The sequence below is a fragment of the Microcoleus sp. N9_A2 genome, from assembly GCF_036701775.1.
Classification (GTDB): domain Bacteria; phylum Cyanobacteriota; class Cyanobacteriia; order Cyanobacteriales; family Microcoleaceae; genus Microcoleus.
Genome location: NZ_JAUBRH010000008.1, coordinates 115344 through 171843 on the forward strand (window position 1 = coordinate 115344; position 56500 = coordinate 171843).

Sequence of the window (56500 nt, forward strand, 5' to 3'; positions counted from 1 at the left end):
CTGAGGCGGTTTATTCTGAGGCTGGCAAGGCACAAATTCAGGCGTTAGTCAATTTTTACATGGAAAATGCTGCGATTATTCGCGAGAAATTGACAGCGGCGGGAATCGAGGTTTTTGGTGGCGAAAATGCACCTTATGTGTGGGTGAAAACGCCTCACGGTTTGTCGAGTTGGGATTTCTTTCAGAAGTTGCTGGAAACTTGCAATGTGGTGGGAACTCCGGGTTCTGGTTTTGGTGCCGCGGGTGAGGGTTATTTCCGCATTTCGGCCTTTAATAGTCGGGAGAATGTGGAAGAGGCGATGAGACGGATTGTGGAGAAGTTTAAGGTTTAAAAGCGCGAGAGATAAGTCTTTTTGGGGCGGGCAAGATGCCCACCCCACAAGAAATTGATATGTTGTGGAACAGGCATCTTGCCTGTTTCTGTGGGCGGGCAAGATGCCCACCCCACAAGAAATTGATGTGTTGTGGAACAGGCATCTTGCCTGTTCATGAAAATAGTAAAAGATGTGAGTTATAATCTAAAATGATTGTGGCTCAGCGTTTCAATAAAAAATACCAGTCAACACCAGGAGTTTATTATGCACTTGTTACGAGTTCAAGTTCCTGATTTTCGCGGTTTAAAAGATATTGACATCACTTTTGAAAAAGATTTTGTTCCTAATATTTTTCCGCTGGGCAGTCACAATGGCGGCGGTAAAAGTACGCTGTTGCAGTTAATTTTCGTGTTGCTGCATTGTTCTCTTGATGAAGATAAAAAACCGTTTTTACAAAATCTGCTTCAGGGATTTAAAGTGGCTGATGGGGAAGACAAAAGAGTCTTAGCCATTATTGACATTTGGGATAGAGAAAACATCGTCAATCTTGAATTTTATTGTAAAAATTTTTCTTTTCTAGAAGGTACAATCGAGGATGATGTAGATATAAGTTCCGAAAATAATATCGAAAATAATATATATATATGTTCTGTTGGAAATTTGACAAAAGAAATATATGACGGCCATACAATACTAACACTCCCAGTGTTAAACTGTCGTTTTAACAATCAAAAAAAGGAGGCAGCAAAATTATTCTTAGATAAGGTATCGTGTAAAATATTTCTAGCAGCTCCTTCAACACAGGTTTTTTTATTTCTCCCGCAAAAATCTAGGGAACTATTATTTAAAAAATCCAGTAGCGGAGACAATAATTATTATGGTATACTCGAATCAGCACGATCTGAATTACAAGGCTTGTTTACCTATGACTTCCTTGCTGTAGAGCTACTTATTGAATCTTTTAAAGCTGCTCGCGATCGCGACTTCAGAGAAGCGATTAAAACAGGTAGCTACGGGAACAGCTATCAAACTCTAATTAACGACTTAAATCTGCTATTGGGAAACAAAAAGATAAATTTAAATGAAGATTTTTCTGGAGTCAACTTTCAATTGTATAATAATGGTGAAACTATAGAACTATATCCCGAAGATTTAAGTCACGGCGAACTAAAAAGACTTAGCATTTATATATGGCTCAAGTCCCGGAACATAGAAGATGCTATTGTTTTGATGGATGAAGTTGAAATTGCTTTTCATCCAGATTGGCAATATCAAATTATATCAGACCTCAAAGAGTGGGCGCCCAGCAATCAATATATTCTGGCAACTCACTCCTACGCATTGTGTGAAGCTCTGACACCAGCTCACGTTAAAGAAATCGAGCCAAAACTGATCCAAGAAGAATCCTAGTATTATAAATGAGTCTTAATCCAGAACAGCTAACAAAACATTGCGAGGCAATTCTTCAATCTCGCAGAATTAAAAACAAAATTGTGGTATTGTGCGAAGGTGATATTCGGAAGATGCAGGGTAGAGAGTCACCTCAAACTTATGGAGCAATGGAGCAAATGCCTGATGCAAACTTTTATAAGGCTTGCGTTCCGACATGGTGGAGACAGAAGCGACCGGAATTTTTCATCTGTGGCGATCGCCAAGATGTAATAAACACCTACTTTACTCTTCCAATATTACACGAACAGAAGACAAAGGATAGGAATAATTCATATTTAGATCCCGATCGACTTTTTGCAATGATAGATTTAGACTTGCAACTGCAAAAGATAGAAAATTCCAAGTTTACAACAGATACAGAGGCAATTTTTCTCGATATTTACGAAAAATCGCAGGTGAAAGAGCAAAACGCACGAGAGCACCGGATCTGGATTACAGGTTTAATCCACAAAGAAGCATATTTTTTGACACCTGAACTTCAATCAGTATTTGATAATTATCCTAATTCTCCGTATTATAAATATCAAGGAAATTTAGTGTCACTAACAAATATTTATAGTGATATGGCTGATGCAATTAGTAGCGACAGCGATTTACAGGCTAACGTAAAGAGAGCATTCGAGCGCATTAGTTACTGTTCGGAATTGGATTGTACAGAATTAGACTTAGACAAATTCCAGGATTCATGGAAACATCAGTTTCAAAATACGACTGATGCCACCCAGAAGCATGAGTTAATAGTAGCTTTGCTGACAATTAAAAAAGCTAAGGATTATTGGCATCAAATTAAGTCATCCGGTGACTTTAGCGAGAAATCTAGGGAGGAATATTGGGTATTATTTAGAGAGCAACTCTCGTTAGAAATTGGGAGATTTTATTCAAAGCAAAATAGCGATGTTAAGTCTCATATTCCTTTTTTTTTCAAAACATTGTATGAGTTCGTTTAAATAAAACGCCTCAATTATAATATTCCATTTTCTATCCATCAGAATCGCTAGGAAAACCAAATTGGTCTGGTAATTCAGCAGAGGTAATTTGCAGAATCTCTAGCAACTTCTTGTATTGAACAGGCGTTAGCTTCGGTACAGATCGCCCAGCTTCCCAGTTGCTTACCGTCGCTTCCGTAACGCCAAGTGCTTCTGCTAGCTGCTTTTGAGTCATAAACCGCTGAACTCTCAGTCGCATTAGGGGCGATCGATCGGCTCTTTCTGAGGTTTCCATAGGCTATTTGTTAAGTTATATTAATTTATTTGAGTTTTGCCTAAAATGATTGACATCTACCCTAAATTAATTTAGGCTTAACCAATAGAGATTAGACAGCACCAGCTAAGACACTTGTGCTGTAGGGGAATTGCTGTCTTTTCTTCAACTTGTTATTGTACGCGGTTTTACCGTTACAAAGCATCAAACCTATCCAAAATTATTAGTCAAAGCTATGTTGCAAGATTCATCATCGAACCAAACATCGCCGAATGTTTTAACCAACCAAACCTTTGAGGACGATCGCGAAGCAGTCCGTCACGTCATCATCGGTTCGCCGCTGGGGGTACGCCGAACTATCCACCAACTGCACGCATTGCGCTACGAGGAAGCTGTTCGTTGGACTCATCCGATCGCCATTCCCGACAATCGCATCATTATTACACCGGAACAAGGAGAAATCATGAGTTTGTTAGTTAAGTTAATTCGGTTGGATTGAAGTGTCAAATGTGCGATCGCCCTTTCGAGCATTGTAGTCGAAAGTGCGATCGCAAATCTCCCCTCCTTCCCCGTGCTACACTCAACGGATATCTCCACAAACTCTTATTTCGCACAAACTTAACAACTAGCTCTCAATTCAGCTTATGATTGTTATCGCTCCCATCCTCAAACCTGTCAGTCAAATCGAGCTTGCTCCCGGCAGTGTCGTAACTATTCCCAATATAAGTTGGCTGGAATTCGAGTCGATTTTGGAGGAGTTGGGAGAAAAGCGATCGGCACGAGTTGCTTACAGCAAAGAGACTTTAGAAATTATGGTTCCTTTACCAGAACACGAAATTCCCAGAGATTTAATCTCTGATATTGTCAAAATTTTACTCAAGTCGGCGGGCAGAAGATACCAACCATTCGGTTCTACTACTTTCAAACGGGAAGGTGCAGCAGGAGTTGAACCTGATGCTTGTTTTTACATTCTAAATTATCAGCGGATGATTAGTCGCCGCCGACTTTTGCCGGACGATCCGCCGCCGGATTTGGCAATTGAGACGGATGTTACTTCTAAAACTACGATCGATGCCTATAAAATTATTGGAGTTCCAGAAGTCTGGGTTTATGATAGTGGCAGGCTTCGCATCTATTTGCTGCAACCAGATGGAGAGTATTTGGAATCTGATATTAGTCCGAATTTTCCGGGAATTGCGATCGCCCAACTTATCCCTGCTACAGTGGAACGTGCTTGGCAGGTAGGAAGTTGTCAAGCATTAGAAGAATTTGAAAGTGCGATCCTCTCCGAGGGCTTCGCTAACGGCTAAACTGGCAGGATGCGTTACGCGCTTGGCGTTTCGCATCCAAAAAACTACACAATTACTGCCAATTTGTCAACCCCCAAATGTCGATAAATTGTATCTCTTTGCTGATAATCCCGCCCCAAAGAACGAATCGCATTTTGCAAATCTTCCACAGACTGACAACTGCCGCCAACTGCACCGGCCATTGTAGTAATGTGCTCTTCCATCAAAGTGCCGCCGATATCGTTGCAGCCCCATTTCAGGGCTTCTGTAGCTCCATCTAAACCTAATTTTACCCAGCTTGGCTGGTGATTGGAAATCAAATTTCCCAAAAAGATTCTAGATACAGCAGTGAGCAACAATGTATCTGCTAAAATCGGTTGGTCGCGGCCGACTCGACTGCGTAAAGGAGCCGGTGCATCCTGTCCGACAAAGGGCAGTAAAATGAATTCTGTGATGCGCGCTGGATAGTTATTGTTAATTGCAGTTTGTTGGAGCGATCGCACTTTTTCTAAATGCAAAACCTGCTGAGAGGCAGTCTCAATATGCCCGCAAAGCATCGTGCTAGTTGTCGGCAAACCCAGACGGTGAGCCGTTCCCACAATTTCTAACCAAGTTGCAGAATCTAGTTTTTCCGGGCAAATTATCCTCCGCACCGCATCGTCGAGAACTTCCGCCGCAGTTCCCGGCATCGAACCAACTCCCGCATCTTGCAAAGCTGAAATTACATAGCTGAAACTCAGATTATCTTGTCGGGCAATAAATTCTATTTCTTGTGGCGAAAAAGCGTGCAAGTGCAACTGCGGAAACTTATCTTTAATAGTTTTTACCAATTGCAGATAATAAGGCAAAGATGCGCCGCCCTGTTTAGCTTGAAGATTTAAGCCACCCTGCATACAAATTTCTGTCGCATCCCGTCGCACTGCATCAGTTGCCTTCTCCTGAATTTGGGCTGCATCTAACCAAAAAGCACCTTCATCTCCGTCGTCGCGGCGGAACGCACAAAAACTGCAATGCTGCTCGCAAATGTTGGTAAAATTAATATTGCGATTTATAACATAGGTAACAGTATCCCCTGATTGTCGGCGGCGGAGCAAGTCAGCGGTTGCTTGAATTTGGGCGATCGCCTCTGGATCTCTTTGCTGCAAAAGTACCAATGCCTCGGCGGTAGAGATGTTATAACCTTGTAAAGCGCGATCGAGAATTGCATCCACAGTTTTACTTTGTACTCATTTATACCATGACTGCCTAGAATTAAGGCGTTTTTAGATCTTAACAAATCAATCATAGAGGAACGATCTGCTAAAATCTCAAGTCTTACAAAAACATCTTTTAGTTTGTGACACTTAAATTATGGGCATCAACCAAACAAATCATCTGTTGCCAGTGCCTTCTGGGCCTTTGCAAATTCCTGCTGTACCGACTTTCGCTTCAACTTTTACAGACGCAGATACAGCGCCCATTTATTTTTCCCTCGTCATTCCCACCTATAACGAGTGCAAGAATGTCAAGAGTATTGTGGAACAATTGAGCCAATTGCTTGATGGCATGATTCCTGGCAACTACGAGTTAATTGTAGTCGATGACGACAGCCCCGATCGCACCTGGGAAGTTGCCCTGTCCCTGACACCAGAATATCCGCAATTGCGCGTGATGCGCCGCTCAGACGAGCGGGGACTTTCTACCGCCGTAATTCGCGGGTGGCAAGCCTCTAGGGGCGAGGTTTTGGGGGTGATCGATGCCGACTTGCAGCATCCGCCGGAGACACTATTGCAGCTTTTAGCAGAAATTCAGCGGGGAGCCGATTTGGCCGCTGCGAGCCGCCACGTTGACGAGGGCGGGGTGAGCGACTGGAGCGTTGTCAGGCGATTTTTGTCGCGGGGAGCTCAAACAGTCGGATTGATTGTACTGCCGGGAGTGGTGGGCCGAGTTTCCGATCCGATGAGCGGCTATTTTATGGTGCGCCGCAGTTGCATTGCCGGCAAAACGCTAAATCCTGCGGGTTACAAAATTTTGATTGAAGTCCTCGGGAGGGGAAACATCCGCTGGATTGGAGAAGTTGGTTACGTGTTTCAGGAGCGGAAGGAAGGCGAGAGCAAAGTTACTGGAAAACAGTATATTGAGTATTTGCGGCATTTGCTCATATTGCGGTTTGCCCGCTGGCCGATGGGTAAGTTTCTGCGGTTTGGCCTTGTGGGTTTCAGCGGCGTATTTGTGAATATGGCGGTTTTGTACGTGCTGCGCGAAATATTCAATTTGGAGCTGACTCGCAGTCTGATTCTTGCTGCTGAATTGGCAATTATCAGTAACTTTTTTTGGAATGATTTGTGGACTTTTGGGGATATTTCTAAGCGGCAGCCGGGAATGAAGCAACGCTTGAAACGGCTGTTGAAGTTTAATACAATTTGCTTGATGGGTTTGATTTTGAATGTGCTTCTGGTTAATGTGATGTTTAATATTTTGGGGATGAATGAATATTTAGCGACTTTAATTGCGATCGCAGTCGTGACTCTGTGGAATTTCTGGATCAATATGAAGCTGAGCTGGCGGGTGACGGAAGTTGACAGTTGACAGTTGACAGTTGACAGTTGACAGTTGACAGTTGACAGTTGACACTTGACAGTTGGCAGTTGGCAGTTGGCAGTTGGCAGTTGGCAGTTGGCAGTTGGCAGTTGGCAGGGAGGGTTTTAAACAGTTGATAGTTAACAACTAGCAACTAGCAACTATCAACTGTAAACTGTCAATTATCAACTATAATAACTGTTCTTGCCAAGACCTTTGAATGACTGAATTGATGATTAAGAACAAACAACTGTTGTTGCTCTTGCTGTGGATGGCGATCGCCCTAATGCTGCGTTTTGCCAATTTGGACTCGAAACCGCTGTGGACAGACGAGTTTTCGACTCTGGTGTTTAGTTTGGGCAACAGTTTTCGCGGGATGCCGATCGATCGCGCGATCGATCTTTCTACATTATTACAACCGCTACAATTGCGCCCCGATGCTGACACCGCCGACGTGCTCCGCAATTTGCTGCTAGAAAGCAACCATCCACCTGTATATTTTATACTCGCTCATTGGTGGATGCGGTTGTTTGGGGTTTCTGAGGATAGTTTAGTTTGGATTGGGCGATCGCTCCCGGCGTTATTAGGCGTAATTTCAGTTCCAGCTATCTACCTTTTAGGCAAATTTGCATTCAATTCTCGTTTAGTTGGTCAATGTGCGGCCGCAATGATGGCAGTTTCTCCCTACGGCATTTATCTCGCTCAAGAAGCCCGCCATTATACGTTAGGAATCTTATTAGTTATTGCCTCTCTTTTTTGCTTAACCTTAGCTGCCAAAAAACTGCAACAGCGCGCTCCGCTGCCTATTTGGGCGCTGCTGCTTTGGATATTTTTTAACTGTTTGGGAATTGCTTCTCACTACTTTTTTGTGCTGACTTTGTGTGCTGAAACCATCGCCTTAATTGCTGTAATTTGGCTACAATTTAATCAGAAATTGGCAACTTCAAATAATCAGCATCCGAATATTTGGCAATTTCAAATTATCTGGCGGCTTGTCGCAGTAGCCCTGGGGACTTTAGCTGGCGGTTTAGTTTGGTTGCCGATATTTTTGTCAAATAAATACGGCAGCGAACTAACTAATTGGATTGTCAGTGGCGATCGCACTTTTGTAGATTGGATCGCGCCGATTTTCCAAGCCTTAGCGGGATGGATTACTGTCGTGTCGCTGCTGCCGGTGGAATCGCCAAATTTGGCCGTAGTGGCTGTATCGGCGATCGGCATGGCAATATTTTTGATCTGGGCGCTTCCCATCCTGTTTGACGCTATAAAAAACACCTGGAAAGCCACCGAGACTCGTTTAGGTACTGTTATTTTTGGCGGATTTGCGATCGGAGCAATTTTCCTATTTTTCAGCTTTGCATACATTCTAGGAATTGACCTAACTCGCGGCCCTCGATACAATTTTGTCTACTTTCCGGGAGTCATATTACTATTAGGAGTAACCTTAGCATTTATTTATGACACACCTACAACAAAAACTCGATGGTTTAATTTACCTGCTGTGGAAATTGCTGGCAAAAAAGCAGTTATGCTAATTTTAGCAATGGGTTTTGTGAGCAGTGTAACAGTAAATTCCAATCTCGGCTATCGCAAATATTACAAACCAGATCTGTTAATTCCGATTATCCGCGAAGTCTCGAAAGTTCCCGTCTTAATTGCTACTACTCAAAAGACTCATGTAGAAATAGGAGAGTTGATGGGAATAGGATTGGAATGGGAAAGAAGTAAGAAGGAAGAAGTAAGAAGGAAGAAGGAAGAAGGAAGAGGCAAGAAGGAAGAAGTTAAAGCGTTTGATTCTCCACAGTTTCTTTTCATTAAGCAGAGAAGGGATGCGCCGGAAATTGTGGCGGGGATACTTGACAAGACACTAAATCAATTGGAACGTCCGCTAGATTTGTGGTTGGTAAATTTTCGCGCACCTGTCAATTTAGCAGCACAAAATTGTCAGTTTGAATCTCGCGATTTACCTGGTGTGGATGGGTATGAATATCAAGTTTATCATTGTTCTCGGTTATAGGTAAGGGGCAACCACGGGGGAATTGCCCCTACAAAGGCGGGAACTAGACCGTGATTAAGAGTCGGCAGCAAAATATTTAATTAAGACGCTCATCACTTCACCAGAATTTTGAGTGGGGACAAGGGGACTCCAGTCAGAAACGCAGGCGAAATTATTGCAGTGCAAAGAATGAATGATGCGGGAAACAGCAGGACGAGAACTGATAAGGAAGATTTTTAGGAGTTCTCGGTTAACTGAAGTTGGCAAGTTTGGTTCCTTAGCAGGGGGCCCAATGAGTTCGGTGGTTGGACTTTCGGCGCCAATCTCGAAAGCAAGTATTAATTCGGTATTGGGTAGCAGTTGCCGGATGACTTTCAAGGAAGATTCTGCTTCGCTGCGGCTGCGAAATTGTCCGACGGGTAAGCGCTGAAAGTTCGGCAGCAATCGGTAAATAATCCAGGAATTCGTAGTTTCTGGGGTGTTCATGGCTGTATTCTGAATTGGGTATGTTTGCCCATAGGAATCTGACAGAATTGCACCTTTGATTTTTAGTGCAGTCTGTTTTGGCTATGGCTGTGCCATTAAAACGCTTAAATTAAGCGCTTAAATTAGATACTTAATATAATATGGTAAAAAAAAGGCAACGTCAACGGCAACCAGAAAATGAGTTGCCTTTTCGGAGACTGCGGGAGGATGCTAATTTCAGCCAAGAAGAGTTGGCTGTGCTGATGGGGGTGTCGGCTTCATCGGTGCGACGATGGGAAAAGGGAGATGAACCTACGATGACTGTTCGCCAAATGAGGGATTTTTGCCGTTTGGTGGGGGTATCTTTTGATGAGTTGCCGGATTATCTCAGTCGGTGGGTAGATGAGGAGGAGTCATAGGAGGTCGATCGGGCGATCGCGCTTTCGCTTAAAATAAGTGTATTAGCCAAGCTTTCGGCAGGAATCGAGCTTTAATTTCAGTACAAATTTCTAGGCAGAAGTAGCCGCTCAAAGTTTGAGTAACTCTCAGTATGCTCAACTTTCTGATTGAATTAAATCGCCAGCAGGAGGATGTCGTTTTATAGCTTTGTCAGCGGCCCGAATATTAAGCACTCTCTCTCGATTCAAGACTAATGCTGTAACTGTACCTCGTCCAATTCGAGTCAAACCAACTATTGATAATCCATCCGCAGACCAAATAAAATGTTCGTTCCAACGATCTTGTCTGGGATTAAACAAGGGTACTTCTACATCTGACTGAGCATCTACCGCTGTAGTTTTATCAGATTTCTTGCGGTTGCAGTGAAAGCAAGCTAGTGCCAAATTGTCAATATCATTAGTCCCATTTTTAGTCAAGGGAATGATGTGTTCGATAGTAAACTCTACGTACTGCCATTTTTCGGAGGCATGACAATATTCGCACAGACAGTTTGCTCTCTGGCGAACTTGATTTTGGATATTTTCAGGGATTTGACGGCGAGGGGACATTTCTATGCAGTAGGTTGAATCTGGTTGAAGAAAAGATTGCGGACAGTCCGATTGACAAAACTGAGGTAATCGTCGATTTCTTCGTAAAGATTTAGTTCTTGTTCTTCGTCAGGATTGAGGGGTAAAGTTTGTTGTTTGTCTAACAGTTCTTCTATGCGATTTTTGACGGTTGTGGAGGCTCTAAACATGGGTATGCCTTCCACTAATTCAATGCGAATAGCTCCTTCTATGGGTAGAGTATCGCGCAGGTTTTCCAGTTGTGGTAGGATTAGCATAGTTGTGGATTTTATGGGTTTCCCTCTTGATTATATCAATAATTCTCAAGGGTAACTCAACCGATCGCACTTTCGATTAAAATAAGTACGTTACCGAAGCTGATTAAGACGATGAAAGTGCAAGTTTTGTCTGTTTAACCTGCGACCTAAGCAATTAATCGAGAAACTCGTCAAAGGGCGATCGCGATCGTTGAGAAATTACCAGAAGCTATGCTGGATGAGGCAGTTAAGTTTCTGGAATCTTTGTCTATCAAGGCTAATTTGGTAGAGTAGCGATGTTTTTATTTCAATCTTTTCTAACACTATCGGGCACACCCACGGCCGAAATACCCGATATCGCCCTTAAATTCTGACACCGAATCAACCCGTTAAAATCCAAACTGTGCCCTTCAATTTGCGCCACAGCTTCGATCGCACCCAGCAGATGTCCGGCCGCCTCAGCTTCACTGTAACCACGCCTTCCCGCGACTCTAATCGCCGTTTCATCAGCATCTAACTCTACTTGGGAACTGCGGTTGTCGCGCCAAATTCGAGTCATCGCCAGTCCCGTCAAACCGCCCGCGATCGCAATTCCGATCGCATCTCCCTGCAACAATTCTACAACAGTCCCGACAATTCCCGCTAGAGCCGCACCTTGATAAATATCCGGTTTAAACCACTTAAAATTGCACAGAAAACTTACATTCCTTAATATCAGTAAATCCCGCTGTGGCTTAGATAGCAGCCGCCACAAATCAAAATTAATATAAATCGGGCGAGATTGATTCCAAGGTAAAGGAAAATCGCAATCAATTACCGTAGATTGTTGAGGCTTATTAATAATTTTACACGTCATGCGCCCGGAGGCTGGCATCACATCTAACAGACGGCGAATTTCTGGTTCTGGGTTCATATTTTTTGGGGATAATTGATAATTGCATCTGCCTAAAAAACAATCCTATCTGTCAGGGACTCGTAGGGGCGGGTTAACCAACAATATTTAACTCTCATCAATAATCTACAGAAACCCGCCCCCACACAACCAATAAACTACATCAACCTTGATTTCGATCGAATACGAAAATATAACTGTTAGTATGCGGGGATTTACTGTTGGGTGAGGGCGGGTTTTAGAGATTGTCAATTATTGACAAATACTGTTGGTTAACCCGCCCCTACGAGTGCTTAGAAGATATTAAGGGCTTTTCTTGGATTCAGATTTGGGAGATTCTTGATCTCTGGGAGCAGCTTTTTCGGTATTAGCCGAAGGCTTCGGACTGGCAATTTCTGGAGCAACTGACGGTTTTGAATTCGCGCTTGCGGGGGATTGTTTCGGAGAATCAGGGGCTGTTAGCGGGGCAGCAGGGGCTGTTTTAGCGCCTAAAATGCTGGCGTCTCCGGTGTCGAATGTGCCGGCGATGCAAGCGATCATCATTGTCGCTAAGGTGCCGACAAATAATGCTTTCCAACCGAGTTCGGAAATGTCTTTACGGCGGGATGGAATTAGGGCGATTGTGCCGCCGACAAATATGCCGACGGAGGCTAAGTGGGCGAAGCCGGAAAGGGCGTAACTGACAATCAAAACTGTACGATCGCTCACCAGTCCTTTTGCCGATGCTTCTGCTAAACTTTGATAGGGCGGAATGGCTGTTTCTAATAGCCTGCGACCGATGATTACTGATGCTTGCCAAGAGTCGTCAATGGAGACTCCTGTTAATAGCGTCAGGGGATAAAATAAAAATCCCATAATGTTGGCTAAGGTGACTATTTTGAAAAAGCCACCAATTGGGCCTGGCAAAATTGCCAGCCAACCAAAGAATTGATTGATTAAGGAAACTAAGCCTAAGATTAAAATCAAAACAGCGGCAATTGCCACTGCCATTTTTACGCCGTCCAATGCACCAATTATCGCTGCATCCAAAGGGCTGACTCGTTCGATGGGTTCTCCCCCAACAGTCTCTTGTTTGAATTCTTCGCGCTCCATGTCTGAAATTTCTTCTCCCACAAACTCGCGGCCTTTGGGCTTTGGTTCTTCCTTGGGAATACCGCCCATTGTCAAAGGCACGCCTGTTTCCGGTACTAAGATTTTGGATAAAACAAAACAAGCGGGAATGGCGATAATTGAAGCTGAAACTAAGTGTCCTAAAATATTGGGAAAAACTGGCTTGAGAAAACTTACGTAAATTGCTAAAGTTGAAGAAGCGGCCGTCCCAAAACAGCAAGAGAGGATTGCACAAAGTTCGGAACGAGTCATTTGTGGCAAATAAGGCTTGACGACAATTGCCGCTTCAATTCCTACGAAGATATTAGCAGCGCCACTGAGGGCTTCTGCGCCGCTCAACCGCATTGTCATATAAAAGATTTTGGCAAAAACTTCGGTGACAATTTGAATTACGCCGATGTTGTATAGCAAGGCCATGAGGCCAGAAAAAAAGATGACTGTCGGTAAAGCTCGAAAGGCGAAAATATATCCTAAATTAACTGCCGGCTCTTTACCAGGTATTGGTACAATATTGCTGCCGAATACAAACCTCGCTCCAGCGTCAGCAGCGGTGAATACTCCATCCAGTAAGCTAGTAAACCACTCTAGGGCGATGCGAGTTGGGGGGAACAGGAATACTAAAAATCCTAGGATTAATTGCAGGCCAATGCCCCAGATGATGACGCGCCAAGGTATATACCGAACTTGGCGGTTTTCTGAGAAAATCCAGGCGATCGCACATAAGCCAAAAATGCCCAGAAACGAGATAAGATTGTAGATAGACATGAGCCTAGTCCTTGAAATAGTTGAGAATGCCGATCGACGGCTTGCACCACATCAGTTATACTATTCATCTGACGGCAAATGCTAAAAAAAATAAGGGGCAGATGAATTACGCACTCAACAGCGTATTTATGTCATTGCTTAGGTGATTCCGAACTCTGCGGATCTTGAGCAACCCTTGATTTGCCGTAATTACCAGCAGTTTAGATAGAAACTCTAACACATGGAAGCTTTTGCTCCACATCCTCCTGAATGGACTGCAACGGCGGTTCACGCTAATGAGTTTTGCTGTCCCAAGTGCGGCGCTAACTGCACGGATGCGGCTGAGGTCTGGATTAATCGCCGATCGCCAGTATACACCGAGTTCAACCGTCGCAAGTGGCAAGAATTTTACCGCTGCCAGTGCGATTGCGTGTGGTGGGCCTGGAGTAACGATAGGCCTCTTTCTGAACTTGTACGTCGTGATCAGAGTTCGGATGACGGCCCGGATGACAGCCCGGATGATGATTTTTAGAACCGTGACAGAATTTTCGCTTTTCGCTTTGCGATTTTTTTATTTAAAATTAGGGTAAGGTGCGCGGCCTGGCGCACCTTACGTTTAGATAAGTTATCGCCCCTTCTCAACTAATTGAGTACGTCAAGTATTCCCTTGACTACGCCTTCCATGACTCTTTCAATTAAGCTCAATTCATTTTCGCCGATCGACTCATTTAACAGCATTGACTGAATTCGCTGTCTGTCATCGCGAGTCAGTTCGCCTGACGAAAATATCTGCTCAACTATTTGTTCCGTTAGAAATGGGAAAGTTGGAGTTTGCATGGTTGGTCTCTAAAAGCATCAATATTTTGTTTTTAACTTCATTAGAGGAGCCAGTTATTGTATGGGTTTTTACTTTCCCACCCAATCCGTGCTCCAATCATAGGACTCTGGGGGCATTTTGTCAATACACTGGTTACAGATCAATACAAAATTTGCGTTGTATTTCCCACATTCTGGCAACGGGTGGTTTTGGAGTGCGATCAACCCCCGGCGGTGGCGGTGTTCGATCGACCTTTTTAAGTTTATGGGTACTTTCGCGGAACATTACTGCTCAAAAAAAATCTCAAGTACAAGAGATTAGAATTGGTAATGGGGAATTGGTAATAGACAATGGGGAATTGGCTTTTCTGACTTCCCTCAGACTAATGACAGGAGCATCCAATTTTCCTTTCAGGAGTGTTCGCCCTGGATATCTCGAAGCGATCTAGGTAAGCGAGCTGGAAAGCTCTTTTAAAAAACGCTTTTCACCAAATCGGGATGCTCCCCTAATGACAAATATCAACCATCAACTGCCAACTGTCAACTGTCAACTGATTAATGACCTATTTTCGTTCTGCTCTAATTTTGACATTAGGTTTTTGGCTGCTACCGCTAGCAGTGCGATCGCAACCTGTAGTTCCTGCAAATGACGGCACTAATACTGTTGTTAAGTCCGAGCAAAACCGCACAGACATTAGCGGGGGACAACTGTCTGGAAACGGGGCAAATCTGTTTCACAGCTTCAGCCAATTTAATCTCAGCGAAGGTCAAATTGCTAATTTTCTAACTAATCCAAATATTCAAAATATTTTAGGGCGGATTTCCGGCGGCGATGTTTCCATCATTAACGGTCTGATTTCGATCAGCGGCGGCAACTCGAATTTATTCTTAATGAATCCGGCGGGAATTGTCTTCGGTCAAAATGCTAGATTGAACGTGCCGGGGTCTTTTTTTGCGACAACTACTACGGGTATTGGTTTCGGTGACGGCTGGTTTAATGCCACCGGAATTAATGATTATAAAGCTTTAGTGGGAAATCCCAATCAATTTAATTTTAATAATTCACACATTGGTACAATTGTCAATGCGGGAAACTTGGCAGTTAGCAGCGGTCAAAGTTTAACTTTGCTCGGTGGCACAGTTATTAATACAGGACAATTATCCGCTCCCAACGGTCAAATTACAGTGGCTGCTGTTCCGGGACAAAATGCAGTCCGCATCAGTCAAATCGGCAATTTATTGAGTTTAGAAATTACTCCGTCTTTGCAGTCAGAAAAATCGGCGATCGCCCCACAAGCTTTGCCTCAGTTGCTGACGGGGCCCGGCGTAGCGTCAGCCACAGGTTTAACGACTAACGAACAAGGTCAATTAATCCTGACTGGCGGCCAAACAGTGCCGATAAATGGAGGAAGTGCGATCGTCTCGGGTTCTGTAAATGTATTTGCTCCTTCTGGCATTGCTGGCGGCACAGTCAATATTTTAGGGGAAAAAGTCGGACTCTTCGGCGCAAATATCAATGCTTCCGGGACTGACGGCGGAGGATTTGTGCGCGTCGGAGGCGGTTGGCGGGGGATGCAACCCGTGCCAAATGCCCAGGTAACTTATGTTAGTCCTGATTCTACGATCGCAGCAGACGCGATCGACCGTGGCAATGGCGGCACTGCGGTAATTTGGGCAGACAATACAACTCGCTTCTTCGGCAATATTAGTGCTCGCGGGGGCATCGCCGCAGGTAACGGCGGAAGAGTAGAAGTTTCGGGCAAAAATGCTTTAACTTTCCAAGGAGAGGTCGATACCCGCGCGACTAACGGTGCGATCGGCAATTTGTGGCTCGATCCGGCAAATATTACGATCGTCAGCGGTAACGGCGACACCAGCGCCGGATCGACTGGCGGGGAACTCGAATCGGCACCAGAACCCAATGAAACATCGATCTCAGAAGTGCAGTTGGAACAGATGGCGGCCGGCAGCAACGTGGTTATAGATACCCCCGGCTACATCACCGTCCAAAACTTGCCCGATAACAAACTTTCCCTGCAAGCGAGAACGGGAGACACCGTAACATTTAGAGCGGGCGGAGTGTTTGTTGTCAATGACTTCAAGGACGCAATCGAGACTCAAGGTGGCAACATCAACATTTTTGCCAGCAGCATCTCTCTGGGCGGACTTAATGCCAACAGCGGCAATATCGCTCTCACTGCTAACGGTATTGACTTCAGAGGCGGCAGCAATTCCGTCACCAGTGCGGGGGGAACAATTCGCTTGCAGCCCAACGACAGCCGAGGAATTCGCATCGGTGGCACCGGCGATATTTTGGGCATTTTGGACTTGACGGCAAGGGATCTGGGCGCTTTGACGGGGGGTTTTCGTTCGATCGCGATCGGGCGCGAAAACGGTAGCAGCTCGTCGATCGCGATCGTCGCACCCATTACCTTCAACAGCCCGCTGACACTTCAAGGCAGCTCGATCGCGATCGACAATCCCCTGAGTACAAGCGGCAGCGCTAGCTTGACTCTCGACGCGCCCCAAACTGCGATCGGCGCCAACATTGCCACATCCGGCGGCGATCTCACTTTGACCGGCAACCTGTCCCTCAATGCTGACGCAGCTTTCAGCACTCAAGCTACGGGCAGCATTCTGTTCTCCGGTAGCCTAGACGGAGCTCGCGCCCTGAGACTAGACGCTCAGCGAGTGCTGTTCGGCGGTACAGTCGGTCAAGCTGCACCGCTGGCTAGTTTGACTGTAAACGCCGGCAGTACCCAGGTTTCGGGCAATATTGCGACATCTGGCGACATCGCTTTCAACAGTAACGTCACAGTCGATCGCCGCGCCACCCTAGCCGCCACTACCGGCAACATCACTTTTGCCAATACCCTCGACAGCACTCCGGGCCGGGCTAATAATTTGACGCTGCGCGCTGGCGGCAACATTACTTTTGACGGCAGAGTAGGTCAAACTCAGAGGTTGGGCCTGCTCTCGGCCGATGCTGCTAGCGTGACGGCTGCTTCCACAATTGCAGCGCGCAGTTTGAGCGTTAACGCGCGAGATTCCGCTAGCTTCGGGGGGGAAACTACGGCCGCTTTGGGAGCCGATATCAAGGCAGAAAATGTCCTCTTAGAGGGTAATTTAAGGACGAATGGCGGTCGCGTGAATCTGCAAGCAAGTGGCGAGGTTCGGACTGGCAATATTACCTCGAACGGCGGAAGCATTCGGGTTGAGGGAAATACTGTTGCTGCAGGCACGATCGACTCTTCATCGGCAACGGGCACTGGAGGCGCGATCGCTCTCCAAACCAATGCTGGGCCTTTAACTGCGGGAGCTTTGAACGCTTCGGGGGCGATCGGCGGAAATATTGCTCTCACCTCTTCATCGGGCATTTCGGCTCTCGATCTCAACTCCAGCAGCACTTCAAACGGCAACGGCGGGGCCGTTTCCCTGAGCGCGACTGATAACATTCAGTTGGGTTTTGTCAACGCTCAAGGCGGCACTGGCGGCACTGGCGGCAGCGTTGATGTGACCACCCTCGGTTTGTTTCGCTCGAACAGTGTTTTCAACGATATATCGGGCAATATTTCCAGTATTTCTACTGCCGGAGGTGCGGGGGCGGGGGCGATCGAAATTCGCCACGGAGGCGGTATCGATCGACCGTTTGTAGTTGGCGGCGCGATCGACAATGGAACCACGGGAAGCATTAATGCTGGCGCGGGAAACGCCATTTTGCCCAATTTTTCTTTTGGACAAACTTACACGCAGGGAAGTTTCCCAAATCAGATTTCCCTAATTACACCGGGCGCGCCCTCTGCTCCTGCACCAATTCCCGCACCAATTCCCGCACCAATTCCCGCACCAATTCCCGCACCAATTCCCGAACCGCCTGTAGTGCCAGTAGTGACCGTAAATCCTGATGCTGCGCTGTCACTTCCTGCATCTTTGCAAGTAGAATTGCGATCGTCAAATCGACACAGAAATTCCCCAATAACCCAGGATATTTTCGTTCCTTTTCGCAGATTAGATTCGATCGGCTCGGGAGTTTTAGCATTTGAGAAAACCTTTAGTCGCGAGTACGAAAAATATCTGGACTTGCCCGCAAGAACGCCGATTAGTAATATGTCGGTAATTTACGAAACTCTTCGCAAAAACGAAAAAATTACCGGAATTAAATCGGCGATTATTTATATGAATTGGGTCAGCAGAGCTGATGCAGGCGCTGCCAAAGAAAATGATTCTGTAATGGTGGCAAGTCAGGATTTATCTAATCTATTGCCTGTGAGAACAAACCTCGCATCCCAGCCCCCTCATCCCTTAGAAGATAAGTTTACCCAGAGGTTGCAGCCGGATGGCAAAGAAGTTTCCGATGTTCCTAACGGGGAGCATTTAGAATTAGTGTTAGTAACAGCTAACGCTCAACCCCAGCGCGTTTTAATTCCGGCGACAACGCGCTGGCAGGTGTTGCAACTAGCCGACGCCCTGCAAAGCGAAATAACTAATCCCCGCAAAAGAAGCAGCATTAGTTATTTGGATACGGCGCAAAAACTTTATCGGTGGTTAATTGCACCAGTTGCCGCAGAATTGACAGCTTTAAAGATTGATAATTTAATTGTAATTCCGGCAGCAGGTTTGCGGAGCGTGCCGTTTGCGGCCCTTCACGACGGCAAAGGCTTTTTAGTTGAGAAATACAGCATTAGCGTGATGCCGAGTCTGAGTTTAACTGATATCGGCTACGACAATATTGCGGATGATGAAATTTTGGCAATGGGGGCGTCGGTATTTGAAGATAAAGCGCCATTACCAGCGGTACCGGTGGAGTTAGAGTCGATCGCGCCACCCGATCGCGGAAAATCATTTTTGAATCAAGATTTTACTCTCGCAAATTTGCAAGCTCAGCGGGCAAATCGGCCTTTTGGCATCATTCACTTAGCAACTCACAGCGAATTCCAGCCCGGGGAACCAAAAAATTCTTACATTCAGTTGTGGGATACTAAATTACGTATCGATCAAATGCGGCAGTTGCGATGGAATGAACCGCCAGTGAATCTGTTAGTTTTAAGCGCGTGCAGTACCGCTTTGGGCGATGCAGATGCGGAGTTAGGGTTTGCGGGTTTGGCGGTAGCTAGCGGTGCTAAATCGGCTTTGGCGAGTTTGTGGGAAGTCAGCGATGAGGGGACTTTGGGGCTGATGACGGAGTTTTACCGGCAGTTGCGAACCCCCAGACGCGGTGGTAATTTGATGATTAAAGCGGAGGCTTTGCGGCGCGCGCAATTGGAGATGCTGCAGGGGCGCGTGCGGATTCAAGACGGGATGCTGCGAGTCGAAGGGCTTTCTATGAGTCTAACTTTGCCTCGGGAAATTGCGGCGCGGGGCGATCGAGTGCTTTTGCATCCTTATTATTGGGCCGCCTTTACAATGATCGGCAATCCTTGGTAATGAAGATGTGGAATAAAGAAGGAAAAAGAGGCGTTGCTGAATCAAGGTATCAATAGTGCAGGAACTCGAATATCCTGAAATTTTAGGTAATGTATATAGCACTCCTAAATCATTTGTGAATTTTTTACTCCCTCCCTTCTTGATAAGAGGATGATTGGGGTGCGGTAAAAAATTTACGACTCCTGCAAGGATTGCTATATGGGGTGATTTGCCCTCGCTTTCATTGCATGGTGATTCGCCCTATTTATACTCTAATTATGTAGCGCCCAAATCTCCTAGGAAGACTAACGGCGATCGCACTTCACTCTGTTTTGCCGGATTTTACAGGAAACTGTGGAGCGATCGTACTGCTGACCTGAATCTTTATCCGTACTTTATTAAGAAATGTTAACAAAAAATAACTTTTCTTTGAAACCTTAAGCTTTTCTTAAAATTTAGGGTATAGTTATGTATTAGAAGATACATCTACTTAATAAATTGACACTTTATAAAAAGAAATTGAGTATTAATACTTAAAGGAGGCTGTAAGAATGATTAACTTAGCTGGCTACGAGATTACCAACCAAATTCATGAAAGTAATAATTCTTTAGTTTGCCGGGGACTGAGAAAGCAAGACAGCCAAGCGGTAATTCTCAAATTTCTCAAGCAAGATTATCCGATGCCAGCTTCGTTAGTCAGATACAAGCAGGAATACGAAATTACACGCAATCTTCACCTAGAAAGTGTGCCTAAAACCTACAACTTAGAAAGATATCAGAACAGTTTGGCTATTATTTTCGAGGATAGTGGTGGAGAATCATTAAAGCTCTTGTTGGCTTCTCACCAACTTACATTAGAAGAGTTTTTCTTAACAGCTATTAAAATAACCAGAGCTTTAGGTGAAATTCATCAACATAAAATTATTCATAAAGATATCAATCCCAGCAATATTATTATTAACTCAACCACAGGGCTAGTTCAAATTATAGATTTTGGTATCTCTACTGTTTTAAGGCGCGAAAATCCAACCCTTAAAAGTCCTAATGTTTTAGAAGGCACTCTGAGCTATATATCGCCGGAACAAACAGGCAGAATGAACCGATCGATCGACTATCGCACTGATTTTTACTCATTAGGAGTCACTTTTTACGAAATGCTAACGGGGCAATTGCCATGGGATTACAGCGATGCAATGGAATTAATCCACAGTCACATTGCCAAACAAGCAGTACCGCCCCATCAAATCAATCTAGCAATTCCTAAAGCTGTTTCTAATATTGTAATGAAGCTATTAGCGAAAACCGCTGAAGCCAGATATCAAAGCCCTTGGGGAATTATCGCTGACTTAGAAGAATGCCTAGAACAATTAAAAACTATGGGAGGAATTGCAGATTTTGCGATCGCCCAAAAAGATATTACAGATAAGTTTCAAATCCCTCAAAAACTCTACGGCAGAGAAACAGAAGTTGAAACCTTATTAGCAGCCTTTGAGCGAGTCAGCAGAGGCAGCACCGAAATGATGCTAGTATCCGGTTACTCCGGCATTGGAAAATCCGCCTTAGTACAAGAAGTTTATAAACCAATTACTAAAGCCAGAGGTTATTTCATTGCCGGAAAATTCGACCAATTTCAACGAAATATTCCTTACGCGGCAGTTGTCAAAGCCTTTCAATCATTAGTCAAGCAACTCTTAACTGAAAGCGAAACCCAACTCAATACCTGGAAAGAAAAAATATTAGCTGCGGTTGGCGCTAATAGTCAAATCATTGTAGATGTCATTCCTGAAGTAGAATTAATCATTAGCAAACAGCCGGTCGTACAAGAATTAGGCGCTACAGAATCACAAAACCGCTTTAATTTAGTATTTCAAAAATTTATCCGCGTGTTTTGTTCATTTGACTATCCCTTAGTCATCTTTCTCGACGATTTACAATGGGCTGATTCTGCTACATTGAAATTGCTACAAGTAATGATGGCAGATGAGCAAACGAAATATCTATTTCTAATTGGTGCTTATCGAGACAACGAAGTTAACCCATCTCATCCTTTAATGATGACCTTGGATGAACTGCAAAATCAAGGTGCAAGAATCGAGCGAATTACTTTAGCTCCCTTACACCTTCACCAGATAAGTAACTTAATTGCTGATACCGTCCGTAAAGACACAAAATCCGCACTCCCCCTAGCAGAGTTAGTTATCAGTAAAACTCAAGGTAATCCTTTTTTTGTCAATCAGTTTCTTAAAACTCTCTATCAAGAAAACCTGCTGAAATTCAATTTTCCAAAAAGAAACTGGGATTGGAATATCTCAGAAATTGAATCAGTAGGTATTACTGATAACGTCATTGAATTGATGCTTGGCAAAATGAAAAAACTGCCCGTATCAACTCAGCAAGTTTTGCGTTTGGCTGCTTGCGTGGGTAATAGTTTTGACTTAAACACTCTCTCAATTATTAATGAGAAATCTTGGGGAGCCACGTTTCAAGAACTATTGCCAGCCATCCAAGAGGGATTGATTCTCACTACTTCTGAGTTAGGCGCTACCGAATCAGAAATAATTAATTCAGACTTAGTAATTACTAATTATAAATTTTTGCACGACCGCGTTCAGCAGTCAGGTTACGCTTTGATTGACTCAAAACTGCAAACAGCAATTCACCTACAAATTGGTCGTCTGTTACTGGCAAATATTTCTCCTGAGCAACGAGCCGAAAGAATTTTTGAAATTGCCGATCATTTAAATTCGGGTCGGAATTTAATCATTGATGATCACGAGAAAACTGAACTAGCTATTTTAAATTTAACAGCCGCTCGCAAAGCCAAAGATGCAACGGCTTATGCTGCTGCCAGAGACTACTTAAAAATCGGTCGAGAAATTTTACCGGGCGATATTTGGCAAGAATCCTACGAACTAGCTTTTACCTTTCATAAGGAGCTGGCAGAGGCGGAATATTTAAACGGCAATTTTGAAGAATCAGAAGCTTTAATAGAACTGGCATTTGCTCGGGCAAAATCTGAGCTAGAAAAAGCCGAAATATACAACATTTTGATCGTGCAGTACACTCTGCTGAGTAAATATGAAGCAGCAGTTCAATCTGGACTAAAAGCCCTTCACTTGCTGGGCATAGACTTGGCTGAAGATAATTTAAGCGAGGCGGTTAATGCGGAAATGGCGGCAGCTAAAGCCAACTTGGCAAACCAAGAAATTGCTTCATTAATTAATGCAGAAAAGATGAAAGATCCGGCTCAACAAATGGCCATAAAATTATTGGGTAACATGGGGCCGCTAACGTTCTTTTCATCTCAAGAGCTGTGGAAGTTGACTGTGATCAAAGCGATTAATCTTTCTCTTAAGTACGGTTTTGTAGCGGGAGGGTCTTACTGCTATTCATGTTATGGAATTATCCTAAATTCAATTTTAGGGGATTACCAATCGGCTTATGAGTTTGGCAGACTCGCTCTGACTCTCAGCGAAAATTCAAATAACTTGTCTCAAAACTGCCAAGATAGTGTGATCTTTGCCAATTACTTAAACTGCTGGGTGAGACCGCTCAAAACCACGGCTGAAATTAATAACGAAGGTTATAAAGTTGGCTTGCAATCGGGCAATTTGCAATGGACGGGTTATAACCGGATGTTTCAAACTATTACCTATTTCTTCCAGGGCATGAATTTGAATAATCTCTGGGAAGATATTGGCAAGTCGCTCCATTTTTGCGAGCAAACTAAAAATTTCTGGGCAATTGATATAATTATTGCTAATAAAATAGCAATTTTAAATTTGATGGGCGAAGAGGATGAAGTTAGCGAAAAACAGCATTTAGAAAATTTCCACAGCCGTAAAAGTATGGCAGCGCTGTGCGAGTTTTATGTTTTAAAAGCGCAGACTTTATATCTTTACGAACAGTATAGTGAGGCGCTAGAAGCATCCGATCGCGCGGCAGAACTGCTCGATTATTTGATGGGTCACATTTCTAGTGCTCACCATCATTTTTACCGTTGTCTGATCTTAACGGCTCTGTATTCAGACGTTTCTGAATCGGAGCGAAAAGATTACTGGGAGCAATTAGAAGCTAATCAGAAACAAATCAAAGTTTGGGCGGATAACTGCTCGGAAAGTTTTGCACATAAGTTCTGGCTGGTGGCGGCAGAAATGGCGAGAATTTCAGGTCGAGATTTGGAGGCGATGGATTTGTACGATCGCGCGATAGCTGAGGCCAGAGAGCATGATTTTATTCAGAATGAAGCGCTGGCGGCGGAACTGGCTGCTAAGTTCTGGTTGGGGAAAGACAAAGAAGAATTTGCCCAAATCTACTTGACTAAAGCCCACTATGGCTACCAATACTGGGGTGCTAAACGTAAAGTGGAGAGTTTGGAGGAAAAATATCCACAATTAATCGCGAGAACATCAGGGAAGACAACCACTCAAACAAAAGTTAACCGAACTACGACGGCGACTACTAGCAATAATTTGGGAGATACGTTAGATTTAACTACTGTGATGAAAGCTTCCCAAGCGATTTCGGGTGAAATAGTTTTGAGTAGGTTGCTGGAAAGATTGATGAAAATTGCGATCGAAAATGCGGGGGCCCAAAAAGGTTTTTTGATTTTAGAAAAAGCTGGAAACTGGGCGATTGAGGCGGAAGGTTCGGTGAAGGAGGATGAAGTTAGTGTACTGCGATCGCTTCCTCTCAATCCAACAGCAGCTTCTGGAGGTACTCTTTTGCTGGCAAGTGCGATCGTCAACTACGTCATCCGCACCCAAGAAAATGTGGTTTTAAATAACGCTACCCAAGAAGGACAATTTACCCGCGATCCTTATATTGCAGCCACTCAACCGAAATCTATTCTTTGTACTCCTCTGCTACACCAAGGTAAGCTGACAGGTATTATTTACCTAGAAAATAACCTAACAGAAGGGGCTTTTACTACAGATAGGCTGGAGCTGTTACAATTGTTATCTGCCCAAATTGCCATTTCCATTGAAAATGCCCAACTCTACAATAACTTGCAGGAGTTCAATCAAAACTTAGAGCAATTAGTGAGCGATCGTACTCAACAATTATCGAACACCCTAGAGGCTTTAAAAGCCACCCAAACTCAGCTAGTCGAATCGGAAAAAATGGCATCTCTGGGAGGATTAGTTGCTGGTGTTGCCCATGAAATTAATACTCCCATCGGAGTGGGTGTCACTGTTGCTTCAGCTTTGGCAGAAAATACCACCGAATTTGCATCTATTTATAAAAGTGGCAAAATGAAGCGCTCGGATTTAGAAGAGTTTGTCGATATTGCTACCCAAAGCAGTAAGGCACTTCTAATTAACCTAGATCGGGCGGCAGCATTGATTCAAAGCTTTAAGCAAGTAGCAGTAGATCGCTCTAGCGAAGAACGACGTACTTTCCAGATCAGACCTTATCTTGATGAAATTTTATTACAATTAAAACCAAAGTTGAAAAATAGCCAACATTCGCTTAAAATTAAGGGAGATAGCAAGATTGCCATAGATTCTTATCCAGGAGCCTTATCCCAAGTTGTGACGAACTTGCTGATCAATTCTCTGATTCATGCCTACGAACCAGGAATTTCTGGGGAACTAATCTTTGCTTGGAAGCAAGAAGGTAAGTGGCTAAGGTTTGAATACGCCGATGAAGGTAAAGGTATTCCCCCAGAAAACTTAAGTAAAATTTTTGAGCCCTTCTTTACCACTAAGCGTGGTCAAGGTGGCAGTGGATTAGGGTTACATATTGTTTACAATTTAGTCACCCAAAAACTCAAAGGTGAAATTGAATGTCTAAGTGAGGTGGGAAGAGGAACCAAGTTTATTATTAAATTACCCATGCAAATTGATGCACAAATGTAGAGTTCCAATTCCGATTTCCTGGCAAAGATAACTAAGTAAGTCCACCTCATTAAAAGTAAAATAAGGATGAGTGAAAAGGTTGCTGTGTAACTCTTCTTCCTTCTGCCTTTTTCTTAACAGGTTTTGTAACTTCAAACCTAACAATTAGTAAAAAATAAAGGTGTACAGCAATGAAAAGTGATTTTGACGATTTGTTAACTAAACCATCTCCAGAAACAGTATTCTTTGCCGAATCAATCGACTCCAATGATGAGATATTGTTTGCAGATGAAACCACAGAAGAAAAACTGACTGAAAGTTGGAAAATTTTAGTTGTAGATGATGAGGATCAAGTTCACACCGCTACCGAAATTTCACTAAGGAAGTTTGTCTTTGAAAACAAATCTTTAACCTTCATTAATGCTTACTCGGCTCGTGAAGCTACACAGCTAATCCAAGAAAATCCTGATGTTGCCATTATCTTACTTGATGTAATTATGGAAACAGATGATGCTGGCTTAAACTTTGTTAAATATGTCCGCGAAGTCTTAGGCAACCAGTTAGTGCGAATTATTTTACGCACGGGTCAACCCGGACAAGTACCCGAAAAAAGCATTATTATCAATTACGATATTAATGACTATAAAACTAAAACTGAATTAACGACATCAAAGCTATACACTACGATGCTAACAGCTTTGAGAAGTTTTTCTCTAAGTCATAAATTGCAGTCGGAAATAGAGCGGCGCGAACAAGTAGAGAAAGCACTCCGTATCAGTCAAGAAAAAGAGTACCAAAAATCTATTGCCTTAGAACATTTTGTCAAAGAACTGCAAGAAACACAACTCCAGCTAATTCAAAGTGAAAAAATGTCTAGTCTCGGTCAATTAGTTGCAGGTGTCGCTCATGAAATCAACAATCCGGTTAACTTTATTTACGGCAATCTCTCCCACGCCAACGACTATATTAAAGAACTCATTAATATGTTGAATCTTTACCAAAGATATTACCCGCAACCCGAAGCAGAAATTGTCCATGAAATAGAAGATGCAGAGTTGCCATTTATCATAGATGATTTACCAAAATTGCTTTCTTCCATGCAGTTAGGGATCGAACGCATTCGGAATATTGTTCACTCTCTACGCAATTTTTCGCGGTTGGATCAAACTGAAATTAAATCAGTAGATATCCACGAAGGCATTAATAGCACTTTGATGATCTTACAGCACCGACTAAAGGCTAAGTCTGATCGGCCTGCTATTAATGTGATAAAAGACTATGGTGCATTGCCGCTTGTGAACTGTTATGCCGGTCAGCTCAATCAGGTGTTTATGAACCTTTTAGCGAATGCTATAGATGCTTTAGAAGAGCGGGTAAGTAGAGAAGATGGTGCAGTTTTTCACCCCCAGATTTTGATTCGGACTGAAGTTGTACCCGGCAATTCGCATGACAACATTGGCTCGGCTTCCCACATCCTGGTAACAATTGCTGATAATGGTGTGGGCATGACAGAGAAAGTTCGTGCTAAACTTTTCACTCCCTTTTTTACTACTAAGCCCCTAGGAAAAGGTACAGGCATGGGATTGTCTATCAGCAGAAAAATTCTGATAGAAAAACACTGCGGTCAATTGGAGTGTATTTCTACGCCAGAGCAGGGAACGCAGTTTATTATTGATCTGCCGACTATCTGTAAAGCCACTAATATCGCCGTAGCTAATGCCTAGAAAACTTATCTGGCTGAATTGATCATATACCGGTTTTCAGTTGCATGAGAATCGGGTAATTGCTAATTCCTCATTCATCGGAATTCTGACATAATTTTTTCCCGCATCAAGTCCCCACCCAGAAAAGGGGGGACTTGATGCGGCTTTAGACACATTTTTCTAACTTAATTGTGTTGGTTTTCAATATATTTTTTAACAATCTCTTCCGAGGCGTTACCCACTGTGCCGTAAAAATACAGCCTATTTGATGTATATTTAGTAGACTGCATTCCGTAGAGAAGCAGAAAAAATGAAACTTTATGCGATCGAGTTTCGTAAAAAAATAGTTAAAGCCTATGAACCGGTGCTACATCAGTTAGGATGTTGCTGAATTGTTGAGGGCGTAAATACAAGATTAACACATCCTGATAGTTCGTTTGACAGGAAAAACTTTTTGTTATTCTACATCAGGCAACAAGTTGCTCAGACATTCGCTTCGATGATTAATTCACTATCTAAAATTTGCTAATCTTCCGATTCCCTATCAAAATCAAAGAAATTATTTTGGTTTTATACGATCGCCCGCGTTGCTTAGTGATACCCTAATTAAGCAACGGCTTTTTTTGTAGTAATACCATCGAGGCGATCAACGCTTTTCGCTTTGCTGGAAATGCCGCCAAACTTCATGATGACAGACGTACCAAAAATACAGGGCTAAATTCACTAGACCTAATAATTTAGTGCCATCTTCTAAAATCGCGTGTAGTCCTTGATTTGGAGTGTTTACAATATCCTCCAACCGCGAGATAGCAAACAAGATGAATGCTGCAACTAATGGCAGGTAAGGAGTAGTTTTGATGTATCGCCAAAACTTAACTCCGTAAAGGAAAACTGCACTACCATAACACAAATAAATTAATTTCTTAGATATTCCCAACCGAGACATAATCAAAGTCATCCGAAACCTGTCATCCAGGTAAAAAACTCCCAGGAGTAAAGCACTAAAAAATAAGAATATCGTCGCTCTACTACCCGGATCTTTTTGGCGCAACACTCCGAAAGTAAATGCACAAATTGCGACTGGGAGACACCCGATAACTTCGGAAAGTCCGGTTAGAATTCCTTCATAAGGGAGCCAGAAATTAAAAGGATCGCTAAATAGGCGTTCAACTCCGCGTCCCTTGTTGTTAAATTTGGCATATACGCTCAGCCCGCCCAAAATCACAATAGTCAGAATGTTAAAAAAAGCTAAAAGGGGTACACCCAAAAAGTGTTTCTTGAAAACTTTTAAAGAATTTGATAACTTGGGAATTTTATCGAATAAAGGCAGATGCTTCATAAAAAATGTCTCCTAGCAGTAGAGTTCGTTACTTATTCACGGGTAGCCAAACCACAAAGGTAGTGCCGCGATCGGTTGGATATAATAAATTAGTTTCTGCAGATGGCAGCCATTCACGATTGACTGGGGAAAATACTTCTATTTCTCCTTGCATTTGGCGGACTAAATCGCGGGCGATCGCCAAACCCAATCCTGTGCCGGGAATTTCTGTCTGCGCTTTTTCTCCCCGGTAGTGTCGCTCAAATAAATGCTCTAAATCCTGGGGAGGAATGCCGGAACCTGTGTCGCTGACGGCAACTGCTATGGCAGGCAATTGGCTGTATCCTGCCCGATCGCCATCCGCTGCTTTGTACCTCACTTTAATATAAATTTGGCGGCCGGCAGGGGTATATTTCAAAGCATTGTCAATTAAATTGCTCAAAACTTCGCGCAAAGCTCGATCGTTCGCCCCGACTGGTGGCAAATCCGTCTCCAGGTCGGCTAGCAATTTCAGATGCCTTTCAGATGCGATCGCCTCGGCGGAAATTAACAGCGGTTTTAATACTTCTATCACAAAACAGGATTCCTTCAAATTGGCCGCAGGTGACAGCGACAGAGGAGAATGCCGGATTGATTCCACATTGGAGATTGCTTTTTCTGAAGTGCCCGATCGCAGTTTTAGATGTGCTTCGCCGGTGTCAACGGTTCGATCAAACTGGACCAGCAACTCTTGCAGCCGATCGCTCTCTCGGACAATACTAAAAGCCACATTGCGGTTTTTGTCTTCCGGTACCAGCCGCCGCGCTAACAACTTGCCAAAAGTTCGCAACGCTGTCAGCGGACTTTTGAACTGGTGCAGCAAATTGTGCATCGTGTCGTAAACCTGAGCCTGGGTTTGCCGACTCGCGCCCAATTCCTGGTGCATCCACTGCGATCGCTGGTCTAAAATGCAGGCTAGGGCTAAGGTGCGAGCAATTTGTTGTATTTGAGCCTCCTCTCGCTCGTTCCAAGGCCTGTCTTGCCGACCGCTGACTAGGAGTCCCATTACAGCTCCCTCGTGTATCAGAGGCGTCACAATTTGCCTGCGCTGCTGCCACACATTCTCCGGGCCTTGGCACTGATGGGAACTGCGCTCATTACCCCCAAGCGCCTCGGGTGCGATCGATCCTACGGTTGATTCTTCCACAGGAAGAACCGGCGGCGCTAGCAGTCGCGGCACTGGTTTTACTGTCGAGCTTTCGGGAGATTGCAACCTCAACCCCTGATTTTCTTCCGATTCGGCTGAGGTTTCTGGGTAAACCGCGATCGGCACCAACTTTGCTTCACTGCCTTCTACCAACTCTTGTGTCAGGTATACCGCGCTGAATTTCGCTCCCAAACTAACGGCGATGGCCACCTGCGAGCGGCAAAGTTTGACAAATTCTGAACTGGCTGGCATTAACATGAGCGCCACATTAAGATATCTAACGGAATTCTAAGTAAATTACAAATGATCGGCCACCGATTACTGATGAGAGACTTCTATATTTCAGGTTTCTTCCCTTTGATAGAAGGCAGCTATCTTGAAGGCATGGGGCTTTCATGAACCAAAATTGCCCCGCATCGCCGTCCGCGTAGCTTCCACCGATCCCCAAGCTTGGCTTTTGGCGGAACTTGCGGCCAGCCATACCACAACCGCTACACTTTTGTCGATCGGCACGAATGTTAAGATTATGTCGATATATTAAAAACAGTTGATTTTTTGAGCTAGAACGGATATACTGACCTCGGATTTGGTAGCTATCATTACAACCTGTCTGCTCATACTGTCTGCTCACAGAGGAGGTAAAGAAATTGGCCAGGAGACGCAAACGCAAGAGTCGCCGCCGACAAGAAGGACGCAGAATTTTAGAGTGTGTGCCTCAATATAGCATCGAGAGCGGCGAAGATAAACCCGTAACAGCGGCTCGCAAGTTCATCCATGCAGAAGGCATTGCTCCCCCAGCTTTGCTGTTAGTCAAGCGTAACGAGCATACCACTGACAGATACTTCTGGGCTGAAAAAGGTTTATTTGGAGCCCAATACGTAGAAGAGAACCATTTCTTGTTTCCCAGCTTAAAGGTGATGTTGGAAGCTACCACAGAAAAAATTCCTGTGGTGTCAGCCAGCCGCGCATAGCTCAAAATGTTTAGCTCAAAACATTGACAGCAATGTTTTTCTAAGTCTTTTAACAAAAGCGCGAGAGTTCTCATTGTCTGGAGAGTGCCAACTGAAATTTCTGCGAAAAGTCCTTAGAAATTAGGGTATAAGGAGCCATCGCAACAGGCTTGATCGCAGCCCAAAGGCGATAGCCACAATTGGCACTTTCACGATAATGGTTTTTTTTGACTGTTTTGTCGATCGAACAAGGGGAGCAAAAAAACAGCCAACGAGAGAGCCACTCTTGAGTCATCCGTTTGTCAGCTCGAAGTCTAACTACGGCATCTAGCATATCAAAAAACGTTCCGCGTCAAACTTTTAATCGATCGGTTTCAAATCTAAAGCTTTTTGCATGGCTGCTAGTTCATCGCGGTGAGCTCTGACAGTAACCAAGCTCTTGGTTTGGCTTCCAGACTCAGCAACTGATTCGAGTTTGAGCGAGACTTGCTCCGAGCGTCCAGCTTTTTTCCAGTAAAATATGCCCGCCAGCGGGGACAGCATTACCAAAGCTAGGAAAATTTGACCTGAAGAAGGAACTAGCATTCCCAAAACCAGTCCCAAGCACAGAGTGCCACCTGCACTTAGCATGGTTAGAAAAATAGCTAAAAACCAACTAGGCCGCACAAAACCTTCAAAAGTGACTTTATAGTTGGGAGCATCGACGGCTACAACTCGGTAAGCCCTAGAAGCAAAATACTCTTGTAGCTGGGTTAACAGTGACTCTTGGGCGCTCTCGGAAGCCAGCTTGATTTGTTCGATTCGAGCTTTGACTGAGGCCTTGATGAAGAAAAACAAGCCTACAGCCAGCAGCAGCGTGATTACAAACGTTGAAGAAAGAACAGTAGTATCCATCGGTAGAAGTTTGTGTAATTGAAATTATCTACTCTTACTTTACAGAACTTTACCGATGAAAGCGATCGAGGACTTACGCAGACACTTTTTTACCAAAATTCGCAGAAAGCTTTGTAGCAAAACCTTTTTCTCCCCATCACCAAATTCCCATATCTCCCCATCATCCCTAATTCTCAAGTGACAATGCGTAAGTCCTGACGTAGTGTAGCTGCTTTAATCGCTGTGCGGCGGGCGATCGAGCAAAGCGAAGGCAAGGAAGGCAAATCGCTTTGCAAGTAGCGCCAGCATCTCCAGGGTTTAGGCATCCGATTCCAACTCGGCTAACCTGTGTGACCAGTTTCTAAGGCGCGGGAACGACGCTCTGACGCACCGTTTCCCTGACCAATGTAATCGTGCCAGAGACGAGCGAGGTCTTGAGCTTGGTGCCGCCACTCAGCGAGGATTTGATACATCCGGCGGGGGCGGCCGCGTCCTTCTACTTTTTTCCAGTAACCGGTGATTACGCCTTCATCTTCGAGGAATTTCAGAGCGCTGTAGAGAACGGTATCAGAAAGGCGGTAGATGGGGAATTCCCTTTCTAGTTGGCCAATCAGTTCTGTACCGTAGGAATCTCCGCGCAATAACACCGAGAGAATGTAGCACACAGCTAATTCCTTGTTTAGATAAACAGGAGGGGGATCTTGAAAAAATTGATAGATATGTTCAAACTTCATCTGTCTTGTCCGCTGGAAACTCTCGTGATACCGTCAGGTTAACGAGAGAGGAAAGCGGGGCGGGGTGTGCCGCTTCCCAATGATTAAGTGGGACACCGGGGAAACAGAGGTGCAGTATTTCCCCAGTGAATATTGATAGCCCCAAACGCTTGTCCTGCACTTCGGTAATGTTTGCCTGGGCCTTGGTTGAGCAGCACTGGCGTAACTAGGGCAATTTTGTTCCTCTTCCAATCTATCGCAGCGACTATTGTCAAGTGTGCGATCGCCTGCAAGAGTTGGCAGTTACTTTGGGAGTTAGTGTTTTAACTGAATTTGCAGTTAATGTTTGCGCTCTAGCTTGGCTTTAAACCGAACTCAGGCCCAACATGGCGCGCAGTGTAAAAGTTAGAAAGACAAAAGTCGCTACAATCGAAGTAATCAGGGCGATCGCAGTTGCCGGTCGATCGAGCAGGGGTTTGAGTCGCTCGAACAGGAAAAAGAAAATTCCCAGACATATCGTAATGAAAAACCGGGGGTAGCGAGAGACGTTATTAATAAAATCTTGCATTTGCTTGGTGGGGTAAAGTGTCACAGCACGATCTTTGACTGGTAACACTTGTGAGCGAGTTAGACAATTTTGGCACAGCCGAAGCTAAATCTGCCGATCGGGCGATCGGGCATTTTTGCCGGCGAGGCTGACATATATAATTCTAACGAAAATTTTTGGTCGATCGAGCGCTGTCTGTTTAATCCCGTGCCACATCCGCTGACAACTTCAGAAGTATTTATTATATTCAGTTCTAGTTGCGATCGACATTATAAGGCTGTTATTTATAGATAAATGTCTGCTTCCGCACCTTTTTCCGTCTTGCCGCGTCCGTTTCAGAAACGGGCCTTACGGTAGAACTAGGTTGAAGGTACTAAAAGCCCGGAGAATCAAACTATGCGAATTTTAGTCTTTGATTTGGAACCAAATCCAAGAAATCCACCCTCGGACAGTAGAATAACGCCTTTTTATAGTTGTATCATTAATATCTGAACGATTTTCTGAGATTATTTTACAGATTGCATCTTCTGGCGGAATTTGTCCCAGTTCAAGCGCTAATTGAAACACTAAATAAAAAACTTGACGTTCTAAAATCTTATTAATCAAATCTAGATATTTTAATTTAGGTCTTTTATGTAAAATTGACCTTCCTTCACTTGTCAACCGAAAAGTTACTTTTTTTGTCAGGTAATCTTTATACTTTTCTATCAGTCCAATATACAATCCAGCATTAGTATAATAGTCAGTTTGCCTGCGGTCAAATTCATAGTTTTCTGTAAAATCATCTTTGGTTAAATCTCTTTCTAATAACAATGATAATAAATCTACTATCCTCTCAAATTTATCAGCTTGTGGCAATGGAACATCTGGCTCTGGAATTACTTTAATATTATTGAATACCCGATCGACATCACTCCGTTGTATTTCTTCGGGAGCGATCGTATAATTCTTTTGTTCTCTCATTTTCAGAGAGTTATAATTTTCATCATTGCTAAATTCATAAATAAAAAAGCTAAAAACGTCGTTAGAGTATGTCATCAATACTGGAATTACTTTTTTAGTTATTTTTTTTGACCACAATCTGTAAGGATAGTAAAGTTGTCTAATCAAAAAATCCTCGATCGAATAGTTCTTAGCTTCTATCAATACAAAATAGTTGTTACTTTCAAATCCGGCATCTATCTCACACTGAGAATTTTTAACCTTGATTGAATAGGGTTTGTTGGTGGTGGAATTGATAATGTTAAAATTAAAGGACTCTGTAGACATTCTTCCAGAAACAGTATAAGCTGTTTTTTCGCCTAATAAATCATCTATAATGCCGATATTAAATGCACAGTGCAATGCGGAACTTTCAGAATATAAATTTGTGTAATCTATACTCTCTATCTCTGAAGGAAAGTCAAAAGGAATCACTTCTATTTCAGGATCGTACTTAACTTCAAAGTGTGTACCAAACTTACCAATCACATATTTTGAGCGAGAGATTGGCAAGATTGATAGATAATTTTCTCGAAAGATATCTGGCAAATTGACAGAGTGATCGAACTTTGCCATCAGCCTGCTTTCTCTTAGCTTGTTGATTTGAGCCGATTCTATTTCAAAACAGCCATTTTTATCTACTTCTTCTAAAATGTTATGCGTTTCAAATAGTGTTTCCCAGGCTCTATCGTTAGCAGTTTTTTTGTTTTTACTCATATTTATTTGTCCTGAACTTGATAATTTAAAATTAATACTTCATCAATCTTACCTCTTTTTAAGGCATTTGAGTTGATACTTCTCGTTGCCCTAACTTTTTTGATTGTATCCCGATAATCATTGTACAAATCAAGAATAAAATCCGTACAAGAATTACTCATCATCACTTTACAACCTTTAGCCGTTAGGTCGTCAAAAACTTTTTTTAGTCGTTCTTGTTCGTGTCTATTAAAGCCATTTACATCATATCCAGTAAAAGAAGCTGTTTCCGAAACAGGATCGTAAGGAGGATCTAAATAAATAAAATCTCCTTTTTTGGCATCTTTAACAGCTTCTTGAAAATCCAAATTTAACAGTGTAATGGTGTTGCTACTTAAGTATTTGTTTACTGCTCTTAAAACAGCCTCATCTAAAAAATTGGGATTTTTATATCTGCCAAACGGAACATTAAACTGACCTTGGGAATTAACCCTAAATAAACCATTGTAGCAAGTTTTATTTAGATAAATGATTCGTGCTGCTTTTTCAACTGCCGACAAATCGGCATATTTTTTAGCTGAACGATCTAAGTCTCTCATATCATAATAAGAAGTTTCGCTATTGCTATATTTATCCTTGCTTAATTCCTCCATTAGCTCATCTAATGAGTCTCTAATTACTTTATAGCAGTTAATCAGTTCTCTGTTGCTATCATTGATAACAGCTTTTTGGGGTTGTAACTCAAACAAGAGTGCACCTCCACCTATGAAAGGTTCATAGTATGTATGTTTGCTTGTCAGCTTGGGAACATACTTAACAATTTCTGGCAATAACTGCCTTTTACCTCCTGCCCACTTTAAGAAAGGTCTTACTAAGGGATTAATTTTCCCTCTTACTAACGTATCGCTTTTCACTCAGATGCCTCTAACGCTGAACAATTCATTGTACTTGAATTTTTGTTCAAGTCAAGAGGAAAGGGTGATATTGATTCAAGGTGTAAGTCGCAGTTAAATAGATCGACCAAAACACCTTGACATAAATCCATTCATCTGATAAGTCTGGGAAAACAATCTAAATTAAGCCGATCGCACTTCGATCACTCCCCTGTCAAAAACCCGTTTGTCAGTACCAATAGAACTGACAAACATCCGGTCTTCATAGACATCAAACGTCGCAAAACTCAGCCGACTAGCAGAAAACTCCGTCCACTCAGAACGCCCCACCGCACGCGTGCCGCCGCCGGCACCGCAAATTAAATAAGTCGTACCGTTAATCGAGCGAGTGCGTTCGTAACTGTGCTCGTGTCCGTTGATATAAAGCTGCACGCCGTACTTTTGAAACAAAGGCGTCAAAGTCTTAATAAAAGGTTGATTCACTCCGTACAGGCCAGAGGAATAAATCTGGTGGTGACCGAACACAACTTTCCAAGGTGCGGTGCTCTGACTCAACTCTTTTTCCAGCCAAACAAGCTGATTTTTCCAATCCGCATTGTGATTCGTATCTAAAGCAAAAAACTGTACGGGATCGCGGCGAAAAGTATAGTAGCGACCTTGCATATTAAAACCCGCATATTTAACTTGCGGATCGCCGTTAGCAGTGCGGATATCGTGATTTCCCAGACAAGCATAAAATTTTACACCTTGCTGTAATAAGGGCTGATAAGGCCGCTCGAAAACAGCATTAATTTTTTCAATTTCGCCGTTATTGTAGATATTGTCGCCGGCGAGAACAGCAACATTAAAAGGGTTTTCCCGGTGATATTGCGCCATCGCCTCAGCCACAGCATACTGACCTTCAGCGCCGGTACCGGTGTCGGCTACCGAAATAAAGCGTAAAATAGGCGGTGAGGCCGGCCAAGGGACAATCGCCCTTTGGGCCTCAACGTTAGAAGGCACAGCAGCATTGGTGTCTCTACCGGAGGAAGTCCGAAGCTGAATCATTTTCGAGACTCCGGCAAAACCTAAGCTGCTGAGACTGCCTAAAAGTAGAAAGTGACGGCGTTTAATGCTCATTTGGATTCCGTTACAACTAAGTTAAATGATAAATTAAGGTTGAGATGGCTCAACTAAAATTTATCTCGTTTAGATATATTTGCAACGCCCCAAGGCAGAGAAAATGTCAGAAGAACAACTAAACCAGTCAACTCCAGAACCCTCTCAATCTCCGACACCGCAGGTTGATTCGGCCGCAAAGTCTGCCCCCACTGGCAGCAAAACTCAAAATGCCAGCAGCGCGGTTCCCAAAAATCAGAGAATCAAAGCTTTGATTGCCTCGATTGGGAATTTGGGAAAAAAAGGGAAAAACTTAGCAGCCGAACCCCCGTTGCAGGCCCAAAAGCCGATCGCGCCCACCGCTTCTGACTCAGCAACAGTAACTCCTCCCGCTGTTGCTGCGGAAGTTAACAGCGTGCCACCAAAAGTTGCTGTAAAAGTTGATAAAAAGCCTGTATCCCAACGCAGGGAAGGGAGCTTTTTAGAGAACGTCGGTGTACTTTGGCAAAGTATTGTGCGGCTAGTGCGATCGCTACTGCCACCATCTACGAACCAGAAGCTGTCCGATCCAATTTTAAACGCCGCATTAGCAGCAATCCTGATCGTTGTAGTCGGTTTAACTTTCAACAGTTTCTCAGCAAAACCGCCGGAGAAAGTAGCAAAAGTGCCTGTGCCAGCAGCGCAGCAATCGCCGCCAACGTTTGGTGATTTTATGGCATCGGGAACGCCGAAATCGCCAGAGGCGATCGTACCGTCTAAGCCAATCTCTGCTAAATTCAAAAGCAAGTTGCCCGATTTAGTGGCTCCAGAAAAACCGCAACCAGTAGAAATTATCCCACCGCCGCCGCTGACGCCTGAACAGTCTCTGATTGCTGGGATTCAAAATCAAGTTACTGACATTAAGAATCGACTTGGCGGCGGTTTAGTTGAGTCTGTTCAAGCTAATTTTTCCAGCAGCATTTTGACAGTAAAAGTCGCTGAAGATTGGTACAAACTCAGCGGAGTTGAGCAAAATCAACTAGCAACGAAGATGTGGAAGGAGGCTAACTCACTCGATTTTAGCAAGTTAGAAATTGCGAATATGGAAGGCAAGTTAATAGCTAGAAGTCCGGTTGTTGGTTCGGAAATGATTATTTTAGAGAGAGGGATTAATTAGAATTTAAATAGTCTGTATCTGTACACCATGTTACCAGCCTTAAAGCCCAGGACGCAGAACCTAATTATTTAGGGTGTTACCTGCGTACCTTATGGCTTTTGATTTTTTTGAGGAATCTCGAACTTTTCTAAACTCCGACAGAATGCTACCATTAAATTAAATTAATTTACTTTGAGGGAAATTGAAAAATGACAATTTTAACTCAAGCCGAACAACTAGAAATTGAATATCCCAGCAGCGACGGAGAGCCGATGGCTGAAAGCGACATCACGCGCGATTACATGACTTACAGCGTAGAAGCTGTCAAGCTTTACTTTCAAGAACGTTCTGATGTTTACGTGTCAGCTAATTCTTTCATATATTATGAAGAAGGGAACAACCAAGCGGTTGTTGCTCCGGATATTTATGTGGTGTTTGGAGTTGCGAACCGCAAAAGGGATAATTATAAAGTTTGGGAAGAAGGGGGAATTACTCCAGATTTTGTCCTAGAAATTACTTCGGAAACAACTCAGACGAAAGACCAAGAAACAAAACCGGAAATTTATCGGGCTTTGGGAGTTAGGGAATATTTTCAGTATGATCCGTCGGGAGATTATCTGAATCCGATTTTACAGGGAGTTCGTCTAATAAACAATCAGTACGAGTCGATTCCAGCCAACAATATCGCTTTCGATACGCTGTGGTTGTTCAGTGAAGTGCTGGGACTGGAATTGCATATAATTTCAGGAGAATTGAGGTTTAGAGTTCCTCAAACGGGTGAGTTTTTGAAGACTCACAAGGAAGAAAACCTGGGACGACTGGCAGCGGAGTCAACATTGCGATCGCTCGTAATTCAACTCTTAAATTCTGGAATGAGTCTGGAACAGGTGGCGCAAATGATGAATTTATCGACCCTGGAAGTGAGACGATTGGTAGAGGAAAACTTTTGATCGATCGCACTTTTCCCAGATATGTTGGAAAAGTGCGATCGAAGTATGGGACAAAATGAGAACAGTCAACAGCCAACAGCCAACAGTCAACTATTAACTAATGACTATAGAGGCTTATTAGTAGGTTTAAAACCCTGCTTTTGAAAATAGGTTCGGAATACCTCTTGAGCAATTGGTGCCGCCGCTACAGCACCATATCCTCCGCCTTCAACGATAACTGCGATCGCAACTTCCGGTTTGTCAGCGGGAGCAAAACCCACATACATAGAATTGTCAGGATGACCGGGCATTTCCACAGTCCCAGTTTTGCCAGCACTTAAAGGAATAGTACCATCATTCATGCCGCGGCCTGTACCTTTTTTTACCACGTCCATCAATCCTTGTTTAACGACATTTAAAGTGGCAGGCTTAATACCTGTTTGAATTTTTTGAGTTATAGGAGTATTGGTTTGAGAAGCCAACAAATGCGGCTGTAGTCGCCAACCACCGTTGGCAATAGTTGACACCATCACAGCCAATTCTAGGGGAGTACAAAGTACCAAACCTTGACCGATCGCCATTGTTACTGTATCGCCCACGTACCAATCTTCACCATACATTTTATTTTTCTCTGCTGGTATCGGAACTTGACCGTGATTGGCGCCGTCTATCCCCAAAATATCTAAATTAATAGTACCGCCAATGCCCATTTTTTTAGCCCATTTCGCCATTTCTTCCGGCCCGGCTGCCATACCGACTTGATAGAAAAACGTATTGCTGCTGTAGGCTAAAGCATCGCGGAAACCTATAGTGCCGTAACCGGCGCCGTGTTCGTTAAAGGAAATTCCGCCGATGTTAATTGAAGCAGAACTTACCAAAGTCGAGTCAGGAGAAAATTTGCCAGACTCCATCCCGGCTACAGAAGTTACAATCTTAAAAGTGCTGCCGACTGGATAGCCTTGAACGGCTCGATTTAAAAATGGTTTGTCTGGCCCTTGCAGTCGATCCCATTCTTTTTGACTCACCTTCCGGGTGAAAATATTGGGGTCAAATGTCGGCCAACTAGCCATTGTTAAAAGAGCTCCTGTTTTCACGTCGATCGCCACAACTGCACCCAGGCGATCGCCCAAAGCTTTTTCCGCAGTTTTCTGCATATCTAAATCTAAAGTTAGCTGCACCGATTTGCCCGGAATAGGGTCCTTTACACCTAAATCTTGGATTTCCTCGCCCTTAGCATTCACCTCGATTAAACGGTTTCCCCAAACGCCCTCTAAAGTTGAATTGGCTAATTTTTCAACTCCCATCTGACCGACGATCATTCCCATCGGATATGCAGGATTAGCTTTTAATTCATCTAAAGTAGCTTCGCCGACGTATCCCAAAAGGTGAGCTGCTAATTGCTGGTTGGGATTGTCTCGGCTCGATTCTACGCGAATTTCAACTCCTCGCAAAGTATTAGCTTGTTCTCCCAACGCGACGAAAGTACCGACATCGATATCCTTACTAATTCGCACTGGGATGGCTGATCTGTAGCCAACTCCATCGATTTTTTTGATAATTTCGGCTGCGGGAAGTTTGACTATCGGGCCCAGTATACCGGCGATCTCTTGCCACTCCTTGGTCGATCGCTCTTTTGGCCACACATAGACCGATCGAGATACGCGGTTGGCCGCAAAAATTTTGCCGCTGCGGTCTAAAATTTGACCGCGATTCGCTGCGACTGAAACAGGGCGAATGCGGTTATTTTCCGCCCGCTGTCGGTTGTAGGCTCCCTGTACCAGTTGCAGTTCGGCTAGACGAAATATCGGCAGCGTCACTAAGGTAGTGACTAGCAGCATAAAAATCATAACTTGGACCGATCGGCTGCCTTGCCGTGCAGGATTGTTTAAGCCTTTTGTGTCGAATCGGACTTTAGAGTTAAAAGAAAAATCGCCAGCCATATTAATTAATCTGCTCTTTTTATTCAACTAACAGGTAGAGACGGTTCCCATCCGGATTATTTGGCTGAGAATACAGGGATTATAACTTCTAACTCTTTAGTGACAGACCTAAATTCTGTCGGTTGGCAGACGAATCCGCTGGATTGTTTGATTAAGGTCGATCTTAATCAGGCTTTTCTGACAATTCAACTGTTAAGGAGGTACGGCCGCTGTGGAACCGATCGATTTTTTGATTGCTTGGCTGGTGACGGGCAGCAGCTTGTTGCTAATTTCTCAACTGCCGACGGTCTAAAAATTGACAGCACACCGAAAACAGTAATTTCCGCTGCGGTTTTGGGAATGTTGAATGTTTTAATTTTGCCAATTCTGAAAGCAGTTTTTTTCGTTCCGAACCTGCTGACGCTAAGATTGCTTTCCGGCGTGTTTGCTTTTGTAGTAATGAACGTGATTGTTTTTGCCTCGGCTGCGAAGTTAGTTGAAGGATTTAGTTTGCGGATGGGCCTTTGGAGCGCGGTACTGGGGGCGATCGCCTTGGCTGTAGTTAGCAGCTTTATCAAAAGCGCGCTGATTTAGCAACTTCCCCTGATAAAGGGCGATAGAAATCGCCCGATATTTCCACACCTTACCTTGCGCGTTTCGTTTGCCTAAAAGCGATTTCTATCGCCCAATATTTATTGTCCCTTCTATCCGTTACATCCGTTACATCCGTTAAACAATCCGTTGCCGAACTTCCTTCTATCCGTTACATCCGTTACATCCGTTAAACAATCCGTTGCCGAACTTCCTTCTATCCGTTACATCCGTTAAACAATCCGTTGCCGAACTTCCTTCTTACTTCCCCATCAGCGACTTATAGGCTGTCACCTTAAGATCGATCCCAGTAATATCTGTCCCGACAACAACAGCCGCAGCTCCTAAATCCAAGGCTTTTTTGGCCATTTCCGGCCCAGCGATCCCGCCTTCGCAGATAACGGGAACCTTAAGCTTTTCTACCATTTCCGCAAGCAAATCAAATCCGGGCGGCGAGAAATTTTGCGTCTGGGGAGTGTAGCCAAAAAGAGTAGTGCCGACAGTATCAGCACCAGCTTGAACCGCCGCGATCGCAGCTTCTATCGTATCTACATCCGCCATCACTAATTTGCCCAATTCGCTGCGGATTCGCGCGATTAACGTCTTTAAGTCTTCGCCGGGAGGACGGTTTCTCTCAGTAGCGTCAACGGCGATAATATCGGCTCCGGCAGCGGCGATCGCCCGCGCGTCTTCAAACCGAGGAGTAATGTAAATCTCGCATCCCGGCAATTGCTGCTTCCAAATCCCAATTATGGGAGCGGATACCTGTTTTCGCACCGCCGCAATGTGAGCCGGAGTGTCAATCCGCACGCCCGAGGCTCCTCGATTGATGGCAGTTCGAGCCATTGCCGCAATTACGATCGGATCGTGCAGCGGCGAATCAGCAGGTGCTTGACAAGAAACAATTAATCCTGTAGGAATTTGACAATTAATCATGGCGAATGGGGAATTGGGCATGGGGCATGGGGCATGGGGCATGGGGCTTGTTTTGTAATTTATTCCCTGTGCCCTATTCAACTCAAATAAGCGTTAAGTTTTGGTAGTAATTGATCGACAATTGGTTTAAATTTGCTTACTTCTTCGCTTGTGATAAGTTGTCTAGCATAGGCTAATCTTAACCAGTTTACTGTTTCGTACAAAGAGCCTCTCGCAATTTTTACAAAACGCCGATTATCTTGGTCATTATAAGGCAATACGGTTCACTTAAGAAAGATCCCCCCTAACCCCCCTTAAAAAGGGAGGGATAAGAATGCCCTCAAAGTCCCCCTTGCTTTCGGGGGATTTAGGGGGATCTCCGGGGTATAAATAGTGTTAAGTAAACCGTATTGCATTATAAGGACTTCTTCCTTCAGTAATATTAGCACAGACACTATCAGCAGACCGAACGATCTGTTTGCCCATCGTATCTTTTGTGAAATAATCCCCTTTTTTAACAATGTCCCAAATCTGATTCGCCAAACTTTCCGCCAACTTATAAACCTCTAATTCCTCAAAATCAGGTCTTCCCATAATTACCTCAAAAACTCAATTATATTAAATGCCCAATGCCCAATGCCCAATTACCCATTACTCAATGCCCAATGCCCAATGCCCAATGCCCCAGGCCCCATGCCCAATTACCCATTACCAATCCCGGCCATCAAAGAAAGAATTTTGTCAAGCAATTGCTGGGGGTGAATCGGTTTAGCCAAACAATCGTTAGCTCCCGCTGTCACGAAAGATATCTGATCTGCGGGAATTTCCTGAGCGCTTAAAGCTAGAATCTTGATATTTTCAGTAGCGGGTTTTTGGCGCAGTTGTTGGATTATTTCGCAGCCATTCATCCCGGGTAAACGCATATCTACAATCACAGCATTCGGTTGCAAAAGTTCAATTTGTTCCACCGCTGCCGAACCTTCAATCATCCACACCACTTGCAGTCCTGCGGCTGTCAGGATATCGCAAATCAGCATGGCTGTTTCTTCATCTTCTTCGACGAGGACGAGGCTGCCGCGCAAGGAAGAAGAATGCAGCGGTAAAGATGAATTCGATTTTTCATATTTAAATTTTGTGGATTCATCTTTGGTGAGAGTTTGGATGGGTATAAAAACGGTAAAAGTAGAGCCGACATCAACTGTAGAGTTGACTTCGATCGCGCCGCCGTGAAGCTCTACTAACTGTTTAGTTAAAGCCAATCCCAGACCGGTACCGCCGTATTCGCGGCGGTAGGGGGAATCCAACTGCTGGAATTTTTGAAACAAAAGCGATCGCTGATCTTCGGGAATTCCAATGCCGGTATCTTTGATTTGAAAAACAGCGGTGCTACCTGCCGGTGCAGTACCGGGCTGCCGGACTGCCGGCGTTCGATTTTTATCTTCTGTCACCCAAACTCGCAGGATGACTCGCCCCCCTTTGGGAGTAAACTTAATCGCATTTCCTAAAAGATTGAAGAGAATTTGTCTCAAGCGGCGCGGGTCAGCGATGAAGCGATCGCACTCTTGTTTTATCCGCTGTTCTTGCAGCAGTTCCACGCCTTTAGCCGCCGCTTTTTCTTTGAGGGCGTGCAGGCTCTGAGAAGCTAATTTAGAAAGTGAAAATTCACTAATTTTTAAGACTGCTTTTCCCGCTTCTACTTGCGATAAATCTAAAATATCGTTAATTAATTCTAATAAGTGGTCGCCGCTATCTCGGATAGTTTGCAGGTACTGCCGCTGCTTTTGCACTGGCACTTCTTTACTGCCAACTTTGCCGTAAGACCACCGCAGTAGCGTGTCGGAAATGCCGATGACGCAAGTGAGAGGAGTCCGCAATTCGTGGCTCATAGCTGCCAAAAATTCGCTCTTGGCGAGGCTGGCAGACTGGGCGGCGACCAGTGCATCGCGCAGTTCTCGCGTGCGCTCTATTACGCGCTGTTCTGAGGTGCGCTTTTGCTGCTGGACTTCTGCATAAAGTTCGGCTTGGTAAATGGCGATCGCCAAATGTTCTGCTATTTGCCGCAAAAATGTTTTTTTGCTTTCTTCCCACTCCCGAACAGTACACTGGTGGGCAATTAGTAGCCCCCACAATTCGTCTTGAACTACGATCGGCACTAGCAACTTCGCCCGCACCTTCGCCCGCCGCATCAACTCTAAAAAACAAGGCTGCGAAGAGTAAGTTGTTTCCACATCCGCAACGCACAAAGCCAAACCTTTGCGATATTTCTCTCGGTCAATGACTCCATTGGTAAAACACTGCGCGTCTTCACTAAAATTCAGTACAGACGAGATAGCATCGTTGGCTAAAGCTTCGTATGTGACACGACCTAAATACAAGTAAGACCCGGAAAATTCTGGGATTTCGCCCGACCCAGAAACCGCCGCAGGAATTTCTTTACCTAACTCGCCATTGTGCGGCGCTGGCACTTTTTCAAATTGATAAATTAACAGGCGATCTACTTCCAAAAACTCTCGCACTCGCTCGACTGCTTTTGACAAAATTACAGGCAATTCCAAACTTTGGCGGATTTGAGTTGTCACCTGATTCAAAAGCCGTTCTTGTTCGAGCTGCTGCTGCAAAGCATCTTCCACCGGCTGACAAAATGAAATGCAGGAACTGGCAATTTGTAAGTGATTGACGGCTTCGGAAATCTGGCGCTTTAGCGTTTCTGGATCTATCAGTTGGGGCGCCGATTTTCCCTTGATTTCAGTTTGGGTGTGTAGGGTATGGCGACTTTTTGGGCTGGCATTTGCAGCGAGAATATCCAGCAAATTTAGAGTGAATTCGCTTTGAAGCAATGCCGAGTTTGGCTGTAGATTTTTAATTGCTTGTTTGAGGGCGCGAATGTCAATTTGCCGCGAGGGTGCGGGCGTTATTTCTGCGAGTTTGTCTGCGATGGGAGAGAGGAAATTGGCGATCGCCCCGGGGTCGAAAGTCAACTGCACATTCAATTGCGAATGGAGATTTTTTTCGCTGTGTTTGTGTCCGTTTGTTGCGAACTCATCTAATAGATTGCCCCGCAGCAGCGCGCTAAAATGCTCTGATACCACTGCTGCAAACCTTTCCGACGAATTTTCCAGATTTTGAGAATCCGCGATCGCATCGTCGGCCAGCCAAATCGCCCCGGGGAGTTCAGCCATTTGCTGTAACAACTGGTAAGCAGCCTCAAAGGTTGCTAGCGGCAAAGTCCGATTTAAGGTTTTTGGTTTCACTCTAGTAATTCTGGATTCTGGATTTTAGATTTTAGATTGGAGTGAACGAGTTCGTGAACGAGTTCGTGCACGAGTTCTTTGAACAGCATTTTAACTGCTTTAGCCGCCACCCGCGATCGCACTAACCGCACCGGCCGACCGCTGGCTTTTTCAGAATCCATAATCTCGCCGAGCCGATCGCCAATATCGTTAGCCATGCGAGCACGTTTCACCTCGACTCGCGTAAAAATCCATTGCCACAAAGCTTTGCGGCACAAATCGGAACCGCCCACAACCTTAGACTTTTGCAAGTCGCCGCTGCTTTCTTGCGACGGCGCGTAGCCAAGGGCTTTACAAAATCGGCGAAGTGACAAATGCCGCTTGGTCGGTTTGCCCGATCGTCGGCCGGTGCGAATTTTGACATCGGGTTTGCCGTCGGCACCGAGGTAATTTTCAAATGGGTAAATCTGGCTGAGCAACAAAGCTTCAACGCGGCGACCAAATCCAAATCGGGCAAACACTTTGCGGTAAGGCAAAAACTGCGGCTCGCCCACAAGTTTGGAAAGCTCAAATTCAAGCACCATTTCCTCCCGCTGCAAGTCACAGATTCTGGCGGCGTGTTTCCTTAGTTCGTCAGTGATGCCCAAACCGATTGACCGCTCCAACAGTAAATCGTACTTTACAGACTGCCGCTCACCACATAGCCAACCCCAAAGCAGCGGCACTTTCTCGCCAGACCGGAGCGATTTTATCAACGCTGCTTCTGGAAACTGCCAAGCTAAATCTTGACGCGCTCTGTTAATGATGGGACTTTGCACCCGATTGAGATGCGCGAGCCGGAGAACTAGCCGGCGAATTTGTACGATTGTGCGATCGCGCGTTTGGACAAATCGCCGGGGGGTGTCGAGGTAGTCCCAGCCATAAATCGCCAGTGCTAGCGCGTCCGCGTCGTCGTCTTTGTCTGGCAGTCCGAGGTGATGCTCTCGGAACGATCGAAGCTCTTTATGACCCACCAGTCGCACTTCTACTCCCGCCCGTGCCAGTTGAGTGCCCCAAAGGATTTGATAGTTAATTCCTGTCGGCTCCATGATGGCGATCGTGTTTTCCCGATCCAATTCCGATCCAATTAGTGCAAGTAATTCATTTATCCCGTGCGCTGTAGCAGCGAATTTGTGGAAATTGTAGCGGTAGTAAAATTCGCGCGGTTCGTCAATTTTTTCTGATATTAAGCAGCACGAAACTGAGGCCTTGCTAATATCCAAGCCAATAATTTGGGTCATTCCATTTTTAAAGGTGAGTTTTCCAAATCTCGCAGCAGCAGCTTATGAATCACCCAAAGGCCACATGAGCCTACTTCACTCTTAAAGCTTCAAAGTGCGCGAGATAAACAACTAATTAGGCAGCGACCGAGCTTGTGAAACCAAAAAAGCCCTTACAGCTTGTTTCAATCTGAAAGCCCTAAATCGCAGCCCTTTTAATCGGCGGATGATTTGGACTCGATCCGCGACTCCCTCTTGGTTCGGGGAGTTTCGGCCACCGAGTCCGAGCGGCGCTCTTCAGGCGGTTGTGGTTATTGAATTTGTGGCCACTAGCGCAATGTAGGCGTATAAGTAGTCAATGTCTTGCGTTAAAATCGCTACAAATTCATCTGTTGAGTAAAGGTTTAAGAGGCAGTTTGCAGCATTGACATACTGATTCAAGCATCGATCGGGAGGCTGCTTTCGCAGCAATCCTCTAGCTTTTGCTTCTTTTATGGTGAGAAAAACTTCTTGTGTTTCTGAATCGCTAAAGTTGTCAAATTGCTCTTTTGCCGATTTGATTAACTCGGTAATGTGTTTGTTTTTGGTTTGTGGCATGGTAAATTAATAGATGCGAAGGGACAGTTAGTCAGCCAAGATAGCTCAGCTCAGATACGGCGGTTAGAGTGTAACTAACCGCTGTTTTTCTAAAGGTCTGCTGTTGGAATTTTGATTTTAAAACCCTGTTGTAAGGGGTTTTTTTGATAGCTTGCCTGGTAAGCTGCGAGGGCTTCGGTGATTTGTTGGTCGCTAATTTTCTCCATCTCAGTATTTACCTGCATTGATATTGCAGCGATAAAATAGTTAGCGTCCTTTTTTGTTACTCTTTCTAGAACGGATAGCACCATTGCATTAAATAATGCGGTGCAAAAAACCATGTTTTGCTGCTCCATTGTTAGGTCAACTAGAGTGGCCGCTGGAGGTTCTGGGCTATCATCGGCAACTATCCGAATCGCTTGGATATTTAGTTCGCAACTATCTAGACAATTGTCTAGCATTTCTGCTAGTTCCTCCAATTCGCGGTAATTGCCTTGACTTTTGAGGATCAAGTCGGCGATGTGCACGTCAAGTCCCACAATTTCGGCTTTGATTTCAGGTCGAACTGGAGGCAAGTCGGAATGCCTGTAAGTGAAGGTATTGTGCATGATGGTTTGTTTTTGAAAACTAGGATGAGTCCGACACTTGGTCGGATCTACCCGGCAAGGTAATAGCTTCTTGTTGACTTTTTAACTTTTTAGCAAACCCTCTTCTAGTGGGGTTGGCTTTGGCGTGAGCTTCAGCCCGATCGCAAATTTCCTCTTTTTCGGCCGTCAATTCCGTCTCTTCCTCCTCTGGCGGTTCCTCCTCTGGTGGTTCGGTGCCGCCGATCAGCGTTTCGAGATACTTAGAAACTGCCATGCCCGCTGCTGCGGCTTTCTGTTGCAGCAGTTTGTAGGCTTTACCGCTGACCCTGACTTGCTTGGCTCTGTCCTCTGGGTTCTCGTCCAGGGCTTCTTGGATTTTGGCGGCGGTGATTAGCGGCGGGGGGAAGCCGTCAATGACTGTCTGCCATTTGTCTTGGAGCTCGGATTCACCGTACTCGTCAACTTTGGCAAATTTGAGTAGTGGCAAAGCTTGGGCTACCGAAGTGGGTAAAACCTTGAATTTGGATTTGATGAGCCGCAGGCAGATTTGAGCGGCTTGGATAATCTTTTTGCAGTAGAAGTGCGATCGCCCTAATGCTCGATTGCAGTATTCGGCAAAGTCCTGGTATTGCCGTTTATACAAACGATAACGCTGTACAGCGTCAAGCATGATTCCTTGCCGCACGTAGTCGAGAAAGCTGCGCTTGATTCTCTGGGTGAGGACGGCAATGTCGTTATGCGGTACTTCGTGGGAAATCTCGGATTCAAAGTCTAGGAGCGGTTGAAATTCTGTCTCTGGGGGTTCCCAGAAAATATCGTTAAAATCGGCGGCAAGTTCCATCAGAAATAAGGGGTAATAGTGTCGTCTTCGCTTACGAGATAAGTGGGCAGTCAGTAATCGTCATCGTCATCGTCTTGATTCCACCAAGTTATGTCCTCGTCATCGTCCGATGTATCGCATTCTCCAAATCCCAATTCGGCGCTATCGTCTGCTACATATCCGGCAAGAGGATCGCTTTCTGTTCCGGCAGCAGGTGAGTGATCGGCTCTAGTTGCGGCGAAATTTTCGACCGTCAGCATGACTGGATCGACTCCGTGAGCCGTGAGAAATTCTGCGAAGTTATTCCAAATTTCCTCTGCTTTAGCTAATTCGGCTTTCTTGGATCGGATGCTGGCAGTAATGGTTTCTAAGAATGCCGTTTCTCTTGCCAATTTGCCTTTAATGTCATGCCATTTGTCGGGCAATTCAAGTTCTTGAGCAACTCGATCGCGAAGAATGTTAAGGCTTTCTGATGCGTCTTCCCAATCTTCTAAGTCCGCCTCTAGCCAGACTTTACAGTTTTCGTAGTTGCCCAAGTTTTTGGTGTATCCAAAACCAATTCGAGTAATTCTCATGATGATTAAAACTAGATTTGACACGGTTGTGAAAGGAGCGATCGCCCTAACGTCTCTCATCAAGACGATCGCATAAACGAGATATGGGAGATAAGTTCTTCATGTTTGAGCTCTATGCAAGCGGTCGCTTAGTGCATCGCATCACCTCCTGGAGGATCTCGCCCGCTCAAAAATATTGCACCACGGGCAAACTTCCTGATACTGTTTGCCCGATCGCCCGCAACGACACCCATCGGCGGAAAACTGGGAGGCTTAGGCTTGGGCAAGCGGGCGAAAATCCCTGTGTCAGGCGGTTCGTCGCTGTCAATTTGTCGGGGGCGATCGTCAAAAACAGGAATCAGGAATTCGCAAGTGCTGGAACTTTTACCGGCGATCGAATGTTCCAGCACTTCGGACGGTTCGAGTAAAGTGTCGGATTCGTACCAATCATCGGGGCACGGTGCCCACTCGCAGAAGGAATCGAGGCCAATTTCTATCAGTTCCAGGTGTTTGGCGTCCCAAAGGGCGATCGCCTCGCGGAACACATCGAGGGATTCAAAATCATCCGGGTCTGGCGGTTCGTCGTCGGCCTCTACTGATTCCAGCAGGTTTAATTGCCCGGTGGCTTCTGCTTTGTAGTTCACGTCGCCGAAGTAGGGCGGGTAGGTAGCCAAAAACCTATTAGAGAGTTTGACACCGGGGGAAGTTTTGGCCGCAAGTTCGATCGCGCTTTGGCTCAGTTTTGGATCAATTTCCAGTCTGTCGCGGCCATTGTCGCCTCGGTTGGGCGGGCGATCGGCTTCGGTGAAATCTAATTTAACTGGCTGATGGGGTAGAATTCCCCCTCGAATTGCTTCACAATTCCCTGCCACCGCCAAAACTCGATCGCCTTTTTCGCTTCCCAGTGCTTCAGCTTCAGCGCCATCGCTATCTCGAACTGATTCGGCGGAATGAGAGCGCCCGTTATGTACATCAGCACTTTGTGTTCTGTCGAGTTGAAGTCTAGTTTCTGCATTTTGGGCAATCGGCTTAGCGGCCGGTTTGGGATAGGTGATGCGGCCAAACTTGGACTCGATCGGCGGCTCCTGGCGTTGAACTTCGATCGAGTCGGCAGATTCCATCGGAGCTTCGTGCATAGTGTTCGGAGCTTCGTGCATAGTGTTCGGAGCTTCGTGCACAACACCGGGGGAAGTTTCCAGCAGTTTCAGCAGCGGGGGCTGAATGCCGACCAACGCATCAATCCAGTTTTGGCGGCACCGTTTGTCGCCCTCCGGGAGCACGTTGAGCTGCCAGCCGATTTTTTTCAATTCCTTGAGGTTTTTCTGTTGAAGCTGTTCCAAGGTGTACATAGGTTTTGGGGAAAGGGCGGGTCTGCACTCCCGCCCGATTCGTTTGGGGTATACAGTGCAATCTTGTCACAAGTGTGACTTTGCTTTATCATAAAGTCACACTTGTAAGTCTGTCAAGGTCACAAGTGTAACTTTGGTAATCTTTAAGGAAGACGTTATGAATCACCAAGAATATGGTCAAAGTCAAGAAGGCGAAACAGTTACAGTACGGGGAATTGAGAACGAACAGGACGTTTACCCTGACGCCGACGGGAGCACGGCTTTTTCGGGAGCTGGCGGAAGGTTTGGGCGTCAGTGGCTCGGACTTGATAGAGAAGCTAGCAAGGAGGGAATTGGAAATTTCAACCCCTTTGGGGGAGTTATTGACCAGCTAATCGACGATGCTAAAAAGCAGTTGGTCAAAAGTCAGGAGTGCATCGTCTGGTATCGTGCGGAGGTTCAAGAGTATCAAGAAAAACTAAATAACCTAATCAAGCTCAAAGAACTGCAAGAGCAGCAGTATCAGGAGATGTTGCGTCAGCAAGATATGCAGCGACAACAGCAACAACCACAGTCATCTAACGATAACGGCGGGGAAACCCCCGCAGAATAACCGCAACAGAAACCAGCATCGCCGTCGGGTGCTGGTTTTGCGTTACTAATTACTAATAACTAACAACTAAAGGGCGATCGCACTTATGAACAAAGGAGAACTGGTGGAACTGATGGCAGGCAAGGCCGACACCACCCAAAAAGCAGCTAATGCCTTACTGGACGCTTTTATCGACTCAATCACCCAAGTCGTCGCCGACGGGAAAAAAGTAACACTGGTAGGTTTTGGTTCATTTGAAGCGAGGGAGCGGAAAGCACGGGACGGCCGCAATCCTAAGACCGGAGAACAGATGAAAATCCCCGCTGCGGTAGTTCCCACATTCTCGGCCGGTAAGCAGTTCAAAGAAGCCGTCAACAAATGAGTGTTACAGATAAATGGGCTTCCATAGAAAGTCATTTATCTGTAGCAGTGCAAACTGGCGACACCTGCCAGGGCTAAACGCTAGGCCCCTATAAATAGTCAAATAACAGGAATGACACTGATACCTGGGGGGCTCCCAGACCGATAGGATTGGCGGCCGTGTCAAAAAGTTACTTCCAAGCCGACGAAAGTGGTGCGACAGCCGGGAGAGACCGGCAAGACACCAAAATATCCCAATTGCAAGGACGTTAAACCCATGAACGAAACTCTCGCCAACCTACTAAAAATGATTGTCGAAATTGTCCAAGGCCACTCCGAGCGGCTGACAGCTTTGGAAGAAGGCGAATCTGACGAGGACAGCAGCGACGCCAACCTGATGCAAGAAGTTAGCGCCCTGCTAGCTCAGTTGCAATCTTCTGTTCCCACCGACCAGATGTAGACAAATTGCCGATCGGTCGATTTGGGCGATCGGCTGTAGACAATTTGTAGACACTTGTAATCATCATGCCCAACTGGTTTCACATCGTTTCGCTAGGCACAACCATGGATTTAAATTTCGTTTGCGCGATTCAATGGAATCGCAAACAGATGAGAGACGGGCGCTGCACCGAGCTTTACCTTGCAACTGGCATCGCTACGGATGAACAGGGAGTCGTTGAGAATGATATTTGGTCAATAAGCGATGATGTCGATCGGCAAAATTTGCTGAAGCACTTATTTCCCGACGATGATTGTCCCATTCGTCTTCAACTTAAAGGTGCTGTAATCGGACAGTAAGACAGTAAGACAAATTGCCGATCGTCGTGAAGAGCGATCGGCTGTAGACAGGTCGTAGACAATCTGTAGACAATCAATTAGAGGAAATTCAATGTTGACGAAAGAGGAAGCGGTATCTCTGTTGGGAGGAACCAGAAAAGAGCTCCCAGACTCTCCCCAGACCCCAGAGGAGATATTGGAGGCAATGAAGATTGCGGCAAGCAATTACTATCGTGAAGCGATCGCCACTAACTGCCACACATTTATTGAATTCACCGGTCTGATTAACGAGTACATCAAAATCTGCGAGAGAAACCTCAAGCAGCGGGAAGTCGATTTCACTAAAACCAGCGTTCACTGTCCCGGTGAACCGGAACTCCAGATAGAGGAATGGGAATTGCAGTACATCAACGACAAGCTCCGCTGCATATTTCCAAACTTGCAACTTGTGGAAGTAGAAGAAACCGATGATTAGCGCCCCTGCTCAACTTTCACTTTTCGACACCGCGACCGCCGAAGTAGGAAGCCTTTACAAAGCCGGTGACCACGTGATGCTGCGAAGGAAGCCGACGATTGCGGCATGGGTGAAGCGCGGCGAAGTTTACAAAGTGAGTAAGGTTCACCCGATCGACGGCTCGCTGCAATTTTGGAACCCACACATCAGCGGATGGGATTTTCTCTATCCCGATGAAGTGAAGCTCGCACCCGCGCCGCCAGAAATTGATTCTGTATCACCAGCCTCTACACTTGCTACAGAATACACTGTAGAGGTTGCTGATACAGAATACACTGTAGAGGTTGCTGATAATGATTCTGTATCAAAAGCGATTTCGACTTACCGACCTTGTGGCACGGCCCGCAGCGGTGAATACTACCGATTTTCCTACCGTGATGGTTCTCGGATGCGGCACATCCATATTCGGGGTGGTAACACCGATTCCCCCATAGCTCAGGCGAAGGTGCAAGAAGTGCGATCACTCCTAGCGGCCGGAATTCCCCCGGTGCAAATTGCCGCTACTCTTCGGAACTCTGGCGGCAAAGCTCAGACACCTTCGTGCGACTAACTCCAGAAGCCTCTGCAATCTGCGAGTAACTTTTACCTTGCGACCGCAACTGATGCACAAAGGTGATCGCACTTTCCGACACTCGCGGGCGGCCAAATTTCCGTCCCTTCGCTCGCGCCGCTGCAATGCCACTTTTTACCCGCTCGCGAATCAAATCACGCTCGAATTCAGCAATTGCCGAAATAATCGAAGCCATCAACTTACCGTGCGAGGTGCTCAAGTCCAAACCGATGCCTGAGAGGGTGACAAGAGATGTCCCCCAATCGTTCAAATCTCGCAAAGTGCTCAGAAGGTCGATCGTGCTCCGGCTCCATCGGCTAGCCTCAGTAACCAACACCGCTGAGATTTTTCGGGATTGAGCCGCCGCTAAAACTTTTTTCCGCTCCGGCCGGTTGTCCTTCGCACCGCTGGCAGTCTCCCGCAGAACTTCGATCACCTCGTACCCGGCGCGATCGGCAAACTCCCTCAAATCCCGTTCTTGCCGATCACAATCTTGGTCGCCCGTGCTGACTCTGCAATAAATAATTGCCCGTATCAAATAACCCTCCCGCTCAGAGTTGCTAAAACCCTGATTAAATCGAGGTTGATTTCAAATAATTTGCCGTATCAATTAAGAAGTGATTTCCGGTACGTCGCCACTGGAAAACAATTTCACAATTTCATCCAACAGTTGTCCCATTGTTACCTTGCGACGGATTGATTCATGTCTTAGATAACTCTTAGTAGTCTCACTAACTTCAGTCTGCAACTTAGCGCTGCTAATAGTAACACCAGCATTAATATCAATCACATTATCGTCAATCATTAACTTTCCCAGTAAGCCTGCTTTTATTCTAGCTTATTCCTTTAGGTATAGTAGCAATAAGTATTCTTACGCTAGTGCTATTTTCTGGCCGTAGCTCGGCAAGTGCAGCGTCGCGTAAGCATAGAAAACTGTGCCTTCTGGGCGGTATCGCTTATGCTTACGCTTTTTCCCAAGGATTTCTTCCTCTTTCACGGTGGGGATTGTAGGCTTTGGAGTACCAATGAGTTTATTGAGTTTCAAATATTCAGTTCTGATTTCGTGTCCTTGAATTTTTAACACTTCCTTAACAATCCGCGTTCCTTCAGCCTCTGATTTACAATGAATTTGCAAGCTGTAACCCCGTTGCCAATCGTGATATACAATCATTTCTTTGCCACGTTCCCATTTAAAACCTTCGTTAAAAACAGTCTTGATTTTGGCTGAAAGAGCTTTAATGTCTGACTCTTTAATCAATTGGCTGCTGCCTTTGCTTGCTAAATGAGAAGAGTCTACAAGGTTCATCAAGTCAAAACTAATCTCACCTTTCAAAGGACTGTAGCCCGGAGTCGCATCCGCGCGTTTTTCAAAGAACCAAAGCTTGACTTCTGGATGTCCTGCACGTTCTATACCTTGTTTGCCGTTCTCGTCGGCTCCTGCAAGTTTCAATTTCCCGAGTTCGTACCGGAGCAAATCCCGAATTGCATCTAATAGGGAAGCTTGTAATGCGATCGCAAATTCATTCCCGCTGATTGTCAGCGTCAGAGTGTCGAGGGCGGTTTTACCCGTCCCCTTCTTCGTTTGCGCCGCTTTCTCAGCAGCGGCCTTGAGCTCCGCCTCGCTTGGCTCAACGAACTCCAAGTCGTAAACAGAAAAATAGGTATAGTCTGAGATTTTTTCTTGCGACTGGCCGGAAATGCGAGTCGGCTCGTTAACCCGTTTAAGTCGGTTTCTGACTTTTTTCTCGGCGCTCATTATCGGTACTCAAACACTAAAAATTCCTTGAATCCCTCGCCAAATCCTTCCAGCGCACCTTCTAAAAAGTTGCCAAGCGCGGCGTTCTCTTTTTCGATCGCCTCTACAACTTCATTGACTTGCTGGCTGACAATCCAAGGTTTGCCACCTTCCTCTCCCCAAGAAGCAATCATCTTATCCACCCAAGGGATGTCAGACTTCACATTTTGCTTCGCCCAGCGCCGAAAATTCATGTATCCCTGAGCAAATAACGCCTTGCCCGCAAACCGGTAAAACGCCCAGCCCAGCGATGACAATTCCTCTAAAATTTCCTCTGCAATCTCGTTATCACCGTTATCATCCAGAGCCAAAAACATCGTCGCCGTTGCCTTGATGTTGATTTTTAACTTTGGTGTTTCCTTGCGGTTAACTATGAATCCCGCGAGCGATCGGCCTAACGCTTCCCCTGCGACATTAGCCAGCCCGCCAAACGCCGCGTTAATCTCTGCAAGAATTGCCGCATCCGATTTATTAAAATCAAAATTCCAAACCTGCGTACCAAAACTTACCGCCGCGCCCAATACGGTACTACCGACCGCCGCGAGTGTAGCGCCACCGACTCCAATCGCTCCGGCAAGCGCGCCAATTCCTGCCACCACTCCCCCAACAACTACGCCGCCGATGAGCACAACAGCACCCATTCCAGCGGCAACGGCGATCGGGTCTTCTTTAAGCCAACTCTTGAATAAATTCCAATCCCCGCGCAAAATAGCGGCCCCCAGTTCCTTCGCACCGGCGAGCATATTCTTGGCAAGATTTTTAAGGTTAATTAAGCCTTTATTGAGCCAAGCTTGCATTGTCGAGCCGATGTCCGCAAAAAAACCACCAAGTGGCAGCCCAAGCTTGACAGCTAAACTGGTGTTATTTAAAGTGATTCCCGCTTCTTCCTGTTTCTTAGTTGCCATAATTACACCAATTTTTTGAGAGTTAAATTAGTCGAGACTTTTTTAAGCTTGCGCTTACTAGGGATAGGGTCTTTGGTGCTATTGCGACTTTGTTCGTATTCGGTGTTGTACTCCTTCTCGAACTTCTTGAAATTGCCCACGCCGACCGCGCGGTTAATGTTTTCGCGTTCGAGCGCCCGCTCAACCCGCATATTCTCGACAGCTTCAATTACTTTTGCTTTTATGGCTGCTTTGATAAGCGCCTTGTTAGGTTTTGCTAAATTGATTGCCATACTACTTATTTTTTAAGTCGTTTATGAGTTCAAACAGCGTAGGTGATTTTGGGTGTATTTCCTCCTTAGTAATGGGATTTTTGCGAGTGCGTAACAGTCCGGCGAGTAACTTTTCGGTACTGATATCGCTATTTAAATCTAATTGTTGATTAGATTTTTTAGGGTCAAAACCTTTAGTGTTTTCCCCTTCTACGACAAGGTTGTAAGATGTCTCGACTTCTCCCTTGCTGCGTTTAGTGGTGACTCCAATACAGTCAATAATGCAATCGACTTTATGAGACAAATCGGCAACAGCTACTAATAACTGAGTAACAGTTACGCCCGTGCGGATGTCCATATTTGTGCCGATGTTGCCATCATCGACAATTTCATAAAGCATCTTTGTTACGGCTTCCGCCCACCCAGTTGCCGAAAGGTATCGCTCGTTAATTTTTTGGTCGCCCTCTTTCACCGCGTCCGCATCCTGAATATCAATTTGCGGGCTAACAATCGTATTGTGGGCGATTGCTTGGAACATCTTTTGAAAGAGGTGATAATAATTTTCTGCCTCTGTTGTTTTTCCCGGTTCGCAACCGGGCGCTAATAAATAAGTA

General features: G+C 45.0%; 60 protein-coding genes (2 of these 60 only partly in view). 25 read left to right on the forward strand and 35 right to left on the reverse strand.

The genetic code is table 11. The features are described from left to right. The 3 genes from QUA44_RS07235 to QUA44_RS07245 form a co-directional block, all read left to right on the forward strand. Positions 1-332, forward strand: partial view of an LL-diaminopimelate aminotransferase gene (locus QUA44_RS07235; protein WP_333162092.1) — the 3' end only. 907 nt of this gene lie to the left of the window's left edge; 332 of the gene's 1239 nt are visible here — the last part of the coding sequence; its start codon lies beyond the left edge, outside the window; the stop codon is at positions 330-332. Positions 333-578: 246 nt separating this feature from the next. Next, positions 579-1724, forward strand: coding sequence for an AAA family ATPase (locus QUA44_RS07240; protein ID WP_333249462.1), 1146 nt, complete (start codon positions 579-581; stop codon positions 1722-1724). 8 nt (positions 1725-1732) lie between these two features. Next, positions 1733-2713, forward strand: coding sequence for a hypothetical protein (locus QUA44_RS07245; protein WP_333249464.1), 981 nt, complete (start codon positions 1733-1735; stop codon positions 2711-2713). A 31-nt stretch (positions 2714-2744) separates the two neighbouring features. Here QUA44_RS07245 and QUA44_RS07250 read toward each other — a convergent pair whose 3' ends face one another. Continuing rightward, complete coding sequence (locus QUA44_RS07250; protein ID WP_333249466.1) at positions 2745-2987, reverse strand: helix-turn-helix transcriptional regulator; 243 nt, start codon at positions 2985-2987, stop codon at positions 2745-2747. 130 nt (positions 2988-3117) lie between these two features. Here QUA44_RS07250 and QUA44_RS07255 point away from each other — a divergent pair, with 130 nt between their 5' ends. Both QUA44_RS07255 and QUA44_RS07260 read left to right on the forward strand, forming a co-directional pair. Beyond that, positions 3118-3465, forward strand: a complete 348-nt coding sequence (locus tag QUA44_RS07255; protein ID WP_333309600.1) for a hypothetical protein — start codon at positions 3118-3120, stop codon at positions 3463-3465. 145 nt (positions 3466-3610) lie between these two features. Then, on the forward strand, positions 3611-4276 hold the full coding sequence (locus QUA44_RS07260; protein ID WP_333249470.1) for a Uma2 family endonuclease: 666 nt from the start codon (positions 3611-3613) through the stop codon (positions 4274-4276). A gap of 44 nt (positions 4277-4320) precedes the next feature. Here the strand turns inward: QUA44_RS07260 and cofH are convergent, their stop codons facing one another. Continuing rightward, complete coding sequence (gene cofH, locus QUA44_RS07265; protein WP_333249472.1) at positions 4321-5466, reverse strand: 7,8-didemethyl-8-hydroxy-5-deazariboflavin synthase subunit CofH; 1146 nt, start codon at positions 5464-5466, stop codon at positions 4321-4323. A gap of 139 nt (positions 5467-5605) precedes the next feature. Here cofH and QUA44_RS07270 point away from each other — a divergent pair, with 139 nt between their 5' ends. Beyond that, positions 5606-6823, forward strand: coding sequence for a glycosyltransferase (locus tag QUA44_RS07270; RefSeq protein WP_333249473.1), 1218 nt, complete (start codon positions 5606-5608; stop codon positions 6821-6823). A 211-nt stretch (positions 6824-7034) separates the two neighbouring features. Next, the gene (locus QUA44_RS07275) at positions 7035-8831 is read left to right on the forward strand and encodes a glycosyltransferase family 39 protein (RefSeq protein WP_333249475.1); all 1797 of its coding nucleotides are present in this window, start codon (positions 7035-7037) and stop codon (positions 8829-8831) included. 54 nt (positions 8832-8885) lie between these two features. On the opposite strand, the gene QUA44_RS07280 is transcribed toward QUA44_RS07275, so the two are convergent. Beyond that, the gene (locus tag QUA44_RS07280) at positions 8886-9296 is read right to left on the reverse strand and encodes a hypothetical protein (protein WP_333249477.1); all 411 of its coding nucleotides are present in this window, start codon (positions 9294-9296) and stop codon (positions 8886-8888) included. Positions 9297-9436: 140 nt separating this feature from the next. Between QUA44_RS07280 and QUA44_RS07285 the strand changes: the two genes are divergently transcribed. After that, complete coding sequence (locus tag QUA44_RS07285; protein ID WP_333249479.1) at positions 9437-9694, forward strand: helix-turn-helix transcriptional regulator; 258 nt, start codon at positions 9437-9439, stop codon at positions 9692-9694. A gap of 135 nt (positions 9695-9829) precedes the next feature. Here the strand turns inward: QUA44_RS07285 and QUA44_RS07290 are convergent, their stop codons facing one another. The 4 genes from QUA44_RS07290 to QUA44_RS07305 form a co-directional block, all read right to left on the reverse strand. Next, positions 9830-10282: an HNH endonuclease gene (locus QUA44_RS07290; RefSeq protein ID WP_333249481.1), complete on the reverse strand. Its 453-nt coding sequence runs from the start codon at positions 10280-10282 to the stop codon at positions 9830-9832. Positions 10283-10284: 2 nt separating this feature from the next. Next, a complete protein-coding gene (locus QUA44_RS07295) occupies positions 10285-10557 on the reverse strand; it encodes a hypothetical protein (RefSeq protein WP_333249483.1) in 273 nt (90 codons plus the stop codon). Positions 10558-10843: 286 nt separating this feature from the next. Then, positions 10844-11449 (reverse strand): DUF3318 domain-containing protein, encoded by a 606-nt coding sequence (locus QUA44_RS07300; protein ID WP_333249485.1) that lies wholly within the window; start codon positions 11447-11449, stop codon positions 10844-10846. Between the two features lie 282 nt (positions 11450-11731). Next, complete coding sequence (locus QUA44_RS07305) at positions 11732-13303, reverse strand: nucleoside transporter C-terminal domain-containing protein (protein ID WP_333249487.1); 1572 nt, start codon at positions 13301-13303, stop codon at positions 11732-11734. Positions 13304-13523: 220 nt separating this feature from the next. On the opposite strand from QUA44_RS07305, the gene QUA44_RS07310 reads away from it, so the two are divergent. Further along, on the forward strand, positions 13524-13814 hold the full coding sequence (locus tag QUA44_RS07310; protein ID WP_333249489.1) for a hypothetical protein: 291 nt from the start codon (positions 13524-13526) through the stop codon (positions 13812-13814). Between the two features lie 110 nt (positions 13815-13924). Here QUA44_RS07310 and QUA44_RS07315 read toward each other — a convergent pair whose 3' ends face one another. Next, positions 13925-14119 (reverse strand): hypothetical protein, encoded by a 195-nt coding sequence (locus QUA44_RS07315; protein WP_333249491.1) that lies wholly within the window; start codon positions 14117-14119, stop codon positions 13925-13927. A gap of 194 nt (positions 14120-14313) precedes the next feature. Between QUA44_RS07315 and QUA44_RS07320 the strand changes: the two genes are divergently transcribed. The 4 genes from QUA44_RS07320 (at position 14314) to QUA44_RS07335 (ending at position 27065) form a co-directional block, all read left to right on the forward strand. Next, the gene (locus QUA44_RS07320) at positions 14314-14547 is read left to right on the forward strand and encodes a hypothetical protein (RefSeq protein WP_333249493.1); all 234 of its coding nucleotides are present in this window, start codon (positions 14314-14316) and stop codon (positions 14545-14547) included. 109 nt (positions 14548-14656) lie between these two features. Then, positions 14657-19522, forward strand: a complete 4866-nt coding sequence (locus QUA44_RS07325; RefSeq protein WP_333249495.1) for a CHAT domain-containing protein — start codon at positions 14657-14659, stop codon at positions 19520-19522. Between the two features lie 530 nt (positions 19523-20052). Further along, on the forward strand, positions 20053-25362 hold the full coding sequence (locus QUA44_RS07330; RefSeq protein WP_333249497.1) for an ATP-binding sensor histidine kinase: 5310 nt from the start codon (positions 20053-20055) through the stop codon (positions 25360-25362). 170 nt (positions 25363-25532) lie between these two features. Beyond that, a complete protein-coding gene (locus QUA44_RS07335) occupies positions 25533-27065 on the forward strand; it encodes an ATP-binding protein (protein WP_333249499.1) in 1533 nt (510 codons plus the stop codon). A 625-nt stretch (positions 27066-27690) separates the two neighbouring features. Here QUA44_RS07335 and QUA44_RS07345 read toward each other — a convergent pair. Then, positions 27691-28383, reverse strand: a complete 693-nt coding sequence (locus QUA44_RS07345) for a hypothetical protein (RefSeq protein ID WP_333249500.1) — start codon at positions 28381-28383, stop codon at positions 27691-27693. Between the two features lie 28 nt (positions 28384-28411). Continuing rightward, the gene (locus QUA44_RS07350; protein WP_333249501.1) at positions 28412-29800 is read right to left on the reverse strand and encodes a sensor histidine kinase; all 1389 of its coding nucleotides are present in this window, start codon (positions 29798-29800) and stop codon (positions 28412-28414) included. 124 nt (positions 29801-29924) lie between these two features. Between QUA44_RS07350 and QUA44_RS07355 the strand changes: the two genes are divergently transcribed. After that, positions 29925-30089 carry a hypothetical protein gene (locus tag QUA44_RS07355; RefSeq protein WP_333309603.1) on the forward strand — a complete coding sequence of 55 codons (165 nt, stop codon included), beginning with the start codon at positions 29925-29927 and terminating at the stop codon, positions 30087-30089. A gap of 106 nt (positions 30090-30195) precedes the next feature. Beyond that, on the forward strand, positions 30196-30519 hold the full coding sequence (locus tag QUA44_RS07360; protein WP_006635576.1) for a DUF3155 domain-containing protein: 324 nt from the start codon (positions 30196-30198) through the stop codon (positions 30517-30519). A 70-nt stretch (positions 30520-30589) separates the two neighbouring features. Here the strand turns inward: QUA44_RS07360 and QUA44_RS07365 are convergent, their stop codons facing one another. From QUA44_RS07365 to QUA44_RS07385, 5 genes are all read right to left on the reverse strand, one after another. After that, positions 30590-30832: a hypothetical protein gene (locus tag QUA44_RS07365; protein ID WP_333249503.1), complete on the reverse strand. Its 243-nt coding sequence runs from the start codon at positions 30830-30832 to the stop codon at positions 30590-30592. Between the two features lie 26 nt (positions 30833-30858). After that, positions 30859-31392 carry a cofactor assembly of complex C subunit B gene (locus QUA44_RS07370; protein WP_333249505.1) on the reverse strand — a complete coding sequence of 178 codons (534 nt, stop codon included), beginning with the start codon at positions 31390-31392 and terminating at the stop codon, positions 30859-30861. Between the two features lie 173 nt (positions 31393-31565). Beyond that, positions 31566-31697, reverse strand: a complete 132-nt coding sequence (locus QUA44_RS07375) for a hypothetical protein (RefSeq protein ID WP_333078057.1) — start codon at positions 31695-31697, stop codon at positions 31566-31568. A 15-nt stretch (positions 31698-31712) separates the two neighbouring features. Further along, positions 31713-32105, reverse strand: coding sequence for a PadR family transcriptional regulator (locus QUA44_RS07380; RefSeq protein ID WP_333249507.1), 393 nt, complete (start codon positions 32103-32105; stop codon positions 31713-31715). A gap of 343 nt (positions 32106-32448) precedes the next feature. Further along, complete coding sequence (locus QUA44_RS07385) at positions 32449-32652, reverse strand: DUF751 family protein (protein ID WP_332949490.1); 204 nt, start codon at positions 32650-32652, stop codon at positions 32449-32451. Between the two features lie 69 nt (positions 32653-32721). On the opposite strand from QUA44_RS07385, the gene QUA44_RS07390 reads away from it, so the two are divergent. Continuing rightward, complete coding sequence (locus QUA44_RS07390; RefSeq protein ID WP_333249509.1) at positions 32722-32925, forward strand: hypothetical protein; 204 nt, start codon at positions 32722-32724, stop codon at positions 32923-32925. A gap of 111 nt (positions 32926-33036) precedes the next feature. Here the strand turns inward: QUA44_RS07390 and QUA44_RS07395 are convergent, their stop codons facing one another. From QUA44_RS07395 to QUA44_RS07405, 3 genes are all read right to left on the reverse strand, one after another. Further along, positions 33037-34329, reverse strand: coding sequence for a type II restriction enzyme (locus tag QUA44_RS07395; protein WP_333249511.1), 1293 nt, complete (start codon positions 34327-34329; stop codon positions 33037-33039). A 2-nt stretch (positions 34330-34331) separates the two neighbouring features. After that, entirely contained in the window at positions 34332-35222 is an 891-nt protein-coding gene (locus QUA44_RS07400) for a DNA adenine methylase (RefSeq protein WP_333249513.1), read from the reverse strand. A 162-nt stretch (positions 35223-35384) separates the two neighbouring features. After that, the gene (locus QUA44_RS07405) at positions 35385-36320 is read right to left on the reverse strand and encodes a metallophosphoesterase (RefSeq protein ID WP_333249514.1); all 936 of its coding nucleotides are present in this window, start codon (positions 36318-36320) and stop codon (positions 35385-35387) included. Between the two features lie 103 nt (positions 36321-36423). Between QUA44_RS07405 and QUA44_RS07410 the strand changes: the two genes are divergently transcribed. Together QUA44_RS07410 and QUA44_RS07415 are read left to right on the forward strand one after the other, a co-directional pair. After that, the gene (locus QUA44_RS07410) at positions 36424-37455 is read left to right on the forward strand and encodes a hypothetical protein (RefSeq protein ID WP_333249516.1); all 1032 of its coding nucleotides are present in this window, start codon (positions 36424-36426) and stop codon (positions 37453-37455) included. Between the two features lie 188 nt (positions 37456-37643). Then, positions 37644-38384 (forward strand): Uma2 family endonuclease, encoded by a 741-nt coding sequence (locus QUA44_RS07415; protein ID WP_333249518.1) that lies wholly within the window; start codon positions 37644-37646, stop codon positions 38382-38384. A 104-nt stretch (positions 38385-38488) separates the two neighbouring features. Here the strand turns inward: QUA44_RS07415 and mrdA are convergent, their stop codons facing one another. Continuing rightward, positions 38489-40303, reverse strand: coding sequence for a penicillin-binding protein 2 (gene mrdA, locus QUA44_RS07420; protein WP_333249520.1), 1815 nt, complete (start codon positions 40301-40303; stop codon positions 38489-38491). A gap of 99 nt (positions 40304-40402) precedes the next feature. Between mrdA and QUA44_RS07425 the strand changes: the two genes are divergently transcribed. Next, entirely contained in the window at positions 40403-40876 is a 474-nt protein-coding gene (locus QUA44_RS07425; RefSeq protein ID WP_333249522.1) for a phage holin family protein, read from the forward strand. Positions 40877-41134: 258 nt separating this feature from the next. Here QUA44_RS07425 and QUA44_RS07430 read toward each other — a convergent pair whose 3' ends face one another. From QUA44_RS07430 to QUA44_RS07475, 10 genes are all read right to left on the reverse strand, one after another. Then, a complete protein-coding gene (locus QUA44_RS07430; protein WP_333249523.1) occupies positions 41135-41809 on the reverse strand; it encodes an N-acetylmannosamine-6-phosphate 2-epimerase in 675 nt (224 codons plus the stop codon). Between the two features lie 77 nt (positions 41810-41886). Continuing rightward, entirely contained in the window at positions 41887-42066 is a 180-nt protein-coding gene (locus QUA44_RS07435) for a four helix bundle protein (RefSeq protein WP_333249525.1), read from the reverse strand. 118 nt (positions 42067-42184) lie between these two features. Continuing rightward, positions 42185-42382, reverse strand: coding sequence for a four helix bundle protein (locus QUA44_RS07440; protein ID WP_333249527.1), 198 nt, complete (start codon positions 42380-42382; stop codon positions 42185-42187). A gap of 107 nt (positions 42383-42489) precedes the next feature. Then, positions 42490-45039 (reverse strand): ATP-binding protein, encoded by a 2550-nt coding sequence (locus QUA44_RS07445; protein ID WP_333249529.1) that lies wholly within the window; start codon positions 45037-45039, stop codon positions 42490-42492. Next, the gene (locus QUA44_RS07450) at positions 45036-46298 is read right to left on the reverse strand and encodes an IS110 family transposase (RefSeq protein ID WP_333249531.1); all 1263 of its coding nucleotides are present in this window, start codon (positions 46296-46298) and stop codon (positions 45036-45038) included. The genes QUA44_RS07445 and QUA44_RS07450 overlap by 4 nt, the downstream gene beginning before the upstream one ends. Positions 46299-46574: 276 nt before the next feature. Further along, positions 46575-46874 carry a hypothetical protein gene (locus tag QUA44_RS07455; RefSeq protein WP_333249533.1) on the reverse strand — a complete coding sequence of 100 codons (300 nt, stop codon included), beginning with the start codon at positions 46872-46874 and terminating at the stop codon, positions 46575-46577. Between the two features lie 89 nt (positions 46875-46963). Beyond that, positions 46964-47461, reverse strand: coding sequence for a hypothetical protein (locus QUA44_RS07460; protein WP_333249534.1), 498 nt, complete (start codon positions 47459-47461; stop codon positions 46964-46966). A 19-nt stretch (positions 47462-47480) separates the two neighbouring features. After that, positions 47481-48281 carry a hypothetical protein gene (locus QUA44_RS07465; RefSeq protein WP_333249536.1) on the reverse strand — a complete coding sequence of 267 codons (801 nt, stop codon included), beginning with the start codon at positions 48279-48281 and terminating at the stop codon, positions 47481-47483. Positions 48282-48331: 50 nt separating this feature from the next. After that, positions 48332-48895 (reverse strand): hypothetical protein, encoded by a 564-nt coding sequence (locus QUA44_RS07470; RefSeq protein WP_333249538.1) that lies wholly within the window; start codon positions 48893-48895, stop codon positions 48332-48334. A gap of 68 nt (positions 48896-48963) precedes the next feature. Next, complete coding sequence (locus tag QUA44_RS07475; RefSeq protein ID WP_333249540.1) at positions 48964-50163, reverse strand: hypothetical protein; 1200 nt, start codon at positions 50161-50163, stop codon at positions 48964-48966. A 157-nt stretch (positions 50164-50320) separates the two neighbouring features. On the opposite strand from QUA44_RS07475, the gene QUA44_RS07480 reads away from it, so the two are divergent. The 6 genes from QUA44_RS07480 to QUA44_RS07505 all read left to right on the forward strand — a co-directional run bounded on the left by QUA44_RS07480 (position 50321) and on the right by QUA44_RS07505 (position 52935). After that, positions 50321-50755, forward strand: coding sequence for a hypothetical protein (locus QUA44_RS07480; protein ID WP_333249542.1), 435 nt, complete (start codon positions 50321-50323; stop codon positions 50753-50755). Between the two features lie 85 nt (positions 50756-50840). Then, positions 50841-51116, forward strand: a complete 276-nt coding sequence (locus QUA44_RS07485; protein WP_333249544.1) for an HU family DNA-binding protein — start codon at positions 50841-50843, stop codon at positions 51114-51116. Between the two features lie 255 nt (positions 51117-51371). Beyond that, on the forward strand, positions 51372-51554 hold the full coding sequence (locus QUA44_RS07490; protein ID WP_333249546.1) for a hypothetical protein: 183 nt from the start codon (positions 51372-51374) through the stop codon (positions 51552-51554). Between the two features lie 104 nt (positions 51555-51658). Then, positions 51659-51892 carry a hypothetical protein gene (locus tag QUA44_RS07495; RefSeq protein WP_333249548.1) on the forward strand — a complete coding sequence of 78 codons (234 nt, stop codon included), beginning with the start codon at positions 51659-51661 and terminating at the stop codon, positions 51890-51892. Between the two features lie 91 nt (positions 51893-51983). After that, entirely contained in the window at positions 51984-52346 is a 363-nt protein-coding gene (locus QUA44_RS07500) for a hypothetical protein (RefSeq protein WP_333249550.1), read from the forward strand. Then, the gene (locus tag QUA44_RS07505) at positions 52339-52935 is read left to right on the forward strand and encodes a hypothetical protein (protein WP_333249552.1); all 597 of its coding nucleotides are present in this window, start codon (positions 52339-52341) and stop codon (positions 52933-52935) included. The genes QUA44_RS07500 and QUA44_RS07505 overlap by 8 nt, the downstream gene beginning before the upstream one ends. Here QUA44_RS07505 and QUA44_RS07510 read toward each other — a convergent pair. The 6 genes from QUA44_RS07510 to QUA44_RS07535 all read right to left on the reverse strand — a co-directional run. Further along, entirely contained in the window at positions 52886-53473 is a 588-nt protein-coding gene (locus tag QUA44_RS07510; protein ID WP_333249554.1) for a recombinase family protein, read from the reverse strand. The genes QUA44_RS07505 and QUA44_RS07510 overlap by 50 nt on opposite strands. A gap of 72 nt (positions 53474-53545) precedes the next feature. Beyond that, on the reverse strand, positions 53546-53740 hold the full coding sequence (locus QUA44_RS07515; protein ID WP_333249556.1) for a hypothetical protein: 195 nt from the start codon (positions 53738-53740) through the stop codon (positions 53546-53548). A gap of 66 nt (positions 53741-53806) precedes the next feature. Beyond that, positions 53807-54691 (reverse strand): hypothetical protein, encoded by an 885-nt coding sequence (locus QUA44_RS07520; RefSeq protein ID WP_333249558.1) that lies wholly within the window; start codon positions 54689-54691, stop codon positions 53807-53809. Continuing rightward, positions 54691-55635 (reverse strand): hypothetical protein, encoded by a 945-nt coding sequence (locus QUA44_RS07525; protein ID WP_333249560.1) that lies wholly within the window; start codon positions 55633-55635, stop codon positions 54691-54693. Before QUA44_RS07525 ends, QUA44_RS07520 begins: the two co-directional genes overlap by 1 nt. A gap of 2 nt (positions 55636-55637) precedes the next feature. Beyond that, the gene (locus QUA44_RS07530) at positions 55638-55907 is read right to left on the reverse strand and encodes a hypothetical protein (protein ID WP_333249562.1); all 270 of its coding nucleotides are present in this window, start codon (positions 55905-55907) and stop codon (positions 55638-55640) included. Between the two features lies 1 nt (position 55908). Further along, positions 55909-56500, reverse strand: the final stretch of a protein-coding gene (locus tag QUA44_RS07535; protein ID WP_333249564.1) for a hypothetical protein. The gene runs 1085 nt beyond the window's last position; only the last 592 of its 1677 coding nucleotides appear in the window; its start codon lies off the right edge, out of view; the stop codon is at positions 55909-55911.

Excerpts from the sequence above, each read along its gene's own strand:
- QUA44_RS07240 (WP_333249462.1), top strand. The coding sequence starts at position 579 with ATGCACTTGTTACGAGTTCAAGTTCCTGATTTTCGCGGTTTAAAAGAT.
- QUA44_RS07245 (WP_333249464.1), top strand. The coding sequence starts at position 1,733 with ATGAGTCTTAATCCAGAACAGCTAACAAAACATTGCGAGGCAATTCTT.
- QUA44_RS07250 (WP_333249466.1), bottom strand. The coding sequence starts at position 2,987 with ATGGAAACCTCAGAAAGAGCCGATCGATCGCCCCTAATGCGACTGAGA.
- QUA44_RS07260 (WP_333249470.1), top strand. The coding sequence starts at position 3,611 with ATGATTGTTATCGCTCCCATCCTCAAACCTGTCAGTCAAATCGAGCTT.
- QUA44_RS07270 (WP_333249473.1), top strand. The coding sequence starts at position 5,606 with ATGGGCATCAACCAAACAAATCATCTGTTGCCAGTGCCTTCTGGGCCT.
- QUA44_RS07275 (WP_333249475.1), top strand. The coding sequence starts at position 7,035 with ATGACTGAATTGATGATTAAGAACAAACAACTGTTGTTGCTCTTGCTG.
- QUA44_RS07280 (WP_333249477.1), bottom strand. The coding sequence starts at position 9,296 with ATGAACACCCCAGAAACTACGAATTCCTGGATTATTTACCGATTGCTG.
- QUA44_RS07285 (WP_333249479.1), top strand. The coding sequence starts at position 9,437 with ATGGTAAAAAAAAGGCAACGTCAACGGCAACCAGAAAATGAGTTGCCT.
- QUA44_RS07290 (WP_333249481.1), bottom strand. The coding sequence starts at position 10,282 with ATGTCCCCTCGCCGTCAAATCCCTGAAAATATCCAAAATCAAGTTCGC.
- QUA44_RS07295 (WP_333249483.1), bottom strand. The coding sequence starts at position 10,557 with ATGCTAATCCTACCACAACTGGAAAACCTGCGCGATACTCTACCCATA.
- QUA44_RS07300 (WP_333249485.1), bottom strand. The coding sequence starts at position 11,449 with ATGAACCCAGAACCAGAAATTCGCCGTCTGTTAGATGTGATGCCAGCC.
- QUA44_RS07305 (WP_333249487.1), bottom strand. The coding sequence starts at position 13,303 with ATGTCTATCTACAATCTTATCTCGTTTCTGGGCATTTTTGGCTTATGT.
- QUA44_RS07310 (WP_333249489.1), top strand. The coding sequence starts at position 13,524 with ATGGAAGCTTTTGCTCCACATCCTCCTGAATGGACTGCAACGGCGGTT.
- QUA44_RS07315 (WP_333249491.1), bottom strand. The coding sequence starts at position 14,119 with ATGCAAACTCCAACTTTCCCATTTCTAACGGAACAAATAGTTGAGCAG.
- QUA44_RS07325 (WP_333249495.1), top strand. The coding sequence starts at position 14,657 with ATGACCTATTTTCGTTCTGCTCTAATTTTGACATTAGGTTTTTGGCTG.
- QUA44_RS07330 (WP_333249497.1), top strand. The coding sequence starts at position 20,053 with ATGATTAACTTAGCTGGCTACGAGATTACCAACCAAATTCATGAAAGT.
- QUA44_RS07335 (WP_333249499.1), top strand. The coding sequence starts at position 25,533 with ATGAAAAGTGATTTTGACGATTTGTTAACTAAACCATCTCCAGAAACA.
- QUA44_RS07345 (WP_333249500.1), bottom strand. The coding sequence starts at position 28,383 with ATGAAGCATCTGCCTTTATTCGATAAAATTCCCAAGTTATCAAATTCT.
- QUA44_RS07350 (WP_333249501.1), bottom strand. The coding sequence starts at position 29,800 with ATGCCAGCCAGTTCAGAATTTGTCAAACTTTGCCGCTCGCAGGTGGCC.
- QUA44_RS07365 (WP_333249503.1), bottom strand. The coding sequence starts at position 30,832 with ATGCTAGATGCCGTAGTTAGACTTCGAGCTGACAAACGGATGACTCAA.
- QUA44_RS07370 (WP_333249505.1), bottom strand. The coding sequence starts at position 31,392 with ATGGATACTACTGTTCTTTCTTCAACGTTTGTAATCACGCTGCTGCTG.
- QUA44_RS07375 (WP_333078057.1), bottom strand. The coding sequence starts at position 31,697 with ATGCCTAAACCCTGGAGATGCTGGCGCTACTTGCAAAGCGATTTGCCT.
- QUA44_RS07380 (WP_333249507.1), bottom strand. The coding sequence starts at position 32,105 with ATGAAGTTTGAACATATCTATCAATTTTTTCAAGATCCCCCTCCTGTT.
- QUA44_RS07385 (WP_332949490.1), bottom strand. The coding sequence starts at position 32,652 with ATGCAAGATTTTATTAATAACGTCTCTCGCTACCCCCGGTTTTTCATT.
- QUA44_RS07395 (WP_333249511.1), bottom strand. The coding sequence starts at position 34,329 with ATGAGTAAAAACAAAAAAACTGCTAACGATAGAGCCTGGGAAACACTA.
- QUA44_RS07405 (WP_333249514.1), bottom strand. The coding sequence starts at position 36,320 with ATGAGCATTAAACGCCGTCACTTTCTACTTTTAGGCAGTCTCAGCAGC.
- QUA44_RS07410 (WP_333249516.1), top strand. The coding sequence starts at position 36,424 with ATGTCAGAAGAACAACTAAACCAGTCAACTCCAGAACCCTCTCAATCT.
- QUA44_RS07415 (WP_333249518.1), top strand. The coding sequence starts at position 37,644 with ATGACAATTTTAACTCAAGCCGAACAACTAGAAATTGAATATCCCAGC.
- mrdA (WP_333249520.1), bottom strand. The coding sequence starts at position 40,303 with ATGGCTGGCGATTTTTCTTTTAACTCTAAAGTCCGATTCGACACAAAA.
- QUA44_RS07430 (WP_333249523.1), bottom strand. The coding sequence starts at position 41,809 with ATGATTAATTGTCAAATTCCTACAGGATTAATTGTTTCTTGTCAAGCA.
- QUA44_RS07440 (WP_333249527.1), bottom strand. The coding sequence starts at position 42,382 with ATGGGAAGACCTGATTTTGAGGAATTAGAGGTTTATAAGTTGGCGGAA.
- QUA44_RS07450 (WP_333249531.1), bottom strand. The coding sequence starts at position 46,298 with ATGACCCAAATTATTGGCTTGGATATTAGCAAGGCCTCAGTTTCGTGC.
- QUA44_RS07455 (WP_333249533.1), bottom strand. The coding sequence starts at position 46,874 with ATGCCACAAACCAAAAACAAACACATTACCGAGTTAATCAAATCGGCA.
- QUA44_RS07460 (WP_333249534.1), bottom strand. The coding sequence starts at position 47,461 with ATGCACAATACCTTCACTTACAGGCATTCCGACTTGCCTCCAGTTCGA.
- QUA44_RS07465 (WP_333249536.1), bottom strand. The coding sequence starts at position 48,281 with ATGGAACTTGCCGCCGATTTTAACGATATTTTCTGGGAACCCCCAGAG.
- QUA44_RS07470 (WP_333249538.1), bottom strand. The coding sequence starts at position 48,895 with ATGAGAGACGTTAGGGCGATCGCTCCTTTCACAACCGTGTCAAATCTA.
- QUA44_RS07475 (WP_333249540.1), bottom strand. The coding sequence starts at position 50,163 with ATGTACACCTTGGAACAGCTTCAACAGAAAAACCTCAAGGAATTGAAA.
- QUA44_RS07480 (WP_333249542.1), top strand. The coding sequence starts at position 50,321 with ATGAATCACCAAGAATATGGTCAAAGTCAAGAAGGCGAAACAGTTACA.
- QUA44_RS07485 (WP_333249544.1), top strand. The coding sequence starts at position 50,841 with ATGAACAAAGGAGAACTGGTGGAACTGATGGCAGGCAAGGCCGACACC.
- QUA44_RS07490 (WP_333249546.1), top strand. The coding sequence starts at position 51,372 with ATGAACGAAACTCTCGCCAACCTACTAAAAATGATTGTCGAAATTGTC.
- QUA44_RS07495 (WP_333249548.1), top strand. The coding sequence starts at position 51,659 with ATGGATTTAAATTTCGTTTGCGCGATTCAATGGAATCGCAAACAGATG.
- QUA44_RS07500 (WP_333249550.1), top strand. The coding sequence starts at position 51,984 with ATGTTGACGAAAGAGGAAGCGGTATCTCTGTTGGGAGGAACCAGAAAA.
- QUA44_RS07505 (WP_333249552.1), top strand. The coding sequence starts at position 52,339 with ATGATTAGCGCCCCTGCTCAACTTTCACTTTTCGACACCGCGACCGCC.
- QUA44_RS07515 (WP_333249556.1), bottom strand. The coding sequence starts at position 53,740 with ATGATTGACGATAATGTGATTGATATTAATGCTGGTGTTACTATTAGC.
- QUA44_RS07520 (WP_333249558.1), bottom strand. The coding sequence starts at position 54,691 with ATGAGCGCCGAGAAAAAAGTCAGAAACCGACTTAAACGGGTTAACGAG.
- QUA44_RS07525 (WP_333249560.1), bottom strand. The coding sequence starts at position 55,635 with ATGGCAACTAAGAAACAGGAAGAAGCGGGAATCACTTTAAATAACACC.
- QUA44_RS07530 (WP_333249562.1), bottom strand. The coding sequence starts at position 55,907 with ATGGCAATCAATTTAGCAAAACCTAACAAGGCGCTTATCAAAGCAGCC.